48 protein-coding genes (1 of these 48 running past the window's edge) are annotated in these 57,671 nt (G+C 44.9%); 36 read left to right on the forward strand and 12 right to left on the reverse strand.

Features of this window, described 5'->3' with window-relative positions:
- Positions 1-683: 683 nt before the first annotated feature.
- Entirely contained in the window at positions 684-1,850 is a 1,167-nt protein-coding gene (locus tag AC0YN7_RS14440; protein ID WP_475810716.1) for an ROK family transcriptional regulator, read from the reverse strand.
- A 300-nt stretch (positions 1,851-2,150) separates the two neighbouring features.
- Between AC0YN7_RS14440 and xylA the strand changes: the two genes are divergently transcribed.
- The 3 genes from xylA to AC0YN7_RS14455 all read left to right on the forward strand — a co-directional run bounded on the left by xylA (position 2,151) and on the right by AC0YN7_RS14455 (position 5,531).
- Positions 2,151-3,464 (forward strand): xylose isomerase, encoded by a 1,314-nt coding sequence (gene xylA / locus AC0YN7_RS14445; RefSeq protein WP_475810717.1) that lies wholly within the window; start codon positions 2,151-2,153, stop codon positions 3,462-3,464.
- 20 nt (positions 3,465-3,484) lie between these two features.
- Positions 3,485-4,981, forward strand: a complete 1,497-nt coding sequence (xylB, locus tag AC0YN7_RS14450) for a xylulokinase (RefSeq protein WP_475810718.1) — start codon at positions 3,485-3,487, stop codon at positions 4,979-4,981.
- A gap of 139 nt (positions 4,982-5,120) precedes the next feature.
- A complete protein-coding gene (locus tag AC0YN7_RS14455; protein WP_475810719.1) occupies positions 5,121-5,531 on the forward strand; it encodes a hypothetical protein in 411 nt (136 codons plus the stop codon).
- Between the two features lie 188 nt (positions 5,532-5,719).
- Here AC0YN7_RS14455 and AC0YN7_RS14460 read toward each other — a convergent pair whose 3' ends face one another.
- On the reverse strand, positions 5,720-6,973 hold the full coding sequence (locus AC0YN7_RS14460) for a BaiN/RdsA family NAD(P)/FAD-dependent oxidoreductase (RefSeq protein ID WP_475810720.1): 1,254 nt from the start codon (positions 6,971-6,973) through the stop codon (positions 5,720-5,722).
- Between the two features lie 105 nt (positions 6,974-7,078).
- Between AC0YN7_RS14460 and AC0YN7_RS14465 the strand changes: the two genes are divergently transcribed.
- The 14 genes from AC0YN7_RS14465 to AC0YN7_RS14530 all read left to right on the forward strand — a co-directional run bounded on the left by AC0YN7_RS14465 (position 7,079) and on the right by AC0YN7_RS14530 (position 24,180).
- A complete protein-coding gene (locus AC0YN7_RS14465; RefSeq protein ID WP_475810721.1) occupies positions 7,079-7,915 on the forward strand; it encodes a lysophospholipase in 837 nt (278 codons plus the stop codon).
- A gap of 224 nt (positions 7,916-8,139) precedes the next feature.
- Positions 8,140-8,280 (forward strand): hypothetical protein, encoded by a 141-nt coding sequence (locus AC0YN7_RS14470; protein WP_475810722.1) that lies wholly within the window; start codon positions 8,140-8,142, stop codon positions 8,278-8,280.
- Between the two features lie 173 nt (positions 8,281-8,453).
- Positions 8,454-8,888 (forward strand): BrxA/BrxB family bacilliredoxin, encoded by a 435-nt coding sequence (locus AC0YN7_RS14475; protein WP_475810723.1) that lies wholly within the window; start codon positions 8,454-8,456, stop codon positions 8,886-8,888.
- A 14-nt stretch (positions 8,889-8,902) separates the two neighbouring features.
- Positions 8,903-9,712, forward strand: coding sequence for an ammonia-dependent NAD(+) synthetase (gene nadE / locus AC0YN7_RS14480; RefSeq protein WP_475810724.1), 810 nt, complete (start codon positions 8,903-8,905; stop codon positions 9,710-9,712).
- Positions 9,713-9,809: 97 nt separating this feature from the next.
- Positions 9,810-11,447, forward strand: coding sequence for a hypothetical protein (locus AC0YN7_RS14485; protein WP_475810725.1), 1,638 nt, complete (start codon positions 9,810-9,812; stop codon positions 11,445-11,447).
- A gap of 135 nt (positions 11,448-11,582) precedes the next feature.
- Entirely contained in the window at positions 11,583-13,904 is a 2,322-nt protein-coding gene (locus AC0YN7_RS14490; protein ID WP_475810726.1) for a helix-turn-helix domain-containing protein, read from the forward strand.
- Between the two features lie 176 nt (positions 13,905-14,080).
- Positions 14,081-15,739, forward strand: a complete 1,659-nt coding sequence (locus AC0YN7_RS14495) for an extracellular solute-binding protein (protein WP_475810727.1) — start codon at positions 14,081-14,083, stop codon at positions 15,737-15,739.
- Between the two features lie 76 nt (positions 15,740-15,815).
- Positions 15,816-16,733, forward strand: a complete 918-nt coding sequence (locus AC0YN7_RS14500; protein ID WP_475810728.1) for an ABC transporter permease — start codon at positions 15,816-15,818, stop codon at positions 16,731-16,733.
- A gap of 15 nt (positions 16,734-16,748) precedes the next feature.
- Entirely contained in the window at positions 16,749-17,630 is an 882-nt protein-coding gene (locus AC0YN7_RS14505) for a carbohydrate ABC transporter permease (protein ID WP_475810729.1), read from the forward strand.
- A 13-nt stretch (positions 17,631-17,643) separates the two neighbouring features.
- On the forward strand, positions 17,644-19,881 hold the full coding sequence (locus AC0YN7_RS14510; RefSeq protein WP_475810730.1) for a glycosyl hydrolase family 95 catalytic domain-containing protein: 2,238 nt from the start codon (positions 17,644-17,646) through the stop codon (positions 19,879-19,881).
- A gap of 36 nt (positions 19,882-19,917) precedes the next feature.
- Entirely contained in the window at positions 19,918-21,033 is a 1,116-nt protein-coding gene (locus AC0YN7_RS14515) for a glycoside hydrolase family 88 protein (RefSeq protein WP_475810980.1), read from the forward strand.
- A gap of 36 nt (positions 21,034-21,069) precedes the next feature.
- Positions 21,070-23,397 carry a DUF4962 domain-containing protein gene (locus AC0YN7_RS14520; protein WP_475810731.1) on the forward strand — a complete coding sequence of 776 codons (2,328 nt, stop codon included), beginning with the start codon at positions 21,070-21,072 and terminating at the stop codon, positions 23,395-23,397.
- Positions 23,398-23,493: 96 nt separating this feature from the next.
- Positions 23,494-23,892, forward strand: coding sequence for a holo-ACP synthase (gene acpS / locus AC0YN7_RS14525; RefSeq protein WP_475810732.1), 399 nt, complete (start codon positions 23,494-23,496; stop codon positions 23,890-23,892).
- Positions 23,893-23,952: 60 nt separating this feature from the next.
- Entirely contained in the window at positions 23,953-24,180 is a 228-nt protein-coding gene (locus AC0YN7_RS14530; protein ID WP_475810733.1) for a hypothetical protein, read from the forward strand.
- A 70-nt stretch (positions 24,181-24,250) separates the two neighbouring features.
- Here AC0YN7_RS14530 and AC0YN7_RS14535 read toward each other — a convergent pair whose 3' ends face one another.
- Positions 24,251-24,598: a c-type cytochrome gene (locus AC0YN7_RS14535; RefSeq protein WP_475810734.1), complete on the reverse strand. Its 348-nt coding sequence runs from the start codon at positions 24,596-24,598 to the stop codon at positions 24,251-24,253.
- 168 nt (positions 24,599-24,766) lie between these two features.
- On the opposite strand from AC0YN7_RS14535, the gene AC0YN7_RS14540 reads away from it, so the two are divergent.
- The 5 genes from AC0YN7_RS14540 (at position 24,767) to AC0YN7_RS14560 (ending at position 29,862) form a co-directional block, all read left to right on the forward strand.
- Positions 24,767-25,666 (forward strand): helix-turn-helix transcriptional regulator, encoded by a 900-nt coding sequence (locus tag AC0YN7_RS14540; protein WP_475810735.1) that lies wholly within the window; start codon positions 24,767-24,769, stop codon positions 25,664-25,666.
- Complete coding sequence (gene mutY / locus AC0YN7_RS14545) at positions 25,647-26,870, forward strand: A/G-specific adenine glycosylase (protein WP_475810736.1); 1,224 nt, start codon at positions 25,647-25,649, stop codon at positions 26,868-26,870. Before AC0YN7_RS14540 ends, mutY begins: the two co-directional genes overlap by 20 nt.
- A gap of 26 nt (positions 26,871-26,896) precedes the next feature.
- Complete coding sequence (locus tag AC0YN7_RS14550) at positions 26,897-27,529, forward strand: bifunctional 4-hydroxy-2-oxoglutarate aldolase/2-dehydro-3-deoxy-phosphogluconate aldolase (protein WP_475810737.1); 633 nt, start codon at positions 26,897-26,899, stop codon at positions 27,527-27,529.
- 18 nt (positions 27,530-27,547) lie between these two features.
- Entirely contained in the window at positions 27,548-28,522 is a 975-nt protein-coding gene (locus AC0YN7_RS14555; protein ID WP_475810738.1) for an alpha/beta hydrolase, read from the forward strand.
- Positions 28,523-28,686: 164 nt separating this feature from the next.
- Positions 28,687-29,862 (forward strand): transglutaminase domain-containing protein, encoded by a 1,176-nt coding sequence (locus AC0YN7_RS14560; protein WP_475810739.1) that lies wholly within the window; start codon positions 28,687-28,689, stop codon positions 29,860-29,862.
- A 172-nt stretch (positions 29,863-30,034) separates the two neighbouring features.
- Here the strand turns inward: AC0YN7_RS14560 and AC0YN7_RS14565 are convergent, their stop codons facing one another.
- Positions 30,035-31,189 carry a virulence factor gene (locus AC0YN7_RS14565; RefSeq protein ID WP_475810740.1) on the reverse strand — a complete coding sequence of 385 codons (1,155 nt, stop codon included), beginning with the start codon at positions 31,187-31,189 and terminating at the stop codon, positions 30,035-30,037.
- Between the two features lie 381 nt (positions 31,190-31,570).
- Between AC0YN7_RS14565 and AC0YN7_RS14570 the strand changes: the two genes are divergently transcribed.
- The 3 genes from AC0YN7_RS14570 (at position 31,571) to AC0YN7_RS14580 (ending at position 36,095) form a co-directional block, all read left to right on the forward strand.
- Entirely contained in the window at positions 31,571-32,677 is a 1,107-nt protein-coding gene (locus AC0YN7_RS14570) for an MBL fold metallo-hydrolase (RefSeq protein ID WP_475810741.1), read from the forward strand.
- A gap of 63 nt (positions 32,678-32,740) precedes the next feature.
- On the forward strand, positions 32,741-33,808 hold the full coding sequence (locus AC0YN7_RS14575; protein WP_475810742.1) for a Gfo/Idh/MocA family protein: 1,068 nt from the start codon (positions 32,741-32,743) through the stop codon (positions 33,806-33,808).
- Positions 33,809-34,475: 667 nt separating this feature from the next.
- On the forward strand, positions 34,476-36,095 hold the full coding sequence (locus AC0YN7_RS14580) for an ABC-F family ATP-binding cassette domain-containing protein (RefSeq protein WP_475810743.1): 1,620 nt from the start codon (positions 34,476-34,478) through the stop codon (positions 36,093-36,095).
- Positions 36,096-36,672: 577 nt separating this feature from the next.
- Here AC0YN7_RS14580 and AC0YN7_RS14585 read toward each other — a convergent pair.
- From AC0YN7_RS14585 to AC0YN7_RS14595, 3 genes are read right to left on the reverse strand one after another with little or no spacing between them, the layout of a single operon-like run.
- Complete coding sequence (locus AC0YN7_RS14585; protein WP_475810744.1) at positions 36,673-37,494, reverse strand: ABC transporter ATP-binding protein; 822 nt, start codon at positions 37,492-37,494, stop codon at positions 36,673-36,675.
- 59 nt (positions 37,495-37,553) lie between these two features.
- Complete coding sequence (locus AC0YN7_RS14590) at positions 37,554-38,600, reverse strand: FecCD family ABC transporter permease (protein ID WP_475810745.1); 1,047 nt, start codon at positions 38,598-38,600, stop codon at positions 37,554-37,556.
- Position 38,601: 1 nt separating this feature from the next.
- Entirely contained in the window at positions 38,602-39,609 is a 1,008-nt protein-coding gene (locus AC0YN7_RS14595) for a FecCD family ABC transporter permease (protein ID WP_475810746.1), read from the reverse strand.
- 184 nt (positions 39,610-39,793) lie between these two features.
- Here AC0YN7_RS14595 and AC0YN7_RS14600 point away from each other — a divergent pair, with 184 nt between their 5' ends.
- The 3 genes from AC0YN7_RS14600 to AC0YN7_RS14610 all read left to right on the forward strand — a co-directional run bounded on the left by AC0YN7_RS14600 (position 39,794) and on the right by AC0YN7_RS14610 (position 42,578).
- Complete coding sequence (locus tag AC0YN7_RS14600; RefSeq protein WP_475810747.1) at positions 39,794-40,789, forward strand: ABC transporter substrate-binding protein; 996 nt, start codon at positions 39,794-39,796, stop codon at positions 40,787-40,789.
- A gap of 204 nt (positions 40,790-40,993) precedes the next feature.
- Positions 40,994-41,890, forward strand: a complete 897-nt coding sequence (locus AC0YN7_RS14605) for a cation diffusion facilitator family transporter (protein ID WP_475810981.1) — start codon at positions 40,994-40,996, stop codon at positions 41,888-41,890.
- A 109-nt stretch (positions 41,891-41,999) separates the two neighbouring features.
- Entirely contained in the window at positions 42,000-42,578 is a 579-nt protein-coding gene (locus AC0YN7_RS14610) for an LOG family protein (protein WP_475810748.1), read from the forward strand.
- 99 nt (positions 42,579-42,677) lie between these two features.
- Here AC0YN7_RS14610 and AC0YN7_RS14615 read toward each other — a convergent pair whose 3' ends face one another.
- The 3 genes from AC0YN7_RS14615 to AC0YN7_RS14625 form a co-directional block, all read right to left on the reverse strand.
- On the reverse strand, positions 42,678-43,292 hold the full coding sequence (locus tag AC0YN7_RS14615; RefSeq protein WP_475810749.1) for a YqaA family protein: 615 nt from the start codon (positions 43,290-43,292) through the stop codon (positions 42,678-42,680).
- Between the two features lie 349 nt (positions 43,293-43,641).
- Positions 43,642-45,057 carry an NAD-dependent malic enzyme gene (locus AC0YN7_RS14620; RefSeq protein WP_475810750.1) on the reverse strand — a complete coding sequence of 472 codons (1,416 nt, stop codon included), beginning with the start codon at positions 45,055-45,057 and terminating at the stop codon, positions 43,642-43,644.
- A gap of 91 nt (positions 45,058-45,148) precedes the next feature.
- The gene (locus AC0YN7_RS14625) at positions 45,149-46,264 is read right to left on the reverse strand and encodes an MGDG synthase family glycosyltransferase (protein ID WP_475810751.1); all 1,116 of its coding nucleotides are present in this window, start codon (positions 46,262-46,264) and stop codon (positions 45,149-45,151) included.
- Between the two features lie 203 nt (positions 46,265-46,467).
- Between AC0YN7_RS14625 and kapB the strand changes: the two genes are divergently transcribed.
- On the forward strand, positions 46,468-46,863 hold the full coding sequence (gene kapB / locus AC0YN7_RS14630) for a kinase-associated lipoprotein KapB (RefSeq protein ID WP_475810752.1): 396 nt from the start codon (positions 46,468-46,470) through the stop codon (positions 46,861-46,863).
- Positions 46,864-46,906: 43 nt separating this feature from the next.
- Here kapB and AC0YN7_RS14635 read toward each other — a convergent pair whose 3' ends face one another.
- Entirely contained in the window at positions 46,907-48,280 is a 1,374-nt protein-coding gene (locus AC0YN7_RS14635) for an SGNH/GDSL hydrolase family protein (protein ID WP_475810753.1), read from the reverse strand.
- 438 nt (positions 48,281-48,718) lie between these two features.
- Between AC0YN7_RS14635 and gltB the strand changes: the two genes are divergently transcribed.
- Both gltB and AC0YN7_RS14645 read left to right on the forward strand, forming a co-directional pair.
- Complete coding sequence (gene gltB, locus AC0YN7_RS14640; protein ID WP_475810754.1) at positions 48,719-53,323, forward strand: glutamate synthase large subunit; 4,605 nt, start codon at positions 48,719-48,721, stop codon at positions 53,321-53,323.
- Positions 53,324-53,590: 267 nt separating this feature from the next.
- Entirely contained in the window at positions 53,591-53,722 is a 132-nt protein-coding gene (locus AC0YN7_RS14645; RefSeq protein WP_475810755.1) for a hypothetical protein, read from the forward strand.
- Here AC0YN7_RS14645 and AC0YN7_RS14650 read toward each other — a convergent pair.
- Complete coding sequence (locus AC0YN7_RS14650; protein WP_475810756.1) at positions 53,719-54,084, reverse strand: helix-turn-helix domain-containing protein; 366 nt, start codon at positions 54,082-54,084, stop codon at positions 53,719-53,721. The genes AC0YN7_RS14645 and AC0YN7_RS14650 overlap by 4 nt on opposite strands.
- Positions 54,085-54,217: 133 nt before the next feature.
- On the opposite strand from AC0YN7_RS14650, the gene AC0YN7_RS14655 reads away from it, so the two are divergent.
- The 5 genes from AC0YN7_RS14655 to AC0YN7_RS14675 form a co-directional block, all read left to right on the forward strand.
- The gene (locus AC0YN7_RS14655; protein WP_475810757.1) at positions 54,218-54,664 is read left to right on the forward strand and encodes a PilZ domain-containing protein; all 447 of its coding nucleotides are present in this window, start codon (positions 54,218-54,220) and stop codon (positions 54,662-54,664) included.
- Positions 54,665-54,714: 50 nt separating this feature from the next.
- Complete coding sequence (locus AC0YN7_RS14660; protein ID WP_475810758.1) at positions 54,715-56,097, forward strand: sugar phosphate nucleotidyltransferase; 1,383 nt, start codon at positions 54,715-54,717, stop codon at positions 56,095-56,097.
- Positions 56,098-56,250: 153 nt separating this feature from the next.
- Positions 56,251-56,544 (forward strand): hypothetical protein, encoded by a 294-nt coding sequence (locus AC0YN7_RS14665; RefSeq protein WP_475810759.1) that lies wholly within the window; start codon positions 56,251-56,253, stop codon positions 56,542-56,544.
- A gap of 142 nt (positions 56,545-56,686) precedes the next feature.
- Positions 56,687-57,607, forward strand: a complete 921-nt coding sequence (locus tag AC0YN7_RS14670) for an ABC transporter ATP-binding protein (RefSeq protein ID WP_475810760.1) — start codon at positions 56,687-56,689, stop codon at positions 57,605-57,607.
- Positions 57,600-57,671: the beginning of an ABC transporter permease gene (locus AC0YN7_RS14675; RefSeq protein WP_475810761.1), read on the forward strand. The gene runs 723 nt beyond the window's last position; the window shows 72 of its 795 coding nt (coding positions 1-72); the start codon lies at positions 57,600-57,602; its stop codon lies off the right edge, out of view. Before AC0YN7_RS14670 ends, AC0YN7_RS14675 begins: the two co-directional genes overlap by 8 nt.

The raw sequence follows: 57,671 nt of genomic DNA on the forward strand, positions 1-57,671 counted from the left end.
TAGAAGTAGAAGTAGAAGTAGAAGTAGAAGTAGAAGTAGAAGTAGAAGTAGAAGTAGAAGTAGAAGTAGAAGTAGAAGTAGAAGTAGAAGTAGAAGTAGAAGTAGAAGTAGGAAGTAGAAGGAAGTAGAAGTAGAAGTAGAAGTAGAAGTAGAAGTAGAAGTAGAAGTAGAAGTAGAAGTAGAAGTAGAAGTAGAAGTAGAAGTAGATGCTTGTGTTGATATTGAAGTTGAAGTCGAAGTAGATGTATTTGTTGGTATTGGTCGGTAAGAAGGTTGAAGTAAGTATTCACAAGGTGGCAAATAGTCATAAGGGGGAAAAACACAGTCGCACTTGAGCGGAAATAGTCACATAGGAGCACGACACGGTCACCTAGAACGAGAATGCTGAAAGAGTGAGGGAAGTTCATTAATTAATGAACTTTCTTCACAATAATTATTCGAATAGAGACGTCTATGAGGAATAGTGAGGTAAACCTCACTCCCCATGAAGCAAGGTTCACGGGTAATGAGGTTTACCTCATAATCTCTAAATATGGTTCTATTAAAGTGGGATTTAGTGAGGATGGACTCATACAATAGTGAGGTAAGCTCACTAAAGGAAAATCAGACAAACCAATCTCCTTACTGACCACTCTTGACCTTAGTGAAAAACTTACTGACCACTCTTGACTTTAGTGAAAAACTTACTGACCGCTCTTGACCTTAGTGAAAAACTTGCTGATCGCGTAGTAGGCCGCGCCGCGTACGGCGGATTGTTCCTGCAGCTCAGCGAACAGGATACGCATTTGCTCGCGATGATAAGACAATGTGCGCCGATCAACCGCTGCCTGGACAGCGGGCTCCAGCCATTCTGCCGCGCGGCTCATTCGGTTGCCGATGATTACAACATTAGGGTTGAACACGTTGATGATATTCGCGATACCGGCTCCTAAGTAATCACCGATTGAGCGAATGAGCGCGTGAACCTCTTCATCGCCGGCAGAGGCGGCAGCAAGTAATGCCTCTAAGCTGTCAAAACCTAGAAGTGCAGCCCGTTCAAGCAAGGCATTCTCTGAAGCGTATAATTCCCAGCAGCCTAAATTGCCGCAGCTGCACGGCTTTCCATCGTATTCAATAGACAAATGTCCAAGCTCGCCAGAGAAGCCTGATGCACCCTTGTATAGCTCTTTGTTCAAAATAATACCAGTACCAATACCGATTCCGACACTCACATAAATTTGGTTTGGAATACCGCGCCCAGCGCCGTATTTCTGTTCCCCCTGCGCACCGGCATTCGCTTCATTGTCGATAGTGACAGGCAGCTCGAAACGTTCTTCCAGCCAATGCTTAAGCTCCACATTCCGCCACTTTAAATTAGGCGCGAATAATATAGTCCCGTCACCATCGACAATACCTGGAACGCCAACGCCAATGCCTACAATGCCATAAGCGCTTTCTGGCGCTTCGGCAATCAAGCCCTCAATACATTCAGCAAGCTGCATCAGAGTAAAGTCAGAATCATGGCGCTTCAAGCTGCGTTGATGCTCGGCAATGACATTGCCCTCCAAATCAACCAGCAAGCCGCGAATATAATTTACACCGAGATCAATTCCGACCGCATACCCGGCAGTGCCATTGAAAAGCAATATAACAGGTTTTCGTCCCCCGCTAGATTGACCTGGCCCGATTTCCACAATCAAATGACTGTCAATTAAATCTTGGACAAGGCTAGATACCGTCGCTTTATTAAGCCCAGTAAGCTCTGATATTTGTGCACGCGACAAGGGTGCGTGTTTGATCACGGCTTCGAGCACGATGGATGTATTTATTTTTTTGATGAGCGCTAAGTCACCAGTTGGTTTTAATTTCAAAGATAAAGCCTCCGTCCACTTCAGCAATAATTATCATTGTATCATGTATGCGAGTTGATTAGATCTTTCTAGTTTAACATAAAAACTTAGTTTGTTTAATAGACAAACTAAGTTAAGGCGTGTTATTCTTTGAGTATAAAAAGTAGAAGAGTTCCTCGTACGGTGTGACACTTCGCCGTGAGACGTGAACCATAACCCTATCACAGAGCGGCAGCGTATCGATCAACTACGAGTCATTTGTGTTGAGGTCAACTTCTATTTTACAAAATACCAATACCGTGAAGGAGGATTTTGTTTTCTATGAGCTATTTTAAAAACATTAACACGATCCAGTTTGAAGGCAAAGGCTCGGATAATCCATTGGCATTCAAGCATTACGACCCGAAACAGGTTATTCTTGGTAAAACAATGGAGGAGCACCTGCGCTTCGCGGTTGCTTACTGGCATACTTTTAACGCAAATGGCACAGACCCGTTCGGATCGGCTACTATGGTTCGCGGCTGGGATCAATATACAGGCCTAGATCGCGCGAAGGCGCGTGTTGAGGCTAACTTTGAATTTATGAATAAGCTGAACATTCCTTTCTATGCGTTCCACGATGTGGACATCGCGCCAGAGGGTGAAACTCTGCAAGAGACGAACAAAAACCTTGATGTTATCGTTGCTTTATTGAAGGACAATATGAAGCAATCCGGCAAGAAACTGCTTTGGAACACGGTTAACATGTTCTCTCACCCACGTTATGTTCATGGAGCTGGAACAGCAGTTAATGCCGATGTATATGCATATGCAGGCGCGCAATTGAAAAAAGGGCTTGAGGTTGGTAAAGAGCTTGGCGCTGAAAACTATGTGTTCTGGGGCGGCCGCGAAGGCTACGATACGCTTCTTAACACAGATATGGGCTTTGAGCTTGATAATCTGGCTCGTTTGTATCACATGGCTATTGCCTATGCGAAAGAAATCGGCTTTGACGCTCAATTCCTCATTGAGCCAAAACCGAAAGAGCCGACCAAGCACCAATATGACTTTGATGCGGCTACAACGATCTCATTCCTTCAAAAATATGGCTTAAAGGATCACTTCAAGCTTAACCTGGAAGCAAATCATGCTACGCTAGCTGGTCACACTTTCGAGCACGAAATTCGTACAGCTGCAATTAACGGCATGCTTGGATCACTCGACGCGAACCAAGGCGATTTGCTGCTAGGCTGGGATACTGATGAATTCCCGACTGATCTATATTCGACAACACTTACGATGTTTGAAGTATTGAAAGCGGGCGGCATCGGACGCGGCGGTGTTAACTTCGATGCGAAGGTTCGTCGCGGCTCATTTGAAGCGGATGATCTATTCCTTGCTCATATTGCAGGTATGGATAGCTATGCATGGGGTCTAAAGGCAGCAGCTAAACTAATCGACGAGAAAATTTTGGATAACATTGTAGACAATCGTTACCGCAGCTTCAAAGAAGGCATTGGCGAGCAAATCGTGTCCGGCAAAGCGACACTTGCTTCGCTTGAGCAATATACTCTACAAAACAATCCAATTAAAACGGAGTCCGGGCGTCAAGAGCGGATCCGCCTAATATTGAGCGAAGTTATTTTTAGCGTTTAAGTCGGGAGGATCACTGTCCAATGAGCTACGTTATAGGTATAGATCTTGGAACAAGCGCGGTAAAAGCGTTATTGGTTGACCGTGGCGGCACGGTAGCGGCGGAAGCAACTCGCAGCTACCCGCTGTTTCACGAGCATTCTGGATGGAGCGAGCAGAAGCCCGATGATTGGGTGGATGCAACGATTGAAGCGATAGCTGAGCTTATAGCTTCTTCAGGCGCGACCTCTGAGCATATCGAAGGGATTAGCTTTTCTGGTCAAATGCACGGGCTTGTCCTGCTGGATAGTCAAGGCAATCCCATACGCAATGCGATACTGTGGAATGATACGCGAACAACTGAGCAATGCCGTGAAATCGAGCAAACGCTAGGCGACAAGTTACTGAGCATAACACGCAATACCGCTTTAGAAGGCTTCACACTTCCTAAGATACTATGGGTTCGTCAATATGAGCCGGACGTTTTTGCTAAAGCAGAATTATTCCTTCTGCCGAAGGATTATCTTCGCTACCGGCTGACGAATGAGCTGCATATGGATTATTCCGATGCAGCGGGTACTTTATTGCTGGATGTGGCAGGCAAAGAGTGGAGCGAGGACGTACTTACAGCGTTCGAATTACCAGCTAGCTTCTGCCCGCCGCTCGTTGAATCGCATGGATTTGTTGGTGAGTTGCTGCCGCAAATTGCAGAGCGAACTGGTCTAACGTCGGCGACTAAAGTATTTGCTGGCGGGGCAGATAATGCCTGCGGAGCGATTGGATCCGGTATTTTGTCCGAAGGACTGTCGCTTTGCAGTATAGGGACTTCAGGTGTTATTCTCTCTTACGAGAATGACAAGACTAAAGATTTTGCGGGTAAAGTTCATTTCTTCAACCATGGCAAACAGGATTCTTATTATGTGATGGGCGTTACGCTCGCCGCTGGTTATAGTCTTAGCTGGTTTAAGAAAACTTTTGCGCCAAACGAATCTTTTGATCTGTTGCTTGATGGCGTAGACGCAGTGAAGCCGGGAGCAGGCGGATTGCTCTTCACTCCATATCTTGTTGGTGAGCGTACACCTCATGCTGATTCCGTAATTCGCGGCAGCTTCATCGGCGTTGACGGTTCTCATGAGCGCATACACTTCGCTCGCGCAGTTATGGAAGGTATTACATTCTCGCTTAACGAGTCAGTGGATATGTTTAGACGCGCCGGCAAGGCCGTTGACACGATTATTTCGATCGGCGGGGGCGCGCAAAATCCTGTCTGGCTGCAGATGCAGGCAAATATCTTTAATGCTAAAGTTGTTGCGTTAGAGAACGAGCAAGGACCTGGCCTTGGAGCAGCTATGCTCGCAGCATATGGCTGTGGCTGGTTTGACAGCTTGGAAGCATGCGCGGACAAATTTGTGAAGCATTCGGAATCGTACACACCGCAGCCAGAAGTGGTTGATACGTACGCGGGTATTTTCCAAGTATACCAACAGGTATATGAACAAACTCGCGGCTTAAATGAGGCTATTGCCCCATATCGCGGTTAGCTCGTTCTATCGCTGATCCATACCAAGAGAAGGCTGTTATCCCTGCCGGGACGACTGCCTTCTCTTTATTTTCGATGTTTGACATGATTTTCTGTTTTTTTGGCATGCTATAAGAAAAGACTGGAAAGGATGATTGGCATTGACTCATAGTTCTGCCATTTTGTTTGAATTTAATGATACTGGGAGCGCGGCGCTTGCTTGCGAGACGCTGCAGGAGCTTGGTTACGAGACTGTTCTTCATGAGGATAATCAGCTGCATATTCACATGGATGGAAATGATTTAACTTCGGCGCTTGAGATTGCGCAAGCACATGGCGGCCAGCTAGTCGAACGAAAGGAAATTGATTCTAACTCGATCACTGATAGCGCGTACGCAATGGATGCCATTTCGATCCCGGCGCATATTGTGAACGAGGATTGGATTGCCCAAGAGGAACAAGCTGAGCAGCCAGCAGGACATCGCAACGTTGTTGATGATGCGGATTATAGCGAAGAATTTCTGCCTGATTTGGGAACGTATGACCATTTCTCGGGCGATGTTCACATCTAAGTAATAGGGTTCAAAGTACATACCCCGTTAAAAAAATAGCTTCCTGCAGCATGAATGAATCATTCATCGCTGCGTGGAAGCTTTTTTTAAAATATAGGAAAGTATAAGTTTCACGTTATACTCTGCCTATATTTCACCGCGAAACGAGCTTATGCCGCCAGAGGACGGCGTCAGCCGCTTACGCTTGCTTATTCGGACGCCGCGTTTTTTCCTGCGGCGAACCCTGTTGAAAATGCGGCCGTAATATTGTAGCCGCCTGTGTAGCCATGTATATCAAGTATTTCACCACAGAAATATAGGCCTCTAGTTAGCTTTGATTCCATCGTTGTAGGATCAACCTCTTTTAAGTTGACGCCGCCGCCAGTTACGAAGGCTTCTTTTAAAGAAAGGGTTCCATAAGCTCTCACTGGAAATGCTTTGATAAGCTTGGCAAGTGCCATCCATGACTGCTTTGGAATATTATCATAGGTTAGATTTTCATTTAACTGCGCACCGAGCAGAAGCAATGGAATTAGCTTTTCTGGCAAATATCCTTTCAAAACATTTTTTATAGCTTTCTTGGCGTCTGTTTTTGTTAAGCTCAATGACTCGGAATACACCTCATCGATGCTTTTTTCCGGAAGAAGATCAATAGTAAGAATGATGTTGCCAACATCAAATTGCTTTAAAGCTTTTACAACAAATTGGCTGCAGCGCAGCGCGGTCGGCCCTGATAATCCGAAATGGGTGAACAATAAGTCGCCATGATGCTCAATGATTTTCTTTCCCTTAGGATTCCATACGGATAAGCCAATATTTCTGAGGGACAATCCTTGAAGCTCCTTTGATGTGATGAACGGCTCATTGGATGTTATCGGTACTTCGGTTGGGAACAGCTCTGTTATAGAATGACCTGCCTGCTCTGCCCAGATGTAACCATCACCTGTAGACCCTGTATGCGGCACTGATTTTCCTCCCGAGGCAACAATGACGCTTTTACCATGCAGGACATCCTTGGATTGGAGCCTTACTCCTGAAACCCGACCATCCGCATAGAGCACTTTCTCAACCGGGGAATTCGTTCGGATCGTCACGCCTTGCTTCCTCACTTGATTGATAAGAGCATCTACAACGGTCTTGGCTTTATCCGTTATGGGGAACATCCGCCCGTTGTCTTCTTCTTTCAGACGAATACCTAAATTTTCGAAGAAGGCAATAATATCTTTATTGCTGAAGTTAGAGAATGCGCTATACAAAAATCTTCCGTTACCAGGTATATGTTTAATCAGTTCATCAATATCCTTATTATTAGTAACGTTGCATCTGCCGCCGCCGGAAATACCAAGCTTTCGCCCTAATTTATCCCCTTTGTCCAAAAGTATAACTTTCTTGCCATTTTCGCTGGCGGCAATAGCTGCCATAAGTCCTGCTGAGCCTCCGCCAATTATGATTACATCGTACATAGCTTTCTCCTTTACTAATTCTGCTTGCTCTATTGTAACATTCTTTCCTCATAGTTTATGCGTTATAATGAAGCCATTATAAACGAAATGAAAGGCGGCTGACAGATGCGACGCGAAGAATGGCAATTAGTAGGTGCGGAAGGAACAAAGTTGTTTGTTCGGGAGTGGATGCCAAAAGAGCAGAATGTCAGGGCGGTAGTATGTCTAGTGCATGGTATGGGGGAGCATGGCGACCGTTATCATCATGTTGCTGAGTACATGACAGATGCAGGCATTGCGCTTATCGCACTGGATCAGCATGGTCATGGACGTTCTTCAGGCAAGCTCGGACACATGCTTTCTATAGACGCTGCGGCTAGCGATGCTGCCCTTATTATAGAAGAGGCGGGAAAACGTCACACAGGCTTGCCGATATTTTTGTACGGTCATAGTATGGGGGGCAATGTCGCATTGAACTGTGCGTTGCGTTTGCAACCTACTATAAAAGGCTTAATACTTACAAGTCCTTGGCTGAGGCTGGCGTTTAAGCCGCTTCCATTGCAAGAATGGCTTGGACGGCGGTTAGCTTCTATTTTACCGGCTTTGCAGCAATCGACTCGATTAAACCCAAACGATTTGTTCCGACCTGGTTATGCGAAGGCTGCTCCTATTGTCAATGATCCATTATGCCATACGAAAATTACGGTTCAAACCTTTAATGAGGTTGGGAACGGCGGAGAATGGGCACTCGCGCATGCAAATAACCTCAATGCTCCTTTGCTGCTGCTTCACGGTACCGCTGATCGGGTAACGTCATATGAAGCTAGCCGATTTCTCGCGGAACAGCTGGAAAAGCGCTGTGAATGGAGAAGCTGGGACGGCGGCTTACATGAACTGCATAATGATGTGGATGGCGAGTTGGTTATTCATGAAATAATAGAATGGATAGAACGACAATTATAAATCAAGGAAGTTTATCTTTTAATCGGATTAATAGATTAGAATTATTGAGTTATTCATGGCAGCAGCTAAGACACGATTAGGGGGAACCGATCGTCTGTGATGAAGGAATTGTTATTACAATTCATATTGTCTTTATTTCATATTGAAAGCTGCTGCGGAGCATACTACCCTAGAGTCGCAAGACAAGTCTGATCATAAGGCTTGGATGGAAGGAGGGAAGTAGGATGACGCAGCAAAACCAATGGGACGGCAGCTCAAAGGAACAAAAGCAGCAAGCGGCAAAAAATGCTTCAAAAAGCAACAAGTCTGCTGAAACCCAAGGCTTCGATAAAAAGCTGGATGGACCGAATCAGCCTTCTACATAATCTGATTTCAGGGTTCATTCCTATAAGGATATCGGAATTGGTATTCAGAAGACAGAAATTAACGTTTTTTTGTGCGATGAGCAGCCAGAGTGTATTCTCTCTGGTTGCTTTATTTTGATTACGGACGGTATAATAATAGTAGCTTAAATAAAGTTATTAAAGGAGTGTGTTCGATGTCGATGTCATTCGAACGATACATGTTAGATATGGTTCAACCAATGCGGGACGATCTTACTCGAATTGGTATTCAAGAGCTTCGTACGCCTGAAGAGGTTGAAGCAAGCTTGCCGAATGCAAGCGGTACTGCGCTAGTTGTAATAAATTCCGTATGCGGCTGCGCTGCAGGCCAATGTCGTCCAGGTGTTGCCGAAGCGCTTCAGCACGATGTAACGCCGGATCATTTGTACACTGTATTTGCTGGCCAGGATAAAGAAGCAACAGCTAAGGCTCGTGAGTATTTTGCTCCTTACCCGCCGTCTTCCCCTTCCATCGCATTGATGAAGGACGGAGAGCTGGTACACTTTATCGAACGTCACCAGATCGAAAATCGTTCCGCAGCGGACATTGCAGCCGATCTGACTGACGCTTTCGATCGGTTTTGTCGCTAGTAGGGTCGTTAACTATGACTCTACAAAGAGAAATCATTGAACGTCTTGGCGTCAAGCCTGAAATTGAACCTAAAGCGGAAATTCGCAAACGGGTTGATTTTTTGAAGGAGTCAGTAAAAAAATCAGGAACTACAGGGCTGCTTATTGCAATCAGCGGCGGTATCGACAGTGCGGTTGCTGCAGGACTGTGCAAGCTTGCGACAGATGAGCTAAGTGCTGAGACAGGTCGCGAATATATGACTCTCGGCGTATTCCAGCCATATGGCGTTCAATCCGATATCGCTGACAGCTATGCAGTTGCGGAGGCGTTCAAGCTGAAGCACAAAGTAGAGACGAATATTGCGGAAGCGGTTGATGAAATCGCTATTGAAGTAGAGCATAGCTTCAAGTCTCTAGGAATTCCGCGTCACATAAGCCGCGGCGGCAAAGGAAATGTGAAGGCGAGAACGCGGATGGTTATGCAATACGCGCTCGCATTCGACCTTAATCTGCTAGTAGTCGGAACCGATCATGCATCCGAAGCCATTACTGGTTTTTACACCAAATGGGGCGACGGTGCAGTAGATATAACTCCGCTCAGCACGCTGAACAAACGTCAGGTTCGCCTGCTTGCTTCGCATATCGGCGTACCGCAAAGTGTGCTGGATAAAGCGCCGACTGCCGGTCTTTGGGACGGTCAGACGGATGAGGATGAGCTAGGTATCACTTATGGCGATAACAGCGACTATCTCGAAGGTAAAGAAATCGCAGAGGAAGTGCGTGAGAAGCTGGAGAAGCAATATTTGAAAACCGAGCATAAGCGTTCTCCGATACCAGGAATTTAAACATTTCTTATGCAAGTAATTACGACAAGTAAAAACTGCCCTACACGCTCGAGCAATCGGCAGTGTAGGGCAGTTTTTATATGAGGAGAGAACGGTAATGACCTTCCAGCAAAGACAAAATGAAATTATCGTTAAGATAGCACAGCTTGCTGAAAAACAGCCTTTACTAAACAGTCAATTATGGTTTCATAATGATATACGTGATAATTTCTACTATGCGTCTTATCTATTCACAGCTTCCATTCATCATGCAAATGAGCTTCAGTCAAGTGCAGAAGAGGCTAAAGCGAAAGCGACTAGCGTACTGTTAGAGGTTCTTGGACTTCAAGACCAGAATCCATCGAGTGAAACCTATGGTCATTGGCCTCTAAACTTAGAGCCATCGCCCCGGCTAGCAAGACCGCATGCCCTTCCAGTGGAATTGATGGGCAGTTTAATGGCTTACTTTACAGTCAAGCATGAAGAAGATTTTAGTAAGCCGCTTCTAGAAGCGTTTAATAAGGCTTTATCTCATATATATCGCAGTGATTTTTATCGTCAGCCGATGATTCATTTCAACCATCACGAAGCCAAGTATACAGCAGCCAAAATAATTTTTGGTGAAAGATTTGGAGATTCCCAGCTTGTGGAGGACGGTGGACAATCGCTGAAGCAAACGTTAGAGCATGTTCGAAAAAATGGAATGTCGGAGTATGGCTCGTTACCGTGGTTTTGGCACTGGGTGCAGTCATTCACCTGCGCATGGCATTTGACGGACGATGCGGATATGAAAACTGAGTTAAGTGAAATGCTGGATTACCTATGGAATGAAAGAGCAGCCTTTTATTTAAAAGGGGCATGGGTAGGAGCTCATTCTCGCGGCTTGAAGCATGATAGACCGCTTGATGGAAATGTCTTGCATGATTATGTCCAATTCGGAGATTTTGAGCTTCCGGAGAAGATGCCGCGCACGGAATATGCTGGTTTTTTATTTTACGAGGCAACAGAAGCGGCGCGGCAAACTGCGTGCAATCGCATTGTACCGACAGAAGTGAACAAATTAATTACGAAGCATGCAGGCACATCAGATCAGGTTAGGCTGCATAGCTACGCATACATAACAGCAGATTTTGCGGCAGGCGGCATGTGGGAACGATTCACGGAGTATGATAATGAGCAGCATCGTTGGGATATTAGTCTTCCCATTAATCATGAAGCAGGTATTAACCAAGCGTATTTCTACCATCCTTCTGAAAATGGTACCGTACATGACCCAAGACATCAAAGTGAATTTGCTGAGGTTCTGTTTCACAAAAATACGATTATAGCTCTTTATCCGATCCCAGCTGGACAAGTTGATGCGATCATTGGCATTTTACCTTTATGTGATTGGCAGCAAGAGCCGAATCTGCTATTAGGACAATCGACTAAGCTATATTGGGCCGTTCATTTGATGCAGCCGTATCAATTGGAAGCAATGACAGACCGCTGTATCGTTACGAGCAATGGCCAACAAAATGGCGTCGTAATCGAAGTAATAACGAAGGCGGATGCGGAGCGTCAAGGCTTCAGCAGTTTTGATGATTTTGCGGCGGCAGCGCGGCGAAATCGTCCAGCTTGGTCCGATAATGATACGTTATCGGTTCAATACACGAATGCGGATAATTCAAGTCTTAAGCTGGCAGTAGACCGTAATCGCAACAGTACGCCAACAATAGATGGGCAGCCTATAGATTTTGCGAATTATAAGGTATAGAACTTTTCTCACTTACCAAAGTGACTTATATCCATATGGAAGGTGATATTCAAGGGAGAGAACTCTGTTCTCTCCTTTTCTTTCTTTTGTTATAATGACAATACAAATTAAAGATACGTTAAGGGGCAGACGACCATGTTCAAACGGATCCGATCAAGCAGTCGAAGTATTATCGTTACCTGGCTGGTTTCATATCTCTCAGTTTTGCTTGTTCCGATCGTCATCAGTGGATTCATTTATGTGGCATCTCTGCAAATCGTTAAGACGGAAATTAATCGTGCCAACGAATCTGTTCTGCTCCAAATGGAGCAAGCCATTGACAATAAGCTGAGGGGAATCGAACGGTTGAGTGTGGAAATTGCGCTGAACAGACAGGTAACAAGCTTTGTACATACCGAGCCCTCTTTAAAGGATAGCGACCATTTTGATTTGTATGAGATTTCAAAAGAGCTGCGCATTTATAAACTAGCCAATGATTTTATTGATCAGATTTATGTTTATTACAAAAATAGTGATACGGTGATCTCGCCTGATAAACGGCTTAACGGTAAAAAGCTGTACGCCCAAGTTAGGAAGGAAAGCGATGAGACCTATGAAGAGTGGAATGAGTATTTTGATCAAAGATATATTCATGCTTACTCTCCTGTTATTTATCAGCCGGAGGATAGAACCGTCAAATCGGTCATGTATACAAGGTCCGTTGATCTTCATAATCCCGGTCAAGCAGGCGATGTCATGCTCTTTATTATTAAGGATTCAAAGCTGCTTGAGCATGTCGTTCCCGCAGAAGGCTCGACTGTCATGATTTTGGACGGAGAAGACCGTCTCGTTGTCTCAAACGGAGCATCGGAAATTCCATCTTTTCTCCAGCATGGCAAATTAACAGAACCTAGAGGTTTATTTTACGACTCTGAATCGGGTGAGAAAGTTGCTGTTTCCTACACGACGTCGGACGTAAACGATTGGAAGTACGTCATTTTAACGCCCGCGGCCGTGTTCAATCAGAAGATGCAGGATATGAAAAGCTTGATAGCGATAAGTATCGTGTTATGCCTAATCATTGGAGGCACCGTCACCTATTTCTTCTTGCGCAAAAATTATAGTCCTATCAACTTGCTTGTGGACAGTTTCTCAAAGAAGGTAGGCGTTTCATTTGAAGGAGGATCCAACGAGTATTTATTTCTACAGGAAGCGATAAACAGTACCTTCGCCGAAAAAGAAGAAATTACGATACGATTAAGGCGTCATAACGACGTCATACGATCACATTTTCTGATCGGCCTCTTGAAAGGACGACCGGAAAGCAACGTTCCGATCCATGAGTCGCTCGCAGCCCATGATATTCGTTTTGAATCGCCGGATTTTGCCATTCTTCTGTTCCACATCAACAATCAAGGTAAATTCGGCAGTATTGATGAAGGCAATCCTGGGAATGCCTCTAAGACCAAGCTGCTTCATTTCATTATATTAAATGTTGTAGAGGAGATATCACGGGAGAAAAATCAGGCTTATACGGCTGAGATGGATGACTGGCTCGCTTGTATTATTAATTTCAAGTCGGATACTGGAGAGAACGAGGGAGAGCTCTTACGGATTGCCGATAACGCCAAAAAGTTTCTTCAAGAGCATCTGCATATTAGTATGACTGTCGCTGCAAGCGGCATTCACAGACAATTATTCGGGATATCCGAAGCCTATCAGGAAGCATTGGAAGCGCTTGAATATGGAATAGTGATGAGCACAGGTGAAACGATACGTTATGGTGATTTGAAGCAATATGAATCGACTGGGACGCCAAGCGGTTATTATTATCCGCTCCATATCGAGCAGCAGCTGATCAATTTGATGAAAACTGGCGACATCAACAAGTCGCGTGAAACGATTGAGCTTGTTTTTACGAAAAACTTTGAGGATACGTCATTACCAGTATCGATGGCGAAGTGTCTCATGTTTGATTTGATCAGCACAATGATGAAAACGATGGAGGATATTAATGCATCGGCCCGTTCGAGCTTTATGGAGCAAGTAGATTCAATTGACGTCTTAATGAATTGCCGGACCGTTAAAGAGATGAAGGGACAACTACTTAAGATGCTTCAGCAGGTTTGTCAGTTAATCGAAGCAGGCCGCAAGGAAGACAAGCAATTAGTCATTCAAGTTGTGAAATACGTTAGTGAGCATTATAGCAACGAAAATCTCAATATTTCGATGATTGGAGAGCACTTCGGACTGACTCCATCCTATTTGTCCAAGCAATATAAGGAGCAGGCTGGTGAAGCCTTATTAGATACGATCAATAAAACGCGATTGCGAGAAGCTAAGCTGCTGCTAACAAATCAAAAAACGACGGTGAACGAAATTGCACGTTCCGTTGGGTATGGGGATATTAATACGTTTCACCGGATTTTCAAAAAGTTTGAAGGTATTACGCCTGGTAAATACAAAGAAATGATGTAAGCCGTTCAAGTTAGCTTGATCGGCTTTTTTTTTATATTTTGATGGTGCAGGCCGAAATTAATGATGCGATTTTTCACTTTTTAATGATGATTTCACTTATTGATGATTTTTTTATTAGGCAAAATTACCACATACTGATGCTAGAGTGCACTCAACTATTGTCAAGGGGGATATCTATGAAACGTCAGTCAAGCTTTTTCGGAAGAAGTTCTATCATCTTAATCGTTACTGTTCTTATTTTCAGTTTGGTTATGGCCTGTTCCAATCAGAATCAGAATTCGAATGCAGGGAGCAAGGAAACCAATAAGACGAATGAAGGTACGCAACCTGCAGAAAAGCCAGAGCAGCCCACAGGTGATACTTACCCGATTGATACCACTGAAACCATTACATCTTGGGAAGAAATAAATGATAATTTGACGTCATTTGTATCCAATCTTTCCGAAACGCCATTCGGCAAGCAATTGGAGAAGGAGACCGGCGTTAAAGTCAAATATACGCATCCAGCTAGCGGACAGCGCAAGGAGCAATTCAACCTGATGATTGCTTCCAATCAATTAACGGATGTCATTGAGATTGATTGGAACAAAGAGTATCCCGGTGGTCCTGAGAAAGCAATCAGCGATGGAGTCATAATTCCGCTCAATGAGCTGATTGACAAGCACGCGCCAAATCTGAAGAAGATCCTTCAAGAAAATAAAGAGCTCGACAAGATGCTGAAGACGGATGACGGCACGTATTATGTGTTCCCGATGATCCGTCCGGAGAATGGTCTTGTGTTCCGCGGTCCAATTGTCCGGAAGGATTGGCTGGATGAGCTTAACCTGAGTATTCCGACGACGATTGATGAATGGTATACCGTTTTGAAAGCGTTTAAAGAAAAGAAGGGGGCAACTGCTCCGCTGTCTACACTGTACAGTAATGAAGTAAATATACAGGATGCCTTTATAGGTGCCTATCGTACGGCAAACCGTCATTATATCGATGATCAGGGACTAGTCAAATATGGTCCGATCGATCCGCAATTTAAAGAGGCGTTGTCCCTACTTCGGAAATGGTATGAGGAAGGGCTTTATGATAAGGATTTTGCGTTGAATACGGAAAATAAATCGCTCGATTCCAAAATAATGGGCGGCGAGACTGGCGCAACGGTTCATCTCGTATCCGGCGGTATTGGGAGATGGATGGAAACCGCTCAAAAGAACGACCCTAACTACAAATTAGCTCCTGCCCCTTATCCGACCTTGAATAAAGGAGAGCGACCGTTCATCGGCCAACGCAGTTTTGAATATAATTCTGCGGCTAGTAAGGCTGTAACAGCTGATGCGAAAAACCCGGAGCTCGCGGTCAAATGGCTGGATTACGCTTATAGTGAGAAAGGTGCAATGCTCTTTAATTTCGGAATCGAAGGTGAGAGCTATATGATGGTCGATGGCACTCCTACGTTCACAGAAAAGGTTCAAAAAGATCCAAAGTATAATCTTCAGCAAATGATTTCTCAATATACAAAGCCGAATGGTCCTTTCCCTGGCGATCCGAGAAAAAGCTTTAACACATATCCAGAACAGGACGAAGCACTGAAGGTATGGGCAGAAACGGATGCGGATAAACATACGCTTCCAGGCTTTCTGACCCCAACTATAGATGAGAGTAAGGAAGTAGCGAAAATACTGACAGCTGTTACAAGCTACAAGGAAGAAATGTTCATCAAATTCATTACAGGCAAAGAGCCAATTGAAAATTTCGATAGCTATGTGAAACAGATCCAGAAGATGGGTATCGATAACGTAACCAAAATCTATCAGGATGCATTAGACCGTTATAACAAAAGATAACCGTCCTGCAACCGTGCGGAGATTGGAGAGGCTGCCTCCGCACGGCCCCTGCCAAAGGATAGAGAGGATATGAGAAATGGCTATGTTATTAAGATTTCGCTTGCTAATAGATATCCGGAAAAATCCACTGCTGTATGTCATGCTGCTGCCGGTTATTTTATATTATGTTCTGTTTCACTACTGGCCGATGTACGGTGCTTTGATCGCATTTAAGGATTTTTCACCGAGACTAGGTATTTTGGGAAGCGATTGGGCCGGCTTCGAGCATTTCGTTACTTTTTTTGACGGTGCATACTTTTGGAGAACAATTCGCAACACGGTTTTGCTCAGCGGTTATGATTTATTGTTTGGTTTTCCTGCTCCGATTATATTGGCTTTGCTGCTGAATGAAGTCCGAAATCAATTGTTCAAACGTGCTGTACAAACCTTAACGTATTTGCCTCATTTTATATCACTAGTCGTCATTTGCGGCATGATTAAGGAGTTCACATCGAGCAATGGTGTCATTAACGACATTATCGTATTTTTCGGAGGAGAACGAATCTCACTGCTAATGGAGCCGGGTCTATTTCGGACCATTTATGTTTCAACTGATATTTGGCAGCATATTGGCTGGGGAACGATCATTTATTTGGCGGCGTTGATTGGCATCGATCCTGAGCGATATGAAGCGGCCAAAATGGATGGAGCAGGAAGATGGAAGCAAATGCTGCATATCACTTTGCCTGGTATGCTGCCCACTATCGTTGTTCTGTTAATTTTGAACATTGGGCGCATGATGAACATTGGTTTTGAAAAAGTGATACTGTTATACAATCCGGGTATCTACGAGACTGCAGATATTATTGCATCCTATGTTTACCGGGTAGGTCTTCAGGAGTTTAACTATAGCTACAGCTCGGCAGTCGGACTGTTCAATTCGGTAATCAGTTTTATATTAGTTATTTTCTCCAATTGGCTTAGCCGACGGTTGAACGATACGAGTCTGTGGTAGAAGGGGGATGAGCATATGGAAAATCGCATACCGTTGACGGGTAAACTTTTCGATTGGAGTAATGCCGTCTTTTTAACCATTCTCATGATGGTCACCGTTTATCCTATCTTATATGTTGCGTTTGCCTCTGTTAGTGACGCGGCTAGTTTGTCCGCCCATAAAGGTTTTTTGTGGAAGCCGCTAGGCTTTTCTCTGGAGGCGTATCAAAATGTATTTCGAAATCCGATGATCCTAAAAGGATATTTTAATACGCTGTTCATCGTTGTAGTCGGTCTGACTCTTAATATTTTGCTTACGTCATTTGGTGCGTATGCTCTGTCTCGTAAAAGCCTTCATTATAGGAAAGCAATCATGCTGTTCATCGTCTTTACGATGTTTTTTAACGGCGGATTGATCCCTTTTTATTTCACGGTCATGGGCCTTGGGCTCGGAAATACATTATGGGCGCTCATTATTCCGCAGGCGATCAATACCTTTAATTTAATCATTATGCGGACGTCATTCGAGGCGATCCCAGATAGTCTAGAAGAGTCCGCGAAAATCGATGGAGCGAATGATTTTGTCATTTTGTTTCGGATCATTCTTCCGCTTTCACTGCCGGTTATTGCGGTAATGCTGCTTTACTATGGTGTGAGTCATTGGAATGCTTGGTTCCACGCGGTTATCTTTTTGCAGGAGCGTGCGCTTTATCCGCTGCAGCTGATTCTCCGTGAAATATTGCTGCAGGGGGAATCAAGCATAATGGCTGAAGGGGCGACCGACGATGCGGCTGCGATGCTGTCGACGACGTTGAAATATGCCACGATCATGGTTGCAACAGTACCCATTTTGCTTGCTTATCCGTTCCTTCAGAAATATTTTGTTAAAGGTGCGTTAGTAGGCGCAATAAAAGGATAGGGAGGTATCATTCATGCAACGGGTGGAAACTGGCGGAGTTGAGCTTGATCTGGACTGGGAGGAGTATTTATCCAAGCATGATATGTGCTGGGTCGTGCGGCCGTTAACTTGGGACTCTGGTGCATTTATCGGGAATGGGTTAATCGGCGCAATGATTTATGGAGAAGAGAATGCCCAAAAACGTAATGTTCTGCGCTTTGTAATGGGTAGAACGGATGTGACGGCGAGCGCAAACGGCAAAGCAGGCTTTGATCCTCGCGTGCCGATCGGCGAATTCCATCTCGAGCTGGAAGGATGGATCTACCAGCCGACGAGCATTCGATTAGATTTATGGAATGCCGAGGTAACCGCTCATATCACGACGACGAAAGGTGAAGTGAAGCTGCGAGCTTTGGTTCATAGCGAGAGAAATGTACTGGCTATTGAGCTGGATACTTCAGAAGGGGAAAGAAATGCGGGAGTGAAATGGTACCCTTACCCCGAGGTAGATCCCATTTTACTTCATACGGACGGGATAAATCTGAATCGGTACTTGCCAGATATATCAGTGGATAGAGAGCAAGTGGATGGGATAAGGCTTAGCACGCAAAAATATGGTTCTGATGAAGGGTGTGTAATAGCTTGGGAGGAGCTGCATCCTTCGGTCGACCACAAGATGTGGTTTATTACGGCTGTGAGTGGGCATGACGAAAAGGTAAGAGCATCAGCAGTACAGGATATAGTATCCGCGAAATCGATTCCATTCAATGATTTTCTGGATGCTCACCGCTGTTGGTGGCATCGTTATTACAAGCAAAGCTTTATTTCGATACCTGACGCACGGCTCGAATCGTTCTATTGGATTCAAATGTATAAGCTGGCTTCTGCCACAAGAGGCGATTGTCCGATTTTGGACAATCAAGGACCTTGGCTCACAACAACGCCATGGCCGGGCGCATGGTTTAACATGAATGTGCAAATGAGCTACTCTCCGGTATATACCTCCAATCGGTTGGAGATTGGAAAGTCGCTCGTACGCTCACTGCTCGAAAATATGGACAGCCTGATTCAAAATGTACCGGAACCATTTCGACATGACTCGGCCGGGCTTGGACGCAATTCCAGCCTCGACCTGAGAAGCAATGTGAGTGACGAAACGGGAAATTTAACATGGGTTTGTCACAATATATGGCGGCAGTATCGCTATTCCATGGATAATACTTTGCTGGTGGATCTCCTGTATCCGCTTCTACGCAGAAGCGTGAACTATTATTTGCATACACTTGAGGAAGATGAGGACGGCATGCTCCACCTGCCGCCTACTATTTCTCCGGAATATGGCTCATTTATAAAGCTGAAAGTGTCGGATTGCCATTATGATCTGGCTCTTCTACGATGGGGCTGCAAGACTTTACTGGAGATTTGTCATAAATTGCAGAAGGAAGATCCGCTGCGTGAACGATGGCAGTATGTGCTCGAGCGATTAACGCCATATCCGATTGACGAGTCTGGCTTACAGGTTGGCCGGGATACGCCACTCGCATTCGGACATCGTCATTTCAGTCATTTGCTTGCTGTATTTCCTTTGCATCTGATCGGTGTCGATACGGAAGAAGAACGGGAGCTGATTGGACGGTCATTGAAGCATTGGCTTGGAAAAGAGGGCGATTTGCGAGGCTTCAGCTTCACTGGCGCGGCGTCCATCGCCGCAACCCTTGGATGGGGCAGCATGGCTCTCCAATGTATGCAGACGCTTATGTCTTTAATTACACCCAATACGATGTATAAGGAAGCGGGACCAGTCATCGAAACGCCGCTTGCCGGAGCTGAAGCTATTCATGACATGCTGCTGCAAAGCTGGGGAGACACGATTCGTATTTTCCCTGCTGTACCTGAAGAATGGGAGGATGCGGCATTTTATCATTTGAGGGCGGAGGGCTCATTTCTGATCAGCGCAGCGCGGAAGAAAGGCAAGACCAGCTTTGTCAGTGTTAAGAGCCTGGCTGGAGAGCCCTGCAAAATCAAAACGGGCTGGAGCGGTGACAAGCCTATACGGATTCATAGGATCACCGGAAAATCCGAAAGCGAGGACATTATCCTTGACGTGAAGGAGGACCGGATCATTAAATTAGTTTTGAAGGCTGGAGAAGAAGTTGTCCTCTATGAGGGTGATGTGATGCCTGAACTTATAATAGGTCATATAGATCCCGAGCAGCCTGTCCGCAATTATTTTGGTGGCCGCAAACCATGGCGGTTGTATAACTTCACGTAAATTATCGGAATTGAAAGGAGTAAGCAGGTGGCGAATTTGGAAGATGAGTGGGTTAACTCGGTTTGGGAGCAGTTAGAGACGAAGATCGATGCAATGATAGATCAGTTGTCTGACCGCTCGCCGCATAAAACGATTGACGGCATTTATGACGATATGCGGCTCGATTGGTGGACCTCCGGTTTTTGGCCGGGTATGTTGTGGATTGTGAATGATATTACAGGAAACATGAAGTACCGGAACGAAGCGTGGAATTGGGACGAGCGCATTGAGCAGTGCTTTGTAAAAGAGTCGAACCTGCACCATGATGTAGGCTTTCAATTTTTACCGACTGCCGTGATGAAGTATAGAGTTTCGGAAGATAAGGATGGTCGGAGAAGAGGCTTGTCAGCGGCCAACTTTTTGGCGGGGCGGTTTAATTTGGCGGGACGTTTCTTGCGAGCTTGGAACCACGACCATAAGGGCTATGCAATCATCGATTCCGCTATGAATCTATCGCTGTTATTTTGGGCGTCACAAGAGACTGGTGATCCGAGGTACAAGCACATTGCTGTTGCCCATGCTGATACGATACTGCGGCATTTCATACGTGAAGACGGATCAGTTTGCCATATCGTAAATTTTGACCCAGAGACGGGCAATTTTCTTGAAGAAATAGGCGGTCAAGGCTTTGCAGTCGGCTCAGCATGGAGCCGCGGTCAGGCATGGGCACTATATGGTATGGCTAATGCATATCGGTATACGGGAGAGCTTCGTTTTCTGCGCGCTTCGCAAAGGGTTGCACATTATTTTCTGTCTGCCTTGCCCATAGACGGAATTCCACCTTGGGATTTCAGAGCGGATATGCCAGAGAAGGAGCCCAAGGATACGTCGGCAGCAGCGATCGCCGCATCCGGCTTACTGGAAATCTCGTCGCATCTGCTGACATCAGAGGCGAATCTGTACCATGACGGGGCAAAACGGATTTTGCAGGCGCTAACGGACGGCTATACATCGTGGAATCGCACCGACAGATCGAGCCAGCAGGGTATACTGCTTGAAGGAACGGGGCATAAGCCTGCCGGGGAGAACGTCAACGTGTCGCTAATCTATGGGGATTACTTCTATCTTGAAGCGTTAGCCAAGCTTAGAGGCTGGAGTAATCGGATTTTCTAAAAATATTCTTACAATATGAATGAGGGGGGATAGACGATGGATTCATTGTTCCAGCCTTCAAGTGGGGCATTGACTATAGCTTATGCCCCTGATGAGAATACTAGGTTCGCAGAAAATCCACCTCGATTCACATGGATGGAAGCGACTCAGCGGCGAGGCTGTTATAGGCTGCAATATGGGCGATCACAGACGTTTAATGAGGATCAAACGATCACTAAAAATCCGATTTATTACAACTTTTATACGCCGGATCACTCATTCGAGCCTGGGTTATATTATTGGCGATACGCGCTGTTAGAAATAAGCAGGGATGGTGAGGAATCGGAACGTTCCTATATCAGATGCTCAGAATGGAGCGTTACTCGCAGCTTCACCATACCTGCAAATCTGCCCCAAACGCCACTTGCAGCCAGTGATACCCGCTATGAGAAAGCGAATGAAGCCCATCCGCGGCTTTGGCTGCAGGCAGACAAAATTCAGAGTTTTAGGGAGCGGCTTGCTAGTAGGGAAGATTACTGCGGCTGGAACAGCTTCTATGAACGCTCGGTTGTCCCCTGGCTTTCTAAACGGCTCATCCCCGAGCCTAAGCCGTACCCGAATGATCAACGCACGACGAAACTGTGGCGGCAGATGTACATAGATTGCCAAGAAGTCCTTTATGCAATCCGTCATCTTAGTATAGCTGCCGTATTGCTGGAGGATGAGGAAATTGTCTCGAAGGCTAAGCTATGGCTGCTGCATGCAGCCAGTTGGGATACGGAGGGTCCGACTTCCCGCGAATATAACGACGAGGCAGCCTTTCGGATCGCAGGGGCGCTCGCTTGGGGATACGATTGGTTATTTCAATTTTTAACTGCTGAAGATCGGGGATTCGTCCTTCAAAGCTTATTTCGCAGAACGGAGCAAGTTGCCATTCATGTCATAGAAGATAGTAAGATTCATCTCTCACCTTATGATAGTCATGCTGTCCGTTCTCTGTCCTCTGTGCTGGTGCCTTGCTGCATGGCGATGCTTCATGAGGAAGACAGAGCTAAGGAATGGTTAAATTATACATTGGATTATTACGGGTGCCTTTACACGCCATGGGGTGGCGAAAGCGGAGGCTGGGCGGAAGGTGCTGTGTACTGGACAACGGGCATGGCGTTTTTAACGGAAGCGTTCAATTTGGTGAAAAATTATTTAGACATCGATTTTTATAAGCGCCCTTTTTTTAGGGAAACGGGTCAATTTCCACTGTACTGCTTAAGCGCTAATACGGTTCGTGCAAGCTTTGGTGATCAGTCCAATCTAGGCAGTCCGCCCGGGCTTAAAACAGCTTTTCTCATGATGCAGTTTGCTGGTGTAACGGGAGACGGACGATACCAATGGTACTGCGAAACCGTAAAAAAGATAAGTCAAGGGACAGAGATGGAAGGCTACAACTACGGGTGGTGGGATTTGCGCTTCGATGAGCTGCTTTACTATCATGATTATCCAATTATTGAACCCGTTCCACCATCGGGGATTCCAACTGTTAAGTGGTTCCGTGATGTCGGATGGGTTGCGGTGCATTATCGTATGGACGATCCTGAAAATCATATCATGCTGCTCGCCAAAAGCAGTAAATATGGCTCCATCAGCCACAGCTATGGCGATCAGAATGCGTTTCTGCTGCATGCATATGGGGAACCGCTAGCAATTGCATCAGGCCATTATGTAGCATTCAACAGCTCGATGCATTTGAATTGGCGACGGGAAACAAAGGCCACAAACTGCCTGTTAATTGACGGTCATGGTCAATATGCAGGACCGAACCGGGAGCTGAATTTGCAGGCCAAGGGTGTGGTTGAGGAAGCCTCATATACAGGGGGGCGAGGGTATATTCGTATGGATGCTACGGCTGCTTATCGGCAAAATATACCCGAATTGTCACGCTTTTTGCGTGAAATTTATTTTCTCAACCATTCATATTTTGTTATCGTTGATAGCATAGATTTAGAACGCTCAGCAACTGTACAATGGCTGCTTCATTCACTTCAGCCTTTCGAGTTTTCCGGTCAATCCTTCAAGACAGAAGGAAAGAAAGCGGAGCTGCATGGACAGTTCATCTATGCTTCTTCCGGCCCGATGAGCTTAACCCAGCATGATCGATTTTCGGAAGTAGAAGCATCGGAACTGGAAGGATTACCCATGCAGTGGCATATGACCAGCGAGACCCATTCGGCTGTCAGCCATCGTATCGCAACCCTTTTGGTTCCTAGGAAGTTAGGAAGCCGTACAAGCGTCTCCTATCGGCTTGTTGATCAGGATCAGATGGTTTCTTTGACCTTCATTAATGATGGGGTATCCGACAATATCGAGATTGCGAAACCGAATTTACTCTAGACCGTCACGATAGGATCGACAAGGTAGTTAGGGGTTTATCTTGACTTCATCTCCGCTATCTGCTAATCTCACCTTCATATAAAGGTTGGTGTTAGTATGATCATCGGCATCGGACATGACTTAACAGATATTGTACGAGTAGCTAAATTGGTAAGTGGTAATACGGGTAAACGATTTTTGGAGCGCGTCCTATCAGTAGAAGAACTTGAGCTTGCCGCAGAGTATGCGGGAGAGAGACTTCATCAATTCACAGCTGGACGGTTCGCTGTCAAGGAAGCTGTCGTAAAGGCATTTGGCTGTGGAATTGGTTCAATCGTAGCCTTCACCGATATCAACATCTCACGGGGAAGCAACGGCAAGCCAGAGTGCGGCTTAACAGAGGCTGCTTGGAATCGTCTCGGTATTGATCCGGATACGGTTCGAATTCATGTAACGATAACGCATGAGAAAACACTAGCTTCCGCGTTCGCCGTCATCGAACGGATAATAGAGTAACCTTTTGCCCATACTTGGAATGTAATATACCAAAGCTATTGACAAGAGGGGATGACGACGGTGAGGGAGCAGCGGAAGCAAAGTACGAAGCGTCGTTTTAAAACAGGACAATTTGTTGAATTTGACGGCTTATATTCGGATGATTGGGGCGGCGATTTGGTACTGGTACAAGGAGATCTGTTCCCGGTTCATCCGCAAATGGGTCAGACGAATTGGACATATGCCGGTCAGTCCGCTATTCATTTAATGAAGTCTCCGAAAATAAACGGTCACCATATCGGCTATTAAACAGATAGAATAAAAATAAGGATGTTTGGGACAGAGTGATCTATCCTAGGCATCCTTTTTGTTGTAGATGCTACTTCTTATCGGCTAACCACTCTGCGAGTCCCGTAATCTCCTCAGGAGTCAGCTTACCCTTAAAGGCGGGCATTAAGTCTTTGCCGTCTTCTATTTGCTTCGTAATAGCCTCTGCGTCCATTCGCTCACCGATCTTCTTTAGATTGGTATCAGCACCGACTCTGCCTTGCAGGTCCGAACCATGACAGCTGATGCAATTCGTTTTGTAGACAGCGACAACCTCTTTCGGCCCGTCTATAACAACGCCTTGCTTTACACCTCCGCCTCCGCAGCCTGCCATAATAAATAGCAGCGTTGCAGCCGCGGTCATTTTCATTCCTAATGGAATCATTTTTTTGTATGTCATACGTAAAACCTCCATTCTCATTTCAGTATTAGTAGCTTTAACCAAGCGTCAGTCACAGCGTGTCCATATGAATTTATGTTGTTTGTTCGTATAATAGAGTTTAGACAAGCGACGAACATGGATGGACGTTACGTCAATTATATCGTATTTTTATTTATAGGAGACTTCATGAAACCGACAATAGAGAGTATTTTATTAAACCAATTGAATCACATTCATGCCGAGGTTATTATGACGGCTTATTCTGAAAATATACCAAGCTGGCGCGAGTATAATGAGGAGCCGGACTTTTATCGATTCGTTTATACGAGAAGTGGGCAAGGTTGGCTAGAGCTTCATAATGAACGACACGCTATTATGCCGGGAACTTTATTTTTGCTTCCTGCTCATACTGTACAATCCTTCGGTACAGAAGGGGAGGAATCGTTTGGACATTATTGGTGCCATTTTCGATTGGAGGCAGGAGACATACCGTTTATTAGCTCACTGCTGCTTCCAACCTTTGTTCACGTACGGGACGAACAGACGATCAAGCACCTTTTTGATAAAATGATTGCGACTCAGCATTATTCGTCCTTAACGCGGGGGCTTAGACTTAAATCGGCATTGTTAGAAATTCTCTCCTATTATCTTGAAGAAAGTCATATTGAACAAGAGGCTCCTACTGATCCAAGCATCGGTGTGAAATGGAATGAAGTGATCGAATACATTGAATTGAATTTACATACGAACATTCAAGTTGATGACCTCGCTAAATTCGCCTTCCTGCATCCGAATTATTTCATTTCGTCTTTCAAAAGCAAAATGGGCTGTTCTCCGATTCAATATGTAACGAACCGTAGAATTGACACTGCTAAAAATTTGCTCGCGAATACGATGGAACCGATCTCTTCCGTTGCTAAAATGGTCGGTATGCAAAACCATTATTTATCGCGCTTATTTAAGCGCCATACTGGAATCACACCGATTCATTATCGCAAAATAGCGAAGCTAAGCGCTAATCAGATGATTAAACAAACAATGACAGAGAACAAGGAGGAGAAGATCAATGACACAGCAGGCGGCTAAGCAATATTTCAGTCATGAGCTTCTCTCATGGTATAGATTGATTAAACGCGATTTGCCTTGGCGAATGAATCGTGATCCGTACCGCGTATGGGTATCGGAAATTATGCTGCAGCAAACACGTGTAGATACTGTAATTCCGTTTTACAACCAGTTCATGAGCAAGTTTCCGACCGTACAGGCACTAGCTGAAGCACCGGAAGAAGAAGTGCTTAAATGCTGGGAGGGACTTGGTTATTATTCTAGAGCTCGTAATTTGCAAGCGGGTGCGAGAGAGGTGGTTGAGCGCTACGGGGGCATTGTTCCTGACGATAAGGAGTCTGTAGCTGCTTTAAGAGGAATTGGCCCTTATACGAGCGGAGCGATAATGAGCATTGCCTTCAATCGACCGGAGCCAGCGGTGGATGGGAATGTTATGCGTGTGCTGTCTCGTTATTTCCTGCTTGAGGATGATATCGCAAAACCGAAGACGCGGATCGGGATTGAAAAGCTTGCGCAGTCGCTCATACCGGAAGGCGCGGCAGGTGATTTTAATCAAGCGCTAATGGAGCTGGGCGCTCTAGTGTGCACACCTAAATCACCGAGCTGTTTGCCTTGTCCGGTGATGAAGCATTGCTCGGCGCGTCTTGAAGGCAGGGAATTGGAGCTGCCGATTAAGACGAAAGCAAAGCCGCCGCGGGATGAGCTAAGAGCGGCTGTTATTGTGCAAGGCAGCGGTGAGAATGCCGGTAAAATATTAGTGCGGCAGCGTCCGGATACAGGGCTGCTCGCGCAAATGTGGGAGCTGCCGCATCAGTTGATTCCTACAGACAAGATGGAGCTCATGGATAAGAAGCTGCCAAAGGAGCAAGGAGAATTAGCGGAGCTAATTGGAACGGTGCTGGAACAGGATGCTCAACTGCTTATTCGTCCGCTCAGCTGGTTTACGGACGCTGATCATATTTTTAGTCATATTCATTGGAAAATGCGTTTTTACTTGGCGGATCTGGGTGATTCATCGAGTATCGACGGTCCTAATGGAGGATACAGCATAGCTTTTAATTCAATAGCTGCTGAGGCTGCAGCTGAATATGAGTCAAAGACTAGTGCAACGATGACAGCTAAATCAAATTTACCAGCTCACTATAGATGGATTGGCCCGGAAGATATGGAAACATTGCCGTTTCCGAATTTGTTTTTGAGAATTTTACGTGAATATTGGGAATAAATGAATATATGGTGGAGGTATTGGGAATGAATGACATGCTAAAGCAGCTGTTGGAGCACAAAATTGTAGCCATTTTACGGGGAATAGAGGATCGACACGCGGATTTTGCAGCACAGGCTTTAATTGACGGCGGCATTCATATGATGGAAATAACGATGAATACAGAAGGCGCCGCTGTCATGATTGATCGCTGGCGCACGAAGTTTGATGGGAAGGCGGCGATAGGAGCTGGTACTGTAACTGACGTTTCGCTTGCCGAGCAAGCCGTTTCCGCTGGAGCACAGTTTCTTATCTCGCCCAATTTGGACGAAGAGGTTATTGCGTACGGTCGGGAACGCGGAGTGTCAGTGTGGCCGGGCGTTATGACGCCTACTGAGATCGTCAAGGCTTGGAAGGCAGGGGCAGACGCGGTAAAGATTTTTCCAATGGGTACGCTTGGAGTTGGCTATTTGCAAGAAATTCGCGGGCCGCTCAATGCTATTCCGATGATCGCTACCGGTGGAGTAGACCTACATAATATTGCAGATTATTTTAAGGCAGGAGCTAATGCCGTTGGAATGGGCGGCAAGCTTGTCAACTTAGAGTGGATAAGAGAAGGGAAGTTTGATCAGGTAACGGAGCGGGCGAGTCAGTTTGTAGAAGCTGTTCGGGCTCTATAGGGCAGGAGGGAATCACTTGTGGGCTTAATTAGCTGGGTGTTGATCATACTTTTTATAGTTATATTGCTGGCAGTTTTTGTTTGGCGTATAGGAGTAATCAGCCAGAGTCCGCGCAAGCTCCCGAATACAGAAGATCCAGCAGTTGATACACAGTGGCAGTCTATTGCGTTCGAGAGCAATGGATCGAAACTGGAGGGCTGGCTCCTGCAGCCGACTGCGAGAACAGCAAATGTATATCCAACCGATGCGGCGTCTAATGCGAAGAATCACGGGACAACCGATGCGGATCTTCTCCCATTGGTTGTAATAGCACATGGTTGGGGCTCCAATCGGACGAGAGTGCTGCGATATGCTCGACCGCTTTATGAGGCGGGCTTCGTTGTGTTTATGTATGACGCGCGAAGTCACGGAGACAGCGAATCGATTAAAGCGCCATCAGCTCTCATGTTCCGAGATGATGTGCTTGCCGCTGTCGAGAAATCTCGTTGTCTCCCGGGCATCGATCCAGATCGAATAGCTGTTCTTGGACATTCGCTTGGCGGTTTTGGAGCGATACTTGGATTAGAGGAAGGGCTGCGGGTTAACGCTGTCGTAACGGATTCTATGCCAGTACGATTTGAAACGATGCTGCGAGCTGAGCTGCATCGCAAGAAAACTCCCGCATTTCCGCTCGTTTACCTCATCCCTGCCATTTGGCTAATGCGAGCTCGTATAACACGTAAGCAATTTCGTGACGCCAATATAAGAGACATTTTATTGAAGCATGCGGGACCGGCTGAATCAGGCTTAGTACCTGTATTAATGGTTCACTCGAACGGTGACGACTTCATTAGCGCCGATGAATTGCGGCTGCTGAAGCAGCAATTGCCTGCAGGTAAGATCGACACCATGTTCGTGTCGAGCCGGGGACATAGCTCCTCTGAAACGGATCCGTTATTCTGGAAGCAGGTTATTCCTTTTTTGAAGAAAGCTCTAGCAAAGCGAGTGAAATAAAAAAAAGAGGCCTGCGGCACGAGGCTGCAGGCTACAAGAGAGAATATATAATAAGGGGGGTCATGAATTTATTATATATGCATAAGATGAAACCAAGATGAGAGATATATTACAGTTTGATTACAGCCGTTGGGACAGAGGAAGATTGCGATTAGGAGGCTCGTATGCAGAAAATAGCATCTAAATTACTGGTTATGGCCGTCATTATTATAGCTGCTCTCGTAATTGACTTAAAATTAAAACTGTTCCCGGCGGTTGCGGAATCGGATGAGCCAGTGGTTGTAGAAAAACTAGATCGGCTAGAAAAGCTGGAGCGGGAAATTTCAGAGGAGTTTCAAAAACGATCCGAACGTTTTTCCGTTACTTACACGGGAGACAAGCAGGAGTTATCAGCTAATTTTACGGAGACCATTAAAGCTGCAATGAAGCATGACGATTACTCAGCTTATATTCTTGAATCCTATTTGTATACAATCCGAAGCTGGGGAGGAAAGTCTACGATAGCGATTGAAGCGAGATACCGGGAAACGAAGGAACAGACAGCTATTGTCGATCGTGAGGTCGCGAAGGCGCTTAAGGAAATAATCGAGCCAGGTATGAATGATCATGAGAAAATGAAAGTGATTCACGATTGGATCGTAAGCCATGTGGAGTACGATCAGTCCTTGACCCGTTATACAGCTTATGATGCTGTAACTATCGGAGAAACCGTATGCCAAGGCTACTCTCTGCTAGCCTACAAAATGCTTAAGGAAGCTGGCATTGAGGTGTTAATCGCGGAAGGAACCGTGAACACCGGCGAGCACGCTTGGAATATGGTGCGGCTGGACGGCGTTTGGTTTCATGTAGATATGACCTGGGATGATCCTGTACATTCTGTAAATGAAAAGCAGCCTGCGGTTGCTGCGAAGTCAGCCAACACGGCAATCCGGTACAATTATTATTTAAAGACGGATGCAGAATTACGCTTGGATCACCAATGGACGAAATCATACCCTGCCGCGAGCACTTCGTATATAAACGTTATTAAAGAGCTCGAGCAGCAAGGTACAGCAACTGAGCGTGAACGTTATAATAGACTGAAGCTAACGCTAGGGCTGCATTGGCTAGAGCCTGAGTATACCGTTTCTAGTCAAAAACAGCTGAGCGGTCTCATTCAATCAGCGCTCGATACCCGCACCGCTAGTCTAGAGTTTAGATACGAGCAGGGTGAACAGTTTCCAGAAGATCTTAAAGCGGCATTCGAGTCGGCAAAAATGGCAGTTGGCTATAGAGCAAGCTATGAACCTTATGCTGGGGACAATTCGCTGCTTGTCCGCATTCAGCTCGAATATCAGTAGTAATAAAAATAGTGAGGAAATATTCACTCGCCAAGAAGTTTGACTCATGGCGAATGAGGTTTCCCTCACTATTTTTTTAATATAGGAAAATATAAGTTTGACGCTTCTACTCAATCTATATTTCACCGTGAAACGAGCTTATGCCGCTAAGGGACGACGCAATCGATTCTTCTCATTGCTCGTTTTTGCGAGCGGCCGTCATTTGCTGCCATACAGATCCGGCGGCTTCCTCGCCACGTTCGATTCGCTCGAGCGCCATCTTCGCTTGCAGCTGAATTTCAAACTCATTGTCTTTGGCGGCTTCGCGAAGCGCTTCTACCGCTGACTCATCGCCTGCTTCATATAAGAAACGAGCTGCCCGCCAGCGGACAAGCTTGTTTTTGTCCTGCAGCGACTTAATCATCGGCTCAATCGCTGCTGGATCACCAATATCTGATAAGGTGTCGCCAGCTGTTCTCCTTACGGAGGTGGACGAATCCTGAAGCGCAGTGAATAGATGCGGCAGTGCTTCTGGCGATCTGAGATCACCTAAATAAACGACGGCTAGCCGTCTGATTGATGTATTCTCATCCTTGATCGCTTCGGCAAGCAGCGGAATTCCCTCTATCGAAGCAACATAGCGTTCTAATGCGGCGTAACGGACCTGCCAATCTGGCGATGCAAATTGCTCCTGTACTGCTTCTAGCGATAACGGTGCAGGTCTTACGTACGCCTGGCTGCTCTCATCGCTGATCGTGCCACCTTGCTCAATGGCCGCTTGCATTAGTGTAGATAATCGTTCCTCATTGTATGACGCTTCCAGCTCACGTACAATTTCGAGAGCAATTTCTTCGGGTTCGCCATACCGTACGCCGAATTCCTCCAGCTTGCGCTCACGTATCATACCGGAGCCAGCAGCGGTTTGAACCGCTTCGGCAAATTGAGGCGGAAGCGCTGAACGAATCTCGGTATCACCTATTCGGACACGTACTTGCATCGGAATGCCACGATACATTTGAACGAATACCTGCGCTTCACCATAGCTTGTTGCAACCCCGTTCTGTTGTCCCGCCTGATCACCCTCACCAGTATTCTGCTGTAGAATATGACCGGCTTCAGCTAATATTGCTGCCCAATCCGCTCCAGACTTGCGGTCAAGCGCGATAAAATCAGCCGTGCGAAACAAGCTTCGCACGCCATCTATTTGCAAGAGCTGCCGCAATAACTCGGGTGCATCGCCAGCTTCGGAGGCCTTAAAGGTCAGTCTGCGTCCGCGAGGCAGCATCTCATCCACATTAAGCTTCATGGAGTTAGGACTTGGAGTTGGTTCTATTGATATTAGTTTCATGAGGAGACCTCCTAAAGTTTTGTGAAGCAAAACTCGCTTCGGAAGCATACGCTTAAAGTTTTGTGAAGCAAAACTAGCTTCGAAAGCATACGCTTTATTTTATAGGGAATTAATTTTGATGTTTCAAATTATAAGAATTTATAAGTTTCACACTTATATTATGCTTATAATTCATCGCGAAACTTAGCTTTGCTGCCAATGACGGAGACAGCTGTTTACGCTTGTCTTCATTAATTAAGTGTACCTGATTTTAGTATATGATGCGAATAACGATGCTTTATGTCATTATTCATCATTTTTCACAAAGATCATATTTGCTTTTTGCGCCATATACTTGGTACTCTAATAAAATAATAGGAGTGAGCGAGGAGGTATGGACGAATGAAGTTAAAACGATTTGCTAACATTGAACCAATCGAGCTCCATAATACTTTCAAGCAGTTCAAGAGATGGCGTCAAGAACGCATTCGTAGGCTGAAATTAAAAGACTATTCGTTCGCCGTTCCTAACGCTGACCCTGATATTGAATATTTGCAAAATAACCGAAAGCAGCCATCGATTACATGGGTTGGACATTCGACATTTCTTCTCCAGCTGGGCGGCCTGAATATTATAACTGACCCGGTATGGTCTGGAAAAATGGCGTTTCAAAAGCGGTTAGCACCCCCAGGCTTACAAATCGAAGATGTTCCGCCGATCGATATCGTGCTCATTTCACATTCTCATTATGATCATTTAAATATAAGCTCGCTTCGTCGGCTCGTCGGCTCTAAGCAGCTGCTTGTTCCTGCGGGACTAAGCATGAAGCTGCGGCTTAAGGGCTTTACTCGCATTAAGGAATTGCACTGGTGGGAATCTGTATATATTGACGGAGTAAAATTTACATTCGTTCCATCCCAGCATTGGACTCGTCGCAACCCCTGGGACACGAACAGCTCACACTGGGGTGGTTGGGTTATTGAACCGTCAGCATCTCGAAATGGCAGGTCCTCAAGCCGTGCAGGAGATAAGAGGAAGCAACGAGAGCTTAACGTATCGTCTATAAATGCGGAGAAACTCGCGGCGGCAGCTTCTGAGCAGCAATCTATTCATAAGGTAACAAATAACGTTGATGAAATTATAGAAGAACGGCCGATTATATCGGATTCGCCAACTATCTATTTTGCAGGCGACAGCGGGTATTTCAAGGGGTTCAAGGAAATAGGACGTCGTTTTCCGATTGACATAGCTCTTATGCCGATTGGAGCCTATGAACCGGAATGGTTTATGGGACCACAGCATGTTACACCTGAGCAGTCGTTGCAAGCATACGAGGATACGGGTGCAAAATGGTTCGTGCCTATGCACTATGGTGCCTTCAAGCTTGCCGATGATACACCCCGTGAAGCGCTTGACCGGCTGGAGGCCGAAAGATGCAATCGGTGCATCGAGAAAAAAAGAATTGTTGTGCTGCCACATGGGGAAACATGGCGATTGTCCGGCAAATGAATGACAAACAAGAACAAGAGTGAGCCAATTTCGAGCAATGACGATAATTAGAGGGGGATGTTAATGAGTCAATTAAACATACGCTTAGGAGTTATAGGTGCAGGAGCAATAGGCAGCATCCATATGAAGACATTCATCGAACTAGAAGGTATTGATGTCGTGGCTGTTACGGATGCTTATTTGCCGCTTGCAGAGCAGCGAGCAGAGGAGCACGGTATTCAGACGGTTCACGCAAGCCCGCAGTCACTGCTTGAAGACCCGAATATCGACGCTATTATCATAGGTGTTCCTAATCAATTTCATGCATCTCTTGCGATTGAGGCGTTTAAGCAAGGCAAACATGTGCTTTTGGAGAAGCCGATGGCAATAGATTCGGAAGCGGCCCGATTGATTGTGGAAGAAGCGGACAAGTCAGGAAAAATATTGATGATGTCCCATCAAATGAGATGGACGGGACTAAATCGCGCGATAAAACAGCATATCGATAATGGAGATGTTGGCCATATTTATAATGCTAAGGCTGGATGGTTTCGTAAAAAAGGAATTCCTGGCTGGGGTTCCTGGTTTACACGCAAGGATCAAGCAGGCGGCGGACCGTTGATCGATATCGGGGTTCATATGCTCGATCTTTCGCTGTACCTGATGGGCAATCCGAAGCCGGTATCCGTCTATGGTTCTACATACGCTGAGTTCGGTCCTAACAGACAAGGTATCGGGAACTGGGGAACGCCAAACTGGGACGGTTATTATGACGTAGAGGACTTAGCCTCCGCATTGATCAAGATGGATAATGGCTCGACGTTATCGCTTGAGGTAAGCTGGGCAGCTCATTCCGCTTTCATGTCCGAAGACCCTTTTATTCATCTAATGGGAACGAAAGGCGGAGTTGGGGTTATTGGCAGCAATGGAAAATATGTGACGCATTTGGACAATGAGGTAGTCGAGAGTGACATTATTCCACTAGAGGGTGAAGAAGAACGCATCTTAATGAGCCGTCATTTCGTGGATTGTATCCGCGAGGGCAAGCAGCCTATCACCACCGGTTTATCAGGCTACACAAATAATCGTATTCTTGACGCCATATATGAATCCTCCCGTACGGGCCATGAAGTGAAGTTGAAATGGGACTAAAGCTATTCTTTTAACCATATGTAAAAGGTATTATGAAAGCCTATGAAATTGCCTCCTCTGTGATAACATTATGTTACTTACTTGAGGAGGCTTTTTTAGATAGAAGTGCTTGCAACATTAACTTGCTTGGTTCCGTTAATAGTATGCGTTAATTACAAATTGGAAAATATAGGCGGATAACATAGCCTTTATCCATCTAAAAAAATTATCATTAATTAAAAGATTAAGGATGCGTGGAGTTGGAGAACAAGCCGATAATAGCCGGTAATATACTTATTTATCTGGAGGCTTGGAGGAGATGTTAAATTAATTCCACACTGTGAAACTAATGAGCGTCATCATAGAAATAGAGACGATTTAGTTTCAGAATAAGCAGCTAACTCATCGGAAAGAGGGCACGGATTGAGCTAACCCAGCCATTAAGTTCATCCCCTGACACTAAATCGCATCTCACTCTTTTGCGACCTCATTTAATTGCAATTGTTGAAACTATCGGGCAATACGATTGCTGAAAGGGGGGGCTTTATGAAAAAAGCGATTGTTTGGACGATATGGAGAATGAGCAGAAAGGCGGCACCGCGGCTAAAAGAGGGTTCGGTTTCCGAGCATACTGTGTTATAATGGTTCGATATGTACTGATAATGTAGTGAAGGACGGGATTAAAAGAATGATTAGTACAAATGGCATTACGCTCCGTTATGGGAAGCGAGCGCTTTTTGAAGATGTAACTATCAAGTTTACACCAGGCAACTGTTATGGTTTGATCGGCGCTAACGGCGCGGGTAAATCGACCTTTTTGAAAATATTATCCGGTGAAGTCGAGCAATCGCACGGAGAAGTGCATATAACACCGGGTGAACGTCTAGCGGTTCTGAGTCAGAACCACTATGCATACGACGAGTATGTTGTGCTTGAGACGGTTATCATGGGTCACAAAAAGCTATATGATGTTATGAACGAGAAGAACGCTCTTTATGCGAAAGAGAACTTCACGGATGAAGACGGCATGCGTGCTGGCGAACTCGAAGCTGAGTTTGCGGATATGAACGGCTGGGAAGCGGAGTCGGAAGCTGCAGAAATGCTTAACGGTCTCGGCATCACGCCAGATTTGCATGATAAGAAGATGAGTGACCTTGGCGGTAACGAGAAGGTTCGCGTATTGCTTGCGCAAGCCTTGTTCGGCACTCCGAACATCTTGCTGCTCGATGAGCCTACCAACCACTTGGACATCGAATCGATCCGTTGGTTAGAGGATTTCCTTGCTGATTACAAAGGAACTGTTATCGTAGTCAGCCATGACAGGCATTTCCTGAATACGGTTTGTACGCATATTGCGGATATTGACTTTGGTAAAATCCGTATGTATGTCGGCAACTATGACTTCTGGTACGAGTCCAGTCAGCTTGCTTTGCAGTTGATGCGCGGCGAGAACAAGAAGAAAGAAGACAAGATTAAAGAACTGCAAGCATTTATTCAGCGTTTCAGCGCTAATAAGTCGAAAGCAAAGCAAGCGACATCAAGACAAAAGCTTCTTGAAAAAATCTCGCTTGACGATATTCGTCCATCGAACCGGAAATATCCGTTCATTTTGTTCAAAGGCGAGCGCGAGGCAGGCAAGCAATTGCTGCTGGTTGATAACCTGACGAAAACAATCGATGGCGAGAAAATCATTGATAACCTGACGATTGCACTTAACAAAGGCGATAAAGTGGCATTTGTTGGACCAAACAGCTTGCCGAAAACGGTGTTATTCCAACTGCTTGTTGGTGAAATTGAGGCAGATTCAGGTAGCTATTCATGGGGAGTTACGACAACACAAGCTTATTTCCCGAAAGACAACTCCGCATATTTCGATGGTGTTGACTTGAATTTGGTGGAATGGCTTCGTCAGTACTCGAAGGATCCCGATGAAACGTTCATTCGCGGTTTCTTAGGCCGTATGTTATTCTCCGGTGATGATGCGATTAAGAAAGCTAGCGTATTGTCCGGGGGCGAGAAGGTTCGCTGCATGCTGTCCAAGATGATGCTTGAAGGCGCAAACGTATTTGTTCTGGATGAGCCTACGAATCACTTGGATCTAGAATCGATTACAGCATTGAACAATGGTCTAATCGATACGGACTGCACCGTTCTATTCACATCGCATGACCATCAGTTCGTCCAAACGATTGCAAACCGCATCGTGGAAATTACGCCAAACGGTGTCATTGATCGGATGATGACCTACGATGAATACCTTGAAAGCGCGGAAGTTAAGGCGCTTCGTGAGCGTATGTACGCGGTGTAATATCGCATTAAAGCAGGGCGTCGTCTTGCGAGGGAAACCTCGCGGGACGACGTTTTTTTGTGTTGTACATACTAAGATAAAAGTTGACGGCTATGCCTATTGATCATGATAATATTTTTCGAAAAACAATTGTATCGAATCGTTCTTGTACTTGTCTTATACGATTAAGGTAGACGTGCTACGTATTTTCAATAGTCGTATTTGACTGTATTTCATACAATCAACTCTTCATCAGAACGTCTTATTTGGCCTTTGACTGTATTTCATCCAACCTAATGGTCCATTCCGGAGTGAAAGAGCTCCTAGCTATCTATTAGATTGGATATTTTCCAATCAAACACATTACAAAGTGAGGATCAGGTGATTTGAATGGACTATATCCATTCAAATCACCTGATCCTATATGTTCAACTTGAGGGGATGGTAGTTTCTAATTGTAAATGATATTCCAGCGCTTAATGCAGGGGGGATAGTTTCATTTTATAAATAAGAAGGGATGAGGCATGTGCTTACCAACAAAGCAAAAAAGGATTGGACATGGAACGACATGAACGCTCAAGAATTGATCGTAATGGATTTAGTTATAAACAGGAACAGCATCGGCTACTGTTACCTTACGACCTTTGCCATAAGGGATACAGAGCGGTGTGCCGAAGATCGGATCAGCTGTAACCTGACATTTCATATCAAATACGTCGCCAATGAGCTTTTCGTTTACAATGCGTTCGGGTTCCCCTTGGTCGTAAATACGTCCATCCTTGACTGCGACTATATGATGCGCATAGCGGCAAGCGAGATTAATATCGTGAAGGACCATTACGATTGTACGGTTCTCTTGCTCGTTCAAGTCAAACAACAAGTCGAGAATTTCAATTTGATGAGTCATGTCCAGATAGGTCGTTGGCTCGTCAAGTAGAATGTTGCGAGTGTTCTGGGCAAGCGTCATTGCAATCCAAGCCCGCTGCCTCTGTCCACCGGAAAGCGAGTCGACCGAACGGGAGGACAGCTCGGACATATGTGTCGCCTCAAGCGCTCTCCGCACCATTCGCTCATCTTCTTGCGACCATTGCTGCAGCCAGCTTTGGTAAGGGTAACGACCTTGTTTGACGAGCTGATGTACGGTTAAGCCTTCTGGAGCAGTTGGGCCTTGCGGCAAAATGGCGAGACGCTTGGCGACTTCTTTACTAGACAGCTTAGCGATATCACTGCCGTCAAGTAATATAGATCCTTCCTGCGGCTTTAGCAGGCGGGCAAGTGAACGGAGCAGGGTTGATTTACCACAGCCATTGCTCCCGATAAATACAGTAATTTTCCCCTCAGGAATAACAATATGGAGATCAGAGAAAATAGACTTTTGCCCATAGGATAATGTAAGATGTTTAGCTTGAATGACCGACACGGGGCTCACTCCTTGATTTTTATGTTCTCGTAATTGGTATGATTGAAGGAAGGTAACAGTTAGCCCCCATTACGATGACGGTACAATAAATAGATAAAGAATGGCGCGCCTATCGCTGCTGTAAAGACACCAGCCGGTATATCCAGTGGAATGAATGCAGTTCTAGCGACTAAATCAGAAAGCAATAGCACTAGCGAACCGATAAGAGCAGATACCGGAATGACGCCACCGTAAGCTGGCCCAACAAGCTTACGAGCAATATGAGGAGCCATTAGTCCGATAAAATTGATAGCGCCGCCTATAGCGACCGCAGCTCCTGCAAGAGCTACGCTAATGATAAGCAGGATTGTTCTTTTCCTATGAACAGAGCTGCCAACGCTCACTGCGACCTCGTCGCCAAGCTCCTGCACATTAAGGTGGCGAGCATAGATAAGGGCGACTGGCATTAAGACAACGATCCAGGGCAGCAAAGTCTTTACATCTCTCTCCCAAGAAACGCCGTAAATACTGCCTGTCATAAAAGTAAAAGCTTTAACGGCAACAGCTGTCGGTGTGAACGAAGCTGTTAGAATTAGCATGTAGGTAATGGCTGTTAAAGCAGTGGCCATACCAATGCCAATAAGTACAAGCCGCAGCGGTGTTATACCGCGGCGGTAGGCAAATATATAAATAAGAAATGCGGTTGCAAAAGCTCCAGCAATCGCGCTAAGCGGCATGTAGCGTATACTCACATGGGAAAAGTATAAGATGAATACGACAGCCCCGAGAGAAGCTCCTCCGGTAATGCCGATAATATCCGGTGAAGTAAGCGGGTTACGTACGATACCTTGCAATAATGCTCCTGAAACCGCTAGGGCGGAACCGACCAATATGGCGATTACCACGCGCGGCAGTCGAAGTGACCAAATAATCATGGAGTCGGTTTCTTCCCCAATACCAAGAAACGCGCGAATGACTGCGATGGGTGAGATGAATTTACTTCCCATCCCGGTACAAATGATGATGGCTGCTAGGTTAATGATGGCTAGAACCGAGATTACCGTTACCGTGCGACGATTTATTTGAAAAGAATACTTTCTTCCTCTGAGTGTAATCCATATATTCATATTAGGTTTGTTCCCCTCTTCTGGCGATATAGATAAAGAAAGGGACACCGATGATCGCGGTCATTACTCCAACCGGTACTTCCTTCGGAAATGCGATATAACGAGAACCAATATCTGCAGCAAGCAGAAGAATTCCCCCAAGGACAGCGCAATAAGGGATCGTCCAGCGGTAATCAATTCCAACGAGATGCCGGGTTAGATGAGGAATAATAATACCGACGAATGCAATAGGGCCGGCCATTGATACCGATCCGCCCGCGAGTAAGACAATAACGACTCCGGCGGCGAGTTTAATATAAATAGTTTTCTGACCAAGACCGGTTGCGATATCATCACCGAGTGAAAGTACATTCATATGTCTAGTCAATATGAGCGCTCCTATAAGAGCGATAAACATATACGGTGCGGCTGCTTTAAATATGCCAATATCACGTCCAGCGACGGACCCTACAAACCAATAAAGGACTTGATCGAAGGTTTGACCGCCAGTAAGCAATACTCCTAATGAAAGGGATGAGAAGAAGGCTGTCATAGCGGCTCCCGCCAATGTTACTTTAAGCGGAGTAAGTCCATCATTTCCTATCGAGCCAAGTACATATACGAGCACAGCGGTAAAGGCAGCACCGATAAAGGCAAGCGTAGCGTATGTAGATAAGCCGTTTACGCCGAAGAAGGCAGAGCCGATGACGATAAAGAAGGCCGCTCCGGCATTGATGCCGAGAATGCTGGGTGAAGCCAGTTTGTTCTGGGTAATGCCTTGCATAAGCGCGCCAGCGACGGCAAGGCTTGCTCCGGCTGTTGCTGCTATAAGAGCACGAGGCACCCGCGCAGTCTGTATGATGAGATGCTCTTGCGATCCATTAAACGCGGTATATGATTCTATCATTGTACGCCAGCTAATATTCGTAACTCCGAATGCGATGCTGCAGACGATGCCGGCGGCAAATAATAATAGACCGATAAACAATCCTGTAATCTTTTGAAATCGTGATGAGAGTAGAGTAGTCATAAATTCCTCATTCCTATTATGCGCAATTAATCGGTACTCAATTATTTTAGGGGAACACTTCGTTACTGTCAATGACGCTGAAAATCATTATCAATAAATCATTGACATTATTTTTGCCTCCTGCTATAGTTTCGTATGTAGAACTAATGAGAACCATTTTCATTTATAAGGAGAGAGCAAACAGATGATGCAGGTATTTAAAAGAAGATTGGTATGGACAGCCTCCGCGGCTTTGCTAGCTATGGCTGTAGTCGTATCAGGGTGCGGAAACGCAAAAACAAATAATAACGCGGGCACGGCAAAGCCGAATGAAACAACAACGCCTCAAACCGAGGATGTACGTACTATTACTCACGCTATGGGAGAGACAAAAATAAAAGGAACTCCGCTTCGTGTCGTTGTATTGACGAACGAAGGAACAGAAGCGCTTTTAGCACTTGGAGTTAAGCCAGTAGGCGCAGTGAAATCTTGGACAGGCGATCCATGGTACGATCACATTAAAGCGGATATGGAGGGCGTTACAGTAGTAGGTGACGAGAGCCAGCCGAATATGGAGCTTATTATCAGTCTTAAGCCTGATCTTATTATTGGTAATAAATTGCGTCAAGAAAAAGTATATGAACAGTTGAATGCGATAGCGCCGACTGTGTTTTCTGAAACGCTTCGCGGAGAGTGGCAGTCTAACTTCAAGCTATACGCTGAAGCGCTTGGCAAAACAGCTGAAGGCGAGAAAATAATTGCAGACTATGATGCGCGGACAGCGGACTTCAAGTCAAAAGCAGGAGACAAGCTTAACCAAAAAGTATCCGTTGTACGTTTTATGGCGGGAAAAACAAGAATTTACTTAGAAGATACATTTACTGGAGTCGCGTTCTCGAAGCTAGGAATAACTCGCCCAGACAATCAGAAGTATACAGATACATTTGTTGAAGAAATTACAAAGGAACGCCTTCCTGAAGTTGACGCCGACATGCTCTTCTATTTCACGTATGAGACTGGAGACGGTAAAGGAACGCAAATGGAAGATGAAATGCTGAAGGATCCGCTTTGGCAAAGTCTTAATGTAGTGAAAAACGACAAAGCTTTTCGCGTAAACGATGCGATCTGGAATACAGCTGGCGGTGTAATCGCAGCTAACCTAATGCTGGATGAAATCTACAACATTTATGAAATAAAATAATAAGCAGTAAAAAGGAACAGCTGGAGAGTTTTCTCCAGCTTTTTTTTATTGCAGCAATCAATAAATGTTGCGTGGATGCATAAAAGCGCGCATCAGGTAAACACTGTTTCTCTAGACCCACATGGTTCTGTTCGGGTATGATACCGATAGATTATTTGCAGAAGCTGGAATGATTAGAAGGATTGGCTTGGGAGGGTATGAACACTGAATCAGTACGATGAGATTAAACAAGGTGAAAAGGGCGCCTGGGTAAGTATAGGTGCGTATTTGGTGCTTTCTACACTTAAGCTTGCTGCAGGGTACTGGTTCGTATCAGGCGCTCTCGTAGCAGACGGTTATAATAACCTGACTGATATTGTTGCCTCAGTAGCGGTATTGATCGGGTTACGTATATCGCAAAAGCCTCCGGATAAGGACCATCCTTACGGGCACTTCCGAGCGGAGACGATTGCAGCACTTATCGCATCGTTCATAATGGCAACGGTGGGTGTACAGGTTTTGATTAGCGCGGTTAAATCATTGTTTGCCGCAGACCATCATGTTCCGAATTTATCATCTGCCTGGATAGCATTGTTCGCCGCTTTAATTATGGGAGGCGTCTATTTGTACAATCGGAAACTTGCTCTTCGTATTAATAATCAAGCATTGCTAGCGGCAGCGAAGGATAATTTGTCTGATGCGCTCGTAAGTATCGGTGCTGCAGTAGGTATTATCGGGGCACAATTCGGATTGCCTTGGCTTGATCCCGTTGCAGCGCTTGCGGTAGGTGCGATCATTTGCAAAACTGCTTGGGACATTTTCTACAGCGCAACGCATGTTTTGACGGACGGCTTTGATGAGAATGAGTTGAATACGCTGCGCTCGTCAATTGCGAAGACTAAAGGTGTCAAATCGATTAAAGATATTAAGGCAAGGGCACATGGCAGCCACGTGTTGATTGATGTTATCGTCCAAGTGGATCCTGGACTTTCACTTATAGAGAGTCATCGCATTAGTGATGAAATCGAGCATCGCATGTCTCGAAAGCATAATATTATGAGTGTGCATGTGCATGTGGAGCCTCTTGAAGGGGAGAACAGCAGTCCCCTGCGAACGGATTAGAAAAGCGTTAACGACAATCGGTGGTGACGTCCCCTTTACGCCGATATTCTGTATGTAGTATGATTAATTTGAAAAATAACTATATATAGTATGAGGTGGAGAAGGGGAAATGAAATCTATTTGTGTTTTTGCTGGATCTAATTTAGGAGAGCATGATGAATATGCTCAAAAAGCGATTGAGCTTGGAAATTATATGGTACAAAAAAAGTATCGGTTAATTTACGGCGGCTCTAATATAGGTTTGATGGGTGAAATAGCAAATGTTGTTATGCAGGGCGGCGGCGAAGTAGTCGGTGTAATGCCCAAAGGTTTATTTAAAGGTGAGATGGTGCACAGAGAAATTACTCAATTAATTGAAGTGGATGATATGCATGCGCGTAAAGCTAAAATGGCAGAACTTGCAGACGGATACATAGCGCTGCCAGGCGGGCTTGGAACGTATGAAGAGCTTTTTGAAGCTCTATGCTGGTCACAGATAGGTATACATTCTAAACCAATAGGGGTTCTCAATGTCAGAAATTATTTTAATCCCTTAATGAATCTGATTAATCACAGTATAAGTGAAGGATTTTCTAATTCATCTCATTTAAGTCTTATTAATATTTCAAGTGAACCTGCTGAGCTCTTGCAGCTAATGGAAAGTTATGTTCCCCGAACATTGGAGCAAAAGTGGAAGCAGCTTATTTAATAAACAAGTGAAATGAAAAATGGATAGGCTGTCAGGAAAATACCTGATAGACTATCCATTTTTTATGTTTATTATAAACGTGAAGTCTGTATTCGTTAATTAGATTGTAGTTGTTTCTGATGCTTTCGCGTCAGTCTCATTGGAAAGCAGCTCTTGTTTTTTACGTTTTCTTCTGCGAATGAGAAGGAATATGACAATAAGGGGTACGGCAATGATGAAAATATATAAGGAGACATTTTTCACCATACCTTCTGCAGCCCGGCCATAGAAATAAAATAAAAGACCGACAATATAAAACTTGAGACCGCGTCCAATAGCTGCATATCCGATCAACCGCCATAACGGGAAGTTTAAACAGCCGGATAGAATCGTAAATACTTTAAACGGAATAGGTGTAAATGAACCAATTAAGATAGCGGCTTCGCCATTTTTTTGGAATTTTTCTGTTGCGGTATCGATCCATTCTTTTTTTAGAAACTTGTAGAGAACCTTTTTGCCCATTACTTTTCCAAGATAATACCCCACTGGAGTACCGAGCATACAAGCGATATATCCAACTGTAGCTAACCATAATGCTGTAGAAGGGTTCAAAATACTTAACGATACTTGAAGGAAAAAAGCAGGAATTGGGAAAATAATTGCATCGAAAAAAGAATGGATGAACAATCCCATGGGTCCGAATTTCTCTAAAAAATCTATTACCGCTTGAAACATTAACAGGCTCCTTTTCCGTCAACTATCTGCACATAAAGCCTGCTCAACAACTACTGCAAAAGCGGGAACATACCCTTTATATGCTTATCTATGTAATTTTTCGCTAAAAAAGCGCTAATAAAAGTAAGATAGTTCATTATATCATAACTAATACGTTGAAAAGGAATGACAAGTGTCATATGTTTTGAAAAAAGTTAAATAAAAGCAAAAAAAATCTTTATGTTTAGTGCAGCACAAGCATTGAGGTGGAGGTTTTTTGTAATGAAGAGGGTAGAAGTCGGTACCAGACGAAGTAAGTTCAGTACCGACGCGCTTTCGCATAAACGGGGCTAAAATAGCTATAGTATCTTTATTCTCGTATTTGACGGCGAGATACACCGCTTGACACTGCGGCTTGGATGACACGCCGCCGAACCTCTTCAACAACCCGTGCGTTGAAGACGCTGGGCACGATATACATACAATTCAACTCATCGTCACTTATGACTGAGGCGATAGCTTCTGCCGCCGCAAGCTTCATTTCCTCATTGATCGTTGTAGCTCGGCTGTCGAGCGCTCCACGGAAAATGCCTGGAAAGCAAAGGACGTTATTGATTTGATTCGGATAGTCAGACCGTCCTGTCGCAAATACAGCTACAATATCCTCAACAAGCTCTGGCCGGATCTCTGGTTCAGGGTTAGCCATTGCGAAGACAATGGGTTCCGATGCCATAGATTCGATATGAGCGCGGGTCAAAATGCCACCTGCTGACACACCTATAAATACATCTGCGCCCTGCAGCGCGTCCGCAAGGCCGCCGCTGCTTCTCTGCGGGTTAGTATGCTCCGCATACCATTGCCACATCGGATTGCTGTAGGTACGATCTGCCGTTAATATACCGTCGCGATCGACGCCAATAATGGAGCGGGCTCCGCCTGCGAGCAGCATTTTTGTGCATGCGGTACCTGCGGCTCCGATGCCGCAAATAACGATTTTAGCTTGATTTAATCTGCGCCCTGTTAGTTTTAACGCATTGAGAAGACCGGCATATAATACGACAGCTGTTCCATGCTGGTCGTCATGAAAAACGGGTATATCGAGCTCCTCTCGGAGACGTTGCTCTATTTCAAAGCAGCGAGGAGCAGAAATATCCTCTAGATTGATTCCGCCGAAGGCAGGGGCTATATTTTTGATTGATGCTATAATTTGGTCGGTATCCTGTGTATCGAGACAGATTGGGAAGGCATCCACATCAGCAAACTGTTTGAACAGCATCGCTTTTCCTTCCATAACAGGCATCGCGGCATAGGGACCAATGTTACCCATGCCTAACACAGCGCTGCCATCGGAAACGACTGCCACCATATTTCTCTTTACGGTTAAGGTGTACGCTTTGGAGGGCTCCTCGAAAATAGCTTGGCAAACCCTTGCGACCTCTGGTGTATATACGCGCGACAAATCGTCACGGTTTTGAATCGGTGTCTTAGGCTGAATCGTGATTTTGCCGCCAAGATGGAGCAGAAACGTGCGATCAGAGATGTGAATCAGCTTAATTCCGCGTAAAGAGTCAAGCGCCTTCGTCAAGCGTTCAGCTACCCCTTGCTCCGAAATTTTTACTGTTAAATCCCGCGTATTTTTGTTTTTATCGGTATGTATGACATCGATCGCAATAATATCGCCCTTTGCTTGTTCGATGGCTTTAGCAGCGCTGCTGAATTGAGCAATATTCGTATCAATCTCGAGCCTTATAATAATCGTCTTACCATCAGCTAACTTTGGATTCATTCGAAACAGCTCCTTTTTCACTTTTATACTCTATATACTATGTGGAAAAGTATTCGCATTTTATGCTTGTCTTTCTATGAAAAAAACACCGTCACTGCATTAATCTCAGGACGGCGTTAGGACAACTCATGGGGTCGTATTGTTGGTTGCGCTTTGTTAATAAGCTTTCTCGGAATTGACCAGAGGCATACGGCTCATGAATGAGCGAGAACCAACGATCTACTGTTTCGTTCGAATCAAGCATTTCACCAAAGCCATTGTTAATGAAATATTCACAGTTCTCTTCTTCTTGCCCAGGAATTGGCTCATAAAACAACATGGGAATTCCTTTGCTCATTCCTTCCGTGCAGGTCATTCCGCCTGGTTTAGTAACGAGCAGGTCAGAGGCGTCCATGAGTTTATTAATTTCACGGGTGAAGCCGAGTATTCGAATATTGGGATGCTGGAAAAGCGGATCTTCAAGCATTTTTTCCTTCATCTTCTCGTTCGATCCGACGCAATAGATCAGCTGTGTGCTCTCTCTCCATTTGGTCATATATTCAAGAGCGTTATCTTCATACATGATTCCCCAACCACCGCCCATAATAAGGACAGTCGGCATTGGCTTTAATTCAAATTGCTGTCTTATTTCTTCTTTGTCGTATGTATGCCAGAAATTCGGATGTACAGGTATGCCTGTTATCTCGATCCGATCCAGCGCCACTCCCTTATCCATGAGTCTGTTGCTTACAAGAGCAGATGACACGAGATATTTATTTACTTCCTGGTTTACCCAAGAGCCATGTGCATCATAATCCGTAATAAGTGTATATAATGGCATGTCTAGTCCCAGACGTTTGAGCCGCGCAACAACGGCATTAGGAATAGGATGTGTGCATACAATTAAATCCGGCTTCAGCTGGGATATGACTTGTGACGTTTGGGTATAAAACATTCGATGAAGAGCAAGCTTTGTAAATCGGTTAAGCGATTTTTTATAATTGCTTCGGTACATGAGACCGACCATCTTAGGTTGTTTGCTAACGGTTTTCCGGTAAGCGGACACGATCCATGGACCAATAACCGGGTTGAGAAACTTACCAAGCTCAATGACACGGGTCTGAATACCCGGGCATAGTTGCTTAAGTCCGACAGCTAATGCATAAGCAGCCTGAGTATGTCCGGAGCCGAAGCCTTCAGAGAGCAGAAGCACTCTTTTCTTACGCATTCATTCACCTACTTTTCTAATACCATATTACGATGCATGTACTTGTAACACAAGCATGAATAGAAAGGGTTGCTTATATTATAGTGGATAATTTATCCTTGGTTATAGATGTATGTGTTGTCAAGGGAAATAAACCTTGATTCAACTAATTTTACATATATTTTACAAATGACAAAAATATAATTCGTGAGGATGAATTTGAAATGGAACAAATGAACCAAAATGATCAGAATATAAAAATAGGTGATATCGTTCAAGCGGAAGTTCGTTCCGGAAAGTATATTGGAGAACTAATCGAAATAAATAGGCCTCGCGCACTCGTGAAGGTGCTTGCTGTATTGAAGCATCCTGAACAGGGAGACTTGCATAACCCCTATGATCCGGATGTTCCAATGTTTCACGAGCGGCGGGCACTAAGCTATACCGAGAAGACAACTGTTCTGCTTCGCGATATTAAGTCATATGCGGGAAATGTTCCCGATTATAGTGAATCGCTTAAATTAGCTGTAGCATCGGAAATTGCGGCTCTTGACCGCTTACAGCGCTGGTCTGCTAAAGGGCTCGAGCAGCTGCAGCAATTGCAGAAAGAGTATAAGTAACTGTAGTTCTATTTCATAAGAATTATTTCATAAGAAATTGTATTTACTCATTAATAAAAGCAGTTTTAATTTTTTCCCGGTACTCAACCTGGAAATTGAGACCCTCTGACAAAGCGGCAAGCGGAACGTATGTCTTGCCTGTGCCTCCAATTTTATAAATGAAGGCTGGCGGTGCATTCAGCTTAACCGCTTTTCCATTTATTTTGATCGTATCCGATCCGATTGTAATATCTACAGTACGATCCTTTAGGACGATCGATGCCGTTTTCGTAGCTGCGATCCAATTGAGCTCTGCCCCCGTTGCTTCGATAATGTCGCGAAGCGCTACAAATGTGCGGTTTTCTAGAAGCAGCGGCTTGTTAACTGTCAGCAGCTCTTTACCTTTAACAACAACGGAAATGTTTGTGCCTGCCTCTTTAGGCTTTACTGTGCGATAATCGCCCCAAATAGCATTGGAGAAGGCTTTGCCCATAACGGTATAGCCTTCTTTATTCGGATGAATGTCGAGATCCTCCTTATTACTTATATAGGTATAAGGAATTTCATTGCCAACGAAATCTTTGGCCACATCAACAGTCATTACTTTGATACCGTCTTTATTTAAACGCTGAGCTACCTGGTCGAGGCGTTCACCAAGCTGTTTCAAACCATCCACTAAAAATAAACGGTCAGCTTCTTTGAAAAACTCTTTGACCGAATCTCCAATCTTAATAGGAGCAGGAATAGGCGAATATTGATTCGCAATGACAAACTGTGCATTAGGCTGAAGCTTAGCCGTTATGCGCAGCATTGCTTCCAGCTCTTCTTCATAATTGTCCAACGCGCTCTTAAGTAAGGCAGCTGCCTCGTTTGATGCAGTTGACAGTTTATCAGCAGTGAGCTTAGACATCACCGCATTCACATCATTGCCGCCGATCGTCAATACGATCAAATCAGCTGATTTCAAAGCCGAATTCAGGTTTTTCGTGTCAGCGAACATTTTCTCTGCTCGCGGATCAGGAAGGTTTTGCTGAATTGCTGAAGCCTCGATACTGATGTTTTGTGCGGCTGCTTCCATCCACCGTTTTAATCCCGTTGTTTGTAGACCTATAACTCCATAATTCGTATAGCTTGCGCGAAGTCCATGAAAGAGTGCCTGTTCGTAAACATGCTCGACATACCCATATACTTTATTAACGGACTCTTCAGTAAAGCCAGGCTCATAGCCCGCTGTAAGCGAATCTCCCAATGCAACGATGTTGTATTGGTCACTAGTTACTGCCTTAGTGTCGGATACTGCTGCGGCAGAAGCGATTGCTGAACCATTTTTATTCATATGTACCGGGAAATTCAGAGGTGTCAGTGCTATCATCGACACAGCGGTTAGGGCAATAATAGTCGTTTTAAATGATGTTTTTCTTTCTGCTTTCTTTAACAATACGATCACTTCCTTTAGTCTAATTATAAGAAAATAAATGCAAAAACCTGATGGCGACCTCATAAACCACACCAAAAGGCACCGTAAATTGTGCTGCCAAAGCACGTTGTACGATGCTGCAATAGTATGCAATTAGTACAAACATTTATAACAATAATAAATTGATTCCTTTTTGGGCTGGTGTTAAAATACTATAATAAACGCAAGATAGCGGTACACAGACTGGTATACGGTCAGTATGATACGGAAGCACTTATTAGTGCGACTAAAAGCCCAAATTAAGCAAGGAATAGTAAGCAGCAGGCCGATGTGTCTGTTCAACTACAATTCTATTATAAAAAAAGCCAAAAATGAAGAGGATTAACAGCTTTCATTCCAGCATATTTTTTTACTCATGTAAACTTACTTCAAAATCTTCCGATAGAAAGGTTGCACAAAATGAAAAAGAATAATTTGGGATTGCCTCCAAAGCAAGGCCTTTATGATCCGCAATTTGAGAAAGATGCTTGCGGCATGGGCTTTGTGGCCAACATCAAGGGAGTAAAATCACATAAGGTCATTCGTCAAGCGCTCACGCTGCTTGAGAATATGGAGCATCGCGGTGGTCAAGGCAGCGACCCGAACACGGGAGACGGAGCGGGAATCATGCTTCAAATTCCGCATTCTTTTTTTGCAGCTGAATTGAAAAAGCAAGAGCTTGAGCTACCTGAGGAAGGACAGTATGCAGTCGGAATGATATTCATGCCGCAGGACGAAGCGGCTCGCAGCGCAATTGAGCGCGAAGTAGAGTCCATTGTTGCGGAAGAAAACCAATCGCTCATTGGATGGCGTACCGTTCCTACAGTAGACGAGAAGCTAGGTGAAGCTGCACTTGCAGTTAAGCCTTATGTTCGCCAGTTGTTTATTGGCAAGAACGAAAGCTTGAAGGATAATATGGCTTTTGAACGCAAATTATACGTAATCCGCAAGCGCGCTGAGCTTGCTATTCGATATGCCGGCAAAGATGGCGGCAGCATGTTCTACTTCTCAAGTTTGTCTTCTAGAAAGATCGTATATAAAGGAATGCTTACAACGGAGCAGGTACGTTCATTCTATACTGAGCTTAATGATGAGACCGTCGTTTCCGCAATGGCGCTTGTTCATTCCCGTTTTAGCACGAATACATTTCCAAGCTGGGAGCGGGCGCATCCGTTCCACTACATGATTCATAACGGCGAGATCAACACGCTTCGCGGCAATGTGAACTGGATGCATGCTCGTCAGACGTTGTTTGCTACAGAGTTGTTTGGTGACGATATGGAGAAAATCAAGCCAATCATTAACCCTGATGGATCCGATACGGCAATGTTTGATAATACGCTCGAGTTTCTATTCTTGTCGGGCCGTTCGATGGCGCATGCTGCGATGATGATGGTTCCGGAGCCGTGGTCAAATCATGAGAGCATGAGCGATGAGCGAAAAGCTTTCTACGAATATCACAGCACATTGATGGAGCCGTGGGACGGACCGGCAGCGCTCGGCTTTACGGATGGCGTGCAAATCGGCGCCGTGCTTGACCGGAACGGTCTGCGTCCAGCTCGTTATTATGTAACGAAGGACGATCATATTATACTTGGATCAGAAGCCGGCACGGTTGATATTCCAGCGGAAAATATTTTATACAAAGATCGTTTGCGTCCAGGTCGAATGCTGCTTGTAGATACGAAGCAAGGCCGAATTATCTCCGATGAGGAAGTTAAAGCTGAAATCGCGGCGGAACACCCTTATCGCGAGTGGCTTGATGAGCATTTAGTTGATTTAGAAGATTTGCCGGAAGCTCCTGAGCTTCCTGAGCCGAATCATGATACGGTTCAATTGAGACAGCAGGCGTTTGGCTATACGTTCGAGGATGTTCGTAAAGTGCTGGAGCCGATGGCTGGCAGCGGAGCAGAGCCAATTGCTTCGATGGGCTATGATGCGCCGCTTGCGGTGTTATCCGAGCGTCCGCAGCGCTTATACAACTATTTTAAACAACTATTTGCTCAAGTAACGAACCCGCCGATTGATGCGATTCGTGAAGAGATTATAACAGCGACTGGAACAACGATTGGACCTGAGCGCAATCTGCTCAATCCAGAGCCTGAGAGCTGCCGTCATATTAAATTGGATACGCCAATTTTATCGAATGAACAATTCGCTAAGCTTCGTCATGTTCGCCGTCCAGGCTTTAGAGCAATTACACTTCCAATCTTCTTCACTGCAAGCGAAGGAGAAGCAGGACTACGGGATGCACTGAAGCTAATGTGTGAGGCGGCTGACCGAGTAATTTCGAAAGGGCATAATCTACTTATTTTGTCCGATCGCGGCGTAGATAAAGAGAATGCGGCTATACCTGCATTGCTTGCTGTATCGGCGCTGCATCATCATTTAATTCGTCAAGGTACGCGTACTAAGGTTGCTTTACTGCTTGAGTCAGGTGAACCGCGCGAAGTGCATCACTACGCATTGCTGCTCGGTTATGGCGTAAGCGCAGTTAACCCTTACCTTGCATTCGAGTCATTGGATGATATGATACGCCAAGGTATGCTCCGCGGCATATCGCATGAGAAAGCTGTTAAAAACTATATTAAAGCGGCCACTAAGGGCGTTGTTAAAATATTGTCCAAAATGGGCATTTCGACTATTCAATCTTACCGCGGCGCACAAATTTTTGAAGCACTCGGCTTGAAAGAAGATGTGATTAATGAATACTTCACTTGGACGCCGTCTCGTATTGGCGGCATCGGTCTCGATGTCATAGCTGAAGAGACGTTAAAGCATCATAATCGGGCTTTCTCTGACCAAGAGGGTGGAGAGAAGGAGCTTGATTCCGGCGGTGAGTACCAATGGCGTAAGGACGGTGAGGATCATCTATTTAGTCCGCAAACGATCCACACGCTGCAGATGGCTTCCCGCGCGAATGATTATAAGCTGTACAAGAAATTTTCATCCCTTATTCAAGGTGAAGATAAGAAGCATTTAACGCTTCGGTCCTTGCTTCAATTCAAAGCAGGACGTGAATCAATTCCGATTGAGGAAGTTGAGTCATTAGAATCAATCGTAACGAGATTCAAGACGGGCGCGATGTCTTTCGGCTCGATAAGTAAAGAAGCGCATGAGAGTCTTGCTATTGCGATGAACCGCCTCGGCGGCAAATCCAATACAGGCGAAGGCGGGGAAGATCCAGCTCGGTTCATTCCCGACGCGAACGGTGATTCCAGAAGAAGCGCGGTTAAACAAGTTGCTTCCGGACGTTTTGGCGTAACGAGTAATTACCTGGTTAACGCGGACGAAATTCAAATCAAGATGGCGCAAGGCGCGAAGCCTGGTGAAGGCGGACAGCTGCCTGGACTTAAAGTATATCCATGGGTTGCTGAAGTACGCGGCTCTACGCCAGGCGTAGGACTTATCTCACCTCCTCCTCATCATGATATTTATTCGATTGAGGATTTGGCAGAGCTCGTTCATGATTTGAAAAACGCTAATCCACGCGCTCGCATAAATGTGAAGCTCGTATCCGGTGTCGGTGTAGGAACAATCGCAACAGGCGTTGCTAAAGGCCGTGCCGATGTTATTATGGTAAGCGGCTATGACGGCGGAACAGGCGCATCGCCAATGGGTTCGATCAGGCATGCGGGTCTTCCGTGGGAGCTCGGACTTGCAGAAACGCATCAAACACTTATGCTTAATAATTTGCGTGATCGCGTAACGCTAGAGACAGACGGTAAAATGATGACGGGTCGCGACGTGGCGATTGCCGTGTTGCTCGGAGCTGAAGAATATGGCTTCGCAACTGCTCCGCTCATCGTTCTCGGTTGTATCATGATGCGTGTATGCCAGCTTGATACTTGTCCTGTAGGTGTGGCGACACAAAACCCAGAGCTTCGCAAGAAGTTTATGGGTGATCCGAGTCATGTGGTGAACTACTTGCGCTTTATTGCGGAAGAGCTCCGTGAGATTATGGCTGAGCTTGGTTTCCGGACGATTCAGGAAATGGTCGGACGCGTAGACATTCTTGAAACAAAACATCTAATTGAGCATTACAAGGCGAAGGGTCTTGATCTTTCTGGATTGCTATATGAAGCGGAAATGCCGCAATCGGCAGCACGCTATTGTACCCAGGAGCAAAATCATGGCCTTGAGCTATCAATAGATATGCAACAGCTTCTACCGCTTGCACAGTCGGCGCTTGAGAGCGGAGAAAAGGTAAAGGGTACATTCCCTATCCTCAACACCAATCGTGTTGTAGGTACTATTTTAGGCAGCGAAGTGACTCGTCGTTATGGAGCGGCAGGATTGCCGGAGGATACGATCTCGTTCCACTTCATCGGAACAGCTGGACAAAGCTTTGGAGCATTCTTGCCGAATGGTATAACACTTTCTATTGAAGGTGATTCCAATGACTACTTCGGTAAAGGTTTGTCCGGTGGTAAAATTATGGTTGCACCTTCGCCTAAAGCGACATTTGTTGCGGAGGATAACGTCATTATCGGCAATACTGCGCTTTATGGAGCAACTAGCGGCCAAGCGTATATTCGCGGTATGGCTGGCGAGCGCTTTGCGGTTAGAAACAGTGGAGCAAATGTTGTTGTTGAAGGCGTAGGCGATCATGGCTGCGAATATATGACAGGTGGACGCGTAGTTGTTCTAGGCGAGACTGGTCGTAACTTCGCTGCAGGAATGTCGGGCGGTGTAGCGTATATCTATGATGCGAAGGGCGATTTCTTGAACCATTGTAATTTAGAGATGGTATTGCTGGAGCGTCTTGAGGATTCAGAGGATATTGCCGAAGTTCGGGGCCTAATCGAGCGTCATGTCACTTACACAGACAGTGCTATCGGCTCACAAGTACTAAGTGATTGGGAAGAATCTCTTCCGAGGTTTGTGAAGGTTATTCCTAAGGATTACAAGCGGATGTTGGAACAGATTCGTAAAGTTGAGGACTCTGGACTACAGGGCAATGAAGCTTTGCTTGCAGCTTTCGAAGCGAATAAGAGAGAGCTTGCTCGAGCGGGCGGCAAATAACAAATTTCTGATAAATATTCATCGTCGTATAATGAGTGAAATAAAGGGACTGTCACCAAAGTAGCATGACTACTTTTGGAGACAGTCCCATTTTTCTTTCAAAACAAGCATAAATGCTATATTGCGAGTTTAATTTTAGTTTTTCGACATTTTACTACCAAAACAGAAGAAAGCCGCGTCCACTAAGCGACAAATTCCATCTAAAGGCTCGGTTATAATAGGAATAATAATCTAAGCCGTAGCATTAATTTAGTAGGAGTCGGTCGGATGTTAAGAGAGGAAATAGACTTAACGAATGAAGAGGCTGGTCCAGCAGTTAACGTTATTGTTCTCGATATTAATGACATTATGGAACAATTAGGTATTATTCCTGACAATTGCCCCATTCATAGCGACTAAACCTTGCGCTCAGCTCTAACAAACGCGATAAACATTTTCATTTCATCAGAGGTAAGCATTCTTCCATCTATGGTCAAATTATATTTAATAATTATCTCTTCGTCTGACAATTCTAGATGATCAACAAAGCTTCTGACATCGTTTGAAATTGTATGTTGAGGTAATGAAGTACGGCCGACTAAATAATCGATGGAGACTTTGTACAGATCCGCGAACTTCTTGAGCGTTTCTGCATCAGGCTCTCTACGATTTTTCTCATAATGCGATAAAGCCGCACGAGAAATACCAAGTATGGAAGAGGATTGCATCTGCGTCCATCTCCGTTCCTTCCTCAAATTAGCTATTCGTTTACCGATGCTCATAGCATTCCTCCTACTTTAGACATACCGCTATACCTATATTAATACGTAAACATGAAAAATGCATACTTTTTATAGTAAAAAAGATAGTTGATAAATGGAATTTTTCGTTATCAGTGTGATGGAGGTCTGATGCATGGCGAACTATTTAAATGGTGCGGCACGCGCTCACCTAAGGCTAAGATTTACGGAAGGTGTAAAAGCAGAGCTAAGATTGATGAATAAGCATGGTGAGCTTCTAACGCCTGCAACAAGCACAGTGCTTCTTCTTAATATGAGTCAGAGTGGATTATGCTTCTTATCTAGCTTGCAGTTGCCTATTCAACGTAATTATTTGGTAGAAATTCGTATGTATATTTCTAATATCCCACTTACGGTGCATGGCAGTATAGTATGGTGTTCTCCTCAGGATAATCAATATGCGCATGGAGTTTTTTTACATTGCTCCAATATGATTCGCAGACTATTGCTCCGTATTATGAATCAGGAGCTCCTTAAGCAACAGCCTGAGCAGTTTAAGATCCATCGTATGTATCGCAGTCTGATTCAGAAGAATAGGAAACTACACGAATACGAAGGATAGACCTATCTGGTCGACTGCCTGCATAGTGAAATGAATTGGGGGTCACTGATATGAAAATTATTTTGTTATCAGGCGGATCTGGAAAGAGATTATGGCCTTTATCAAATAGTTCCCGAGCGAAGCAATATTTAACAGTATTAGAGGGTCCTAACGGCAATCTGGAGTCGATGGCACAGCGAATGTGGAGGCAGCTTGAAGGGGCAGAATTGCAAGAGCATACTAGGTTCTCCACATGTCATCAGCAGGTCGAGCTGGTACAAAGACAAATAGGTTTGAAGGCTCCACTCATCATTGAACCAGAGCAACGCGATACATTTCCTGCGGCGGCGCTTGCAGCAGCCTATTTGTATTCGATTGCAGGTGCTTCGCTAAGTGAAACGGTCGTAATTTTACCTGTTGACGCCTATGTTGAAAGTGATTTTTATGATTACATAAAGAGCTTGCCGAAGCTCTTGCGTGAGAGTGGTTCGCAAATCATGCTGATAGGTATGAGAGCAGCATCGGCGACGGAACAATATAATTACTTAATTCCTGAGAAAGAGAACCATAAAGTTAACGATGGATTATTAGTACGCAGGGTAAAAGGAATGAAAGAAAAGCCTTACAAATTGGAAGCTATGGCGTTAATGAAGGATGGCGCATTATGGAATAGCGGGATATATGCGTTTCAGCTCGATTTTATGATTGCAATGTTAATGGAGCGTGGATTCCCCATACATTATGATGAGTTATATAAGCAATATTTCAAGCTTCCAAAGGTATCCTTTGAGGCTGAAGTGATGCAAAGCAGCGTGTCCAAATCTGTTGTTGAATACGACGGCTTGTGGAAGGACATGGGTTCATGGTTAACCTTATCAGAGGAAATAGCGTTTCAACGATTGGGACTCGACGAAGTATCGGATGAATGCAAGCAAGTTCAAATTATTAATGAATTAGATATTCCTATAACCATTGTTGGTCTAACAAATGTTATAGTAGCTGCCAGTCCAGACGGGATACTCGTTGCTAGCAAGGATGCAGGCGATTTAATTAATGATAAGCTTCAAGCGATGAACAACAAGCCCAAATATGAGGAGAAACGATGGGGGCACTCGAAAATAATTGATACCATAACACTAGCTTCGGGAATTCAAGTTATTACTAAGCGAGTGTTTATCGCCGCCGGTCAGAACATTAGCTATCATTTCCATTTTAAGCGAAGTGAAGTGTGGACAATTGTTTCAGGAGAGGGAGTTCTTCTATTAAATGATCAGTTTCGTCAAGTTGCCTGTGGCGATGTGGTGCAAATACCTGAACGAGCAAGACATAGCTTGAAAGCGGTTACCGATTTAGAATTGATTGAGGTACAAAGCGGAATCCAGATAAAGGAAGAGGATATTATTCGTCTGGGTATTACATGGGATGAGATTACAAGTCAATTGTACCTAACATAGCTGGTAGAGGCAGTGGTTTATAGAATAATACATGAAAAAAGGGAAAAGAGGTTGACAGTGCAGCTGGATTACAATAGAGTAAATATATGGAAGATACATTTTGTGACATAATGGCGGTAGGTTAATACATAGCGAGAGGGAGCGATCAATGGAATGTTGCGTTTAGAGGATCGTTTTTACTGTGTTAGTTGTGGAGAGATGGTTTCCAATCCAAAGGCGGATATCTTGTTCAGAACAGGTTTTTTCCGAGTAGTACATCCTATGGGCTATTGCTTGACGTGCAGTATTGAGCAAGATAAGTTGGATGCAGCGCTTGGATCACCAGTACAGACCAGTAACTATGACTATAAAATGTTCCTCCGCGCAGATGCGAAAGTTGCCGAGCTTCTAGGGCAGCCCTATCGAACTGATGATAATGAAAACCGGTTAACTACAATTCTGTTGTAGTTAGCTGTTTTTTTTTGAAAACTTCTAATTGTTTCCTGAATCGTTTATAATAGATAAGGTTTGAATTTATCGTTGTTATAGAATAGGAAATAGGTATGAGTAAAGGTATACTGTGGAAATGGTGAAAGGGGAGTAATACAATATGGAAGAACCGATTGTCAGACTGAAAAATGTAACAAAACGTATTGGTAAACGAACGATAATCGACCGATTAACGCTTGATCTGCCGCTTGGCGAGGTATTTGGCTTTCTCGGCCCGAATGGTTCAGGTAAAACGACTACGATCCGTATGATGGTTGGATTAATGGCTCTTACAGATGGAGAGATCACGATAGGCGGATATAGTATAACGAAGCAATATGAGAAGGCGATTCGTCATGTTGGAGCGATTGTAGAAAATCCGGAAATGTATAAATATTTGACTGGTTATCAAAATTTGATCCATTATGCGCGTATGATCCCAGGTATATCCGAACACCGCATTAAAGATGTTGTTAAGCTAGTCGGACTTGAAGATCGGATACATGATAAGGTAAAGACCTATTCCTTAGGAATGCGTCAGCGCCTTGGTGTCGCACAGGCGATTCTTCATAAGCCAAGACTGCTTATTTTAGATGAGCCTACGAATGGTCTAGATCCTGGAGGTATACGCGAGCTCCGTGATTATTTACGGCAGTTATCGAGAGAAGAAGGTCTTGCTGTATTCGTATCAAGCCATTTGCTATCGGAAATGGAATTGATGTGTGACCGAGTTGCAATCATTCAGAACGGCAAGCTTATTGATGTGCGTAATTTGCGAGGAGCAAACGCTCCGTCAGAGCTCGTTCGGGTTCTGTTCGAGGTTGACCGTCCGCAAGGAGCAATAGATGCTCTATTCGCTAAAGGTCAGCATGCTGAGCTTGATGGGGAGTTTGGGATTGCAGTGGAATCAGATAAAGAGCGTATTGCAGCTATAAACGCTACCCTTGTATCCGCAGATATTAAAGTTTATGGCATTCGCGCACATGTTAAATCTTTAGAAGATCAATTTTTGGAAGTGACTGGAGGGGAACGAATTGGGTGATTTTATACAGCTTGTCAAGAATGAAAATATGAAAATTTACCGGCGTCCCCGTACGTGGATAATG

The organism is Paenibacillus sp. J31R122, assembly GCF_056269185.1.

Coding starts and splice junctions, on each gene's coding strand:
- xylA (WP_475810717.1), top strand. CDS start 2,151: ATGAGCTATTTTAAAAACATTAACACGATCCAGTTTGAAGGCAAAGGC.
- xylB (WP_475810718.1), top strand. CDS start 3,485: ATGAGCTACGTTATAGGTATAGATCTTGGAACAAGCGCGGTAAAAGCG.
- AC0YN7_RS14460 (WP_475810720.1), bottom strand. CDS start 6,973: ATGTACGATGTAATCATAATTGGCGGAGGCTCAGCAGGACTTATGGCA.
- AC0YN7_RS14465 (WP_475810721.1), top strand. CDS start 7,079: ATGCGACGCGAAGAATGGCAATTAGTAGGTGCGGAAGGAACAAAGTTG.
- AC0YN7_RS14470 (WP_475810722.1), top strand. CDS start 8,140: ATGACGCAGCAAAACCAATGGGACGGCAGCTCAAAGGAACAAAAGCAG.
- AC0YN7_RS14475 (WP_475810723.1), top strand. CDS start 8,454: ATGTCGATGTCATTCGAACGATACATGTTAGATATGGTTCAACCAATG.
- nadE (WP_475810724.1), top strand. CDS start 8,903: ATGACTCTACAAAGAGAAATCATTGAACGTCTTGGCGTCAAGCCTGAA.
- AC0YN7_RS14485 (WP_475810725.1), top strand. CDS start 9,810: ATGACCTTCCAGCAAAGACAAAATGAAATTATCGTTAAGATAGCACAG.
- AC0YN7_RS14490 (WP_475810726.1), top strand. CDS start 11,583: ATGTTCAAACGGATCCGATCAAGCAGTCGAAGTATTATCGTTACCTGG.
- AC0YN7_RS14495 (WP_475810727.1), top strand. CDS start 14,081: ATGAAACGTCAGTCAAGCTTTTTCGGAAGAAGTTCTATCATCTTAATC.
- AC0YN7_RS14500 (WP_475810728.1), top strand. CDS start 15,816: ATGGCTATGTTATTAAGATTTCGCTTGCTAATAGATATCCGGAAAAAT.
- AC0YN7_RS14505 (WP_475810729.1), top strand. CDS start 16,749: ATGGAAAATCGCATACCGTTGACGGGTAAACTTTTCGATTGGAGTAAT.
- AC0YN7_RS14510 (WP_475810730.1), top strand. CDS start 17,644: ATGCAACGGGTGGAAACTGGCGGAGTTGAGCTTGATCTGGACTGGGAG.
- AC0YN7_RS14520 (WP_475810731.1), top strand. CDS start 21,070: ATGGATTCATTGTTCCAGCCTTCAAGTGGGGCATTGACTATAGCTTAT.
- acpS (WP_475810732.1), top strand. CDS start 23,494: ATGATCATCGGCATCGGACATGACTTAACAGATATTGTACGAGTAGCT.
- AC0YN7_RS14535 (WP_475810734.1), bottom strand. CDS start 24,598: ATGACATACAAAAAAATGATTCCATTAGGAATGAAAATGACCGCGGCT.
- AC0YN7_RS14540 (WP_475810735.1), top strand. CDS start 24,767: ATGAAACCGACAATAGAGAGTATTTTATTAAACCAATTGAATCACATT.
- mutY (WP_475810736.1), top strand. CDS start 25,647: ATGACACAGCAGGCGGCTAAGCAATATTTCAGTCATGAGCTTCTCTCA.
- AC0YN7_RS14550 (WP_475810737.1), top strand. CDS start 26,897: ATGAATGACATGCTAAAGCAGCTGTTGGAGCACAAAATTGTAGCCATT.
- AC0YN7_RS14560 (WP_475810739.1), top strand. CDS start 28,687: ATGCAGAAAATAGCATCTAAATTACTGGTTATGGCCGTCATTATTATA.
- AC0YN7_RS14565 (WP_475810740.1), bottom strand. CDS start 31,189: ATGAAACTAATATCAATAGAACCAACTCCAAGTCCTAACTCCATGAAG.
- AC0YN7_RS14570 (WP_475810741.1), top strand. CDS start 31,571: ATGAAGTTAAAACGATTTGCTAACATTGAACCAATCGAGCTCCATAAT.
- AC0YN7_RS14575 (WP_475810742.1), top strand. CDS start 32,741: ATGAGTCAATTAAACATACGCTTAGGAGTTATAGGTGCAGGAGCAATA.
- AC0YN7_RS14580 (WP_475810743.1), top strand. CDS start 34,476: ATGATTAGTACAAATGGCATTACGCTCCGTTATGGGAAGCGAGCGCTT.
- AC0YN7_RS14590 (WP_475810745.1), bottom strand. CDS start 38,600: ATGAATATATGGATTACACTCAGAGGAAGAAAGTATTCTTTTCAAATA.
- AC0YN7_RS14595 (WP_475810746.1), bottom strand. CDS start 39,609: ATGACTACTCTACTCTCATCACGATTTCAAAAGATTACAGGATTGTTT.
- AC0YN7_RS14600 (WP_475810747.1), top strand. CDS start 39,794: ATGATGCAGGTATTTAAAAGAAGATTGGTATGGACAGCCTCCGCGGCT.
- AC0YN7_RS14610 (WP_475810748.1), top strand. CDS start 42,000: ATGAAATCTATTTGTGTTTTTGCTGGATCTAATTTAGGAGAGCATGAT.
- AC0YN7_RS14615 (WP_475810749.1), bottom strand. CDS start 43,292: ATGTTTCAAGCGGTAATAGATTTTTTAGAGAAATTCGGACCCATGGGA.
- AC0YN7_RS14620 (WP_475810750.1), bottom strand. CDS start 45,057: ATGAATCCAAAGTTAGCTGATGGTAAGACGATTATTATAAGGCTCGAG.
- AC0YN7_RS14625 (WP_475810751.1), bottom strand. CDS start 46,264: ATGCGTAAGAAAAGAGTGCTTCTGCTCTCTGAAGGCTTCGGCTCCGGA.
- kapB (WP_475810752.1), top strand. CDS start 46,468: ATGGAACAAATGAACCAAAATGATCAGAATATAAAAATAGGTGATATC.
- gltB (WP_475810754.1), top strand. CDS start 48,719: ATGAAAAAGAATAATTTGGGATTGCCTCCAAAGCAAGGCCTTTATGAT.
- AC0YN7_RS14645 (WP_475810755.1), top strand. CDS start 53,591: ATGTTAAGAGAGGAAATAGACTTAACGAATGAAGAGGCTGGTCCAGCA.
- AC0YN7_RS14650 (WP_475810756.1), bottom strand. CDS start 54,084: ATGAGCATCGGTAAACGAATAGCTAATTTGAGGAAGGAACGGAGATGG.
- AC0YN7_RS14655 (WP_475810757.1), top strand. CDS start 54,218: ATGGCGAACTATTTAAATGGTGCGGCACGCGCTCACCTAAGGCTAAGA.
- AC0YN7_RS14660 (WP_475810758.1), top strand. CDS start 54,715: ATGAAAATTATTTTGTTATCAGGCGGATCTGGAAAGAGATTATGGCCT.
- AC0YN7_RS14665 (WP_475810759.1), top strand. CDS start 56,251: ATGTTGCGTTTAGAGGATCGTTTTTACTGTGTTAGTTGTGGAGAGATG.
- AC0YN7_RS14670 (WP_475810760.1), top strand. CDS start 56,687: ATGGAAGAACCGATTGTCAGACTGAAAAATGTAACAAAACGTATTGGT.